Below are 57,444 nucleotides of genomic sequence, written 5' to 3'. Positions count from 1 at the left end.
AGGCGGCCTTCGCCGGCAACGCCAAAAAGAACGGGTTCAGCAACGATTCCCGCGCCGGATAGCTGAAGGGTTTACCACTCAACTCCAACACTTCGCCGCCCGCCCCTTCCAACACACCCTGGGCCGCAGCCGTGTCCCACTGCGAAGTCGGCGCCAAACGCGGATAGCAATCGGCGCTGCCCTCGGCCAACAGGCAGAATTTCAGCGAGCTGCCGATATTCGCCAGTTTCAGCTCACCCAAGCCTTCGCTCAAACCGTCGAGCAGGCGCTCCTGCTCCGGGCTGGTATGGCGACGGCTGGCCACCACGGTAAAAGCCTCGCCCGCTGCAGGGGCCCGACGAACTTGAATGTGCTTGGGCGCTTCATTCACATCGGAGCGCCACGCCCCCAGGCCCGCGCCACCAAAGTAGCACCGGCCACTGGTAGGCATCGACACCACGCCAAACACCACGCGGCCTTGTTCGATCAAGGCAATGTTGACGGTGAACTCTTCGCTGCCCGAGATAAATTCCTTGGTGCCATCCAACGGGTCCACCAGCCACCAGCGCTGCCAGGCCGCGCGTACACTTTGGTCGATATCCGCGTCTTCTTCGGACAACACCGGAATGCTTGGGTCGAGCGTGGTAAGGCCGGCGAGAATCAGGTGGTGAGCGGCCAGGTCCGCTGCCGTTACGGGCGAATCATCAGCCTTGGAGGTGACCGCCACATCGGCGCGCCAGTACGGCAGGATCACTTCACCGGCCTGGCGGGCCAGTTCAATCACAGGGGCGATTAACGGGTGGCCTAAAAACAGTTCGCTCATGCGCTAAACGCTCCACGCTGGGTCAACAAATCTCGTACCAGATACAGCGCAGCCAGGGCGCGGCCTTCGCTGAATTGCTCGTTTTGCGCCAGTTGCGACAACTCGCGCAGGTTGACCCGCTCCACGCGCATCGGCTCAGGCTCATCGCCTTCCAGGCGTTCTTCGTACAGGTCGGTGGCCAGCACCACCTGGATTTTCTGGCTCATGTAGCCAGGCGACAGCGACAGCTCGGTAATGTGTTCCAACTGCCGCGCACCGTAGCCGGCCTCTTCCTTGAGTTCACGGTCGGCGGCCGCCAGCACGTCTTCGCCGGGTTCAATCAGGCCCTTGGGCAACGACAACTCATATTCGTCGGTGCCGCCGCAGTATTCTTCGATCAGCAACGCGTGGTCCTCATCAATCATCGCCACGATCATCACCGCGCCGTAGCCGGCACCGCGGCCTACCAGGCGCTCGTAGGTCCGTTCAACGCCATTGGAAAAGCGCAATTGCACTTCCTCCACGCGGAACAAACGGCTACTGGCGACTATTTCGCGGGCGAGGACGGTGGGTTTCTGGCGCATAAGCGGCTCCTTGGCGTGATCGGGTTACTATACCGTGGCTTTTCCGATTGTCTGTGTCGGATATCTTTACTTACATGAGAACGCCCCATGCCCGCTTTGAACTGGCACGCCATCGACACCGTCTTGCTGGACATGGACGGCACCTTGCTCGACCTGCATTTCGACAACCACTTCTGGATGGAGCACCTGCCCCAGCGCTACGCCGAGCTGCACGGGGTGAGCCCCGCCATGGCGCAGATGGAATTGCAGCCGCTGTTCGAGCGTAACGCCGGACAGTTGCAATGGTATTGCCTGGACTTCTGGAGCACGGAGCTGAATATTCCGGTGCGCGAGCTCAAGTTGGAAACTGCCCACCTGATCGCCCTGCGCCCGGACGCGGACACGTTTCTGGCGGCGATCAAACAGGCCGGCAAGCGCGTGATTCTGATCACCAACGCTCATCGTGATTCGCTGTCATTGAAGTTGGAACGCATTGAACTGGCGCCGTATTTCGAGCGGCTGATCAGCTCCCATGACTACGGTTTCCCCAAGGAAAACCCGCAATTCTGGGCAGCCCTGCAAGCCGACATCCACTTCAACCCGGCCCGCAGCCTGTTTATTGATGACACCCTGCCGATCCTGCGCAGTGCCCGGGATTTTGGCGTGGGGCATTTGCTGGCGGTGAAAGAGCCGGACAGTAAGAAGGGGCCAAAGGACACGGCGGAATTTGCGGCAGTTGATGACTACCGGGACCTCATTGCCGGACTTTAATCAAATGTGGGCGCTGGCTTGCCCGCGATGCCCCGGTTCAACCACGCCCACACAAGCGCGCTCTACAGAGAGTGCTTACTTGGCTGGAATACGCAGCGTCTGCCCAGGGTAGATTTTGTCCGGATGCGACAACAGCGGCTTGTTGGCTTCGAAGATCTTGTTGTACAGATTCGCATCACCGTAAACAGTCTTGGAGATAGCGCTCAGGGTGTCGCCCTTTTTCACCACGACAAAGGTGGCTGCAGCGACTACAGGCCCAGAAACGGTGATCTGGTCATCTACACTGCCAACACCGGCAATATTGCCTGCCGCCAGGATGATTTTTTCTTTCTCTTCCTGGGTGGCAACTTCGCCTTTGACGGTGACTTTGTCGCCATCAACGGTTGCGGTGACATTCGGATTTCCAAGCCCAACATCGCTGATGTGCTTCTTCAACTCCTCACTTGCGTTCGCATTACCCGGCGTCAACAGGTCAATAAGCTTCTCGCCAGCTTCCTTAACAAAGCTAAAAATACTCATGGTGCGCTCTCCTTGGGGTTTAAGTTCCAGATGCCCAAGACTAGACCAGTCCTACAGGCTTGGGTTCCAGGCCGACCAAAGACCCAAACGCGCTAGAATCCCCCGCCATTGGAATAAGCCCGGAGCGAAGATGGACATCAAACAGCTGAAATTCCTCATCGCCCTCGACGAGACCCGGCACTTCGGCCAGGCGGCAGCGCGCTGCCACATCACCCAGCCGACCCTGTCGATGCGCCTGCGCAACCTCGAAGAAGAGTTGGATTTGCCGCTGGTCAATCGCGGCCAGCGCTTCGAAGGCTTTACCGCGCCGGGCGAACGCGTATTGGCATGGGCCCGCACCGTGCTGGCGGCGTATGACGGCTTGCAGGCCGAAGCAGCGGCGTGTCGCGGCAATTTGGTCGGTACGTTGCGCCTGGGCGTGGTGCCACTGTCGAGCTTCGACCCCTTGACGCTGATGCAGCAACTGCATAAAGAGCATCCGAGCCTGCGCTTTGAGCTGTCGGCATTAAGCTCCGAGCAAATCCTCGAACAACTGGCGAGCAATCGCCTGGACTTGGGCGTGTCCTACCTGGAACGCCTGGACAATGAGCGCTTCGACTCGCTGGCCCTGGGCGAAACCCGCATGGGCCTGCTCTACGACCAGCGTTTTTTCAGCTTCGGCGACAAGCCGTTGAGCTGGGAGGCGCTGATCGAATTGCCATTGGGCATGCTCACCAGCGGCATGCACTTTCGCCAATCCATCGACCACAACTTCCACAGCCGTGGGCTCAACCCGCAGCCTTTGTTGCAAACCGATGCGGTGCACCAATTGTTACAGGCCGTGCACGGCGGCCTGTGTTGCGCCGTGATGCCACTGGACGGCGGCCTTGATGCGCTGACCGAGCACCTGCGTCTGCAACCTATTGAGGACGCTCACACCCTAGCCCGCCTTGGGCTGATCATGCGTCGCAGCGCGCCGCGTTCGGCATTGGCAGAAGCTTGTTTTGCGCTGTTTCAGAAATCGCAGCAAGAGCCTTGATCGACGTCATCTATCGGTAGATCAGTACTGGCAATTAGACGCGACGCTTTGTCGCGCCTAGTCTGAACACTGATCAATCCGCCGGTGGTACTGCCCCATGAACGCCAAGCGCCCAGTCTGCGCGGCGCCCGCCCTCGAAACGCCCGCGCCCGCCGCCAGCCAGAGCTACCAGTTTTGCAACCTCGAACACACAGAAGTCGCCAGCACTGCGTTGGCGGAAGAAGTGGCGTTGGCGATTGCTTATAACGATATCAGCCAGGCCGTCATGCTGGTGACGCCGACGGACCTGGAAGACTTCATCGTCGGCTTCAGCATCGGAAGCGGCATTATCGCCGACGTTAGCGACATATATGATCTGAAACTCAGCGGTTCGGGCTCAGCCCAATACGCCCAAGTGCAGATTTCCAGCCGGGCCTTTTGGAACCTCAAGCAGCAGCGCCGCCAATTGGCCGGCACCAGCGGCTGCGGTTTGTGCGGTGTGGAGGCGGTAGAGCAAGCCTTGCCCGACCTTCAAGTGCTGCCCGGTGCGCCCTTGCCACCCGCCGAATGGCTCGACGGCCTGCGCCAACGCATCAGCGCGTTCCAGCCCTTGGGCCAGTACAGCGGCGCGGTGCATGCGGCGGTGTTTATGAATAACCAGGGCGAATTGCTCATGGGCCGCGAAGACATCGGCCGGCATAACGCCCTGGATAAACTGATCGGCGCCCTGATCCGCCAAAAAATTCCGACCGACGGCGGCCTGGCGATTGTTACCAGTCGCTGCAGCCTCGAATTGATCCAGAAAGTCTTGCGCGCGGGCATCCAGACCTTGGTCAGCCTGTCGTCGCCCACCGGCCTGGCCCTGCAATGGGCGCGCCGGCACAACCTCAACCTCATCCACCTGCCGCAGAAAAGTGCGCCGCGGGTCTACAGCCCCGCGATGGAGAACCAGCCATGAGCATGCATCACCAAGCCGACCAAACCCCGACCCCGCGCTACAAGCCCTACAAAGGCGCGGCCGGCGGCTGGGGCGCGCTGATCAGTGTGGCGCAGGCCTGGCTGACCAGCGACAACGCGATGAAAAACCTGCGCATGATGCTCAAGACCAACCAGAACGGCGGCTTCGACTGCCCGGGCTGCGCGTGGGGCGATTCGCCGGAAAGCGGCATGGTCAAGTTCTGCGAAAACGGCGCTAAGGCAGTTAACTGGGAAGCCACCAAACGCCGTGTGGATGCTGCATTTTTTGCCAAGCACAGCGTCACCGCGCTGCTGGAGCAAAGCGACTATTGGCTGGAATACCAAGGCCGCCTGACCGAACCGATGCGCTATGACGCCGAAACTGACCGCTACAAGGCTATCAGTTGGGAAGCGGCGTTCGATCTGGTCGGCAAGCACCTCAACGCCTTGCCAAGCCCGGACATGGCCGAGTTCTACACCTCGGGCCGGGCCAGCAACGAAGCGGCGTACCTGTATCAGCTGTTTGTGCGCGCCTACGGCACCAACAACTTCCCGGACTGCTCGAACATGTGCCACGAAGCCAGCGGTGTGGCCCTGGCGCAAAGCGTGGGCGTGGGCAAAGGCACCGTGACCTTTGATGACTTCGAACACGCCGATGCGATTTTCGTGTGGGGCCAGAACCCCGGCACCAACCACCCGCGCATGCTCGAACCGCTGCGTGAAGCAGTTAAACGCGGCGCCCAGGTGGTGTGCGTCAACCCGCTGAAAGAGCGCGGGCTGGAACGCTTCCAGCACCCGCAACACCCGCTGGAAATGCTCACCAACGGCGACAAACCAACCAACACCGCGTACTTCCGCCCGGCGCTGGGTGGCGACATGGCCATCTTGCGTGGCATGGCTAAGTTCCTGCTGCTGTGGGAGCGCCAGGCCCAGGCCGAAGGCAAAGAAGCGGTGTTCGACCACGACTTCCTCAACGAGCACACCACCAACGTGCTCGAGTACCTCGGCCAGATCGACGACACCTCGTGGGATGAAATCGTCGAGCAGTCCGGCCTGACCTTGGTTGAGATCGAGCAAGCGGCGCGCATGTATGCCAAAGGCAAAAACGTGATCATGTGCTGGGCGATGGGCATCACCCAGCACCGCCATTCGGTGCCGACCATCCAGGAAATCGCCAACCTGATGCTGCTGCGCGGCAACATCGGCCGCCCAGGCGCAGGCCTGTGCCCGGTGCGTGGCCACAGTAACGTGCAGGGCGACCGCACCATGGGCATCAACGAACGTCCACCGGTGGCGTTCCTCGACTCACTGGAACGTCGCTTCCAGTTCCAGGTGCCGCGCCACAATGGCCATAACGTGGTCGAAGCGATCCACGCGATGCTCGAAGGCCGCTCCAAGGTGTTTATCGGCCTGGGCGGCAACTTCGCCCAAGCTACGCCAGACAGCCCGCGCACTTTCGAAGCCCTGCGCAGCTGCGACCTGACCGTGCAGATCAGCACCAAGCTCAACCGCAGCCACCTGATGCACGGCAAAGACGCGCTGATCCTGCCGTGCCTAGGCCGCACCGACATCGATATCCAGGCCGAAGGCCCGCAAGCGGTGACGGTGGAAGACTCGTTCAGCATGGTTCACGATTCCAATGGCCAGTTGCAGCCGCTGTCGAAGCTGATGAAATCCGAGCCTGCCATCCTCGCCGGTATTGCCGCCGCGACCCTGGGCAGCAAACCGGTGGACTGGAACTGGCTGGTGGCTGACTACGGGCGCATCCGCGACCTGATCGCCGACACCATCCCAGGCTTCAAGGATTTCAACGAACGCCTCAAACACCCGGGCGGTTTTTACCTGGGTAACTCCGCCGGTGCACGCCGTTGGAACACGCCTTCGGGCCGCGCCAACTTCCGCCCGAACGTGCTGCCCAAAGACCTGATCCACGAACGCACCCACGCCACAGGCCGGGTGCCGGACCTGATCATGCAATCGATGCGCTCCCACGATCAGTACAACACCACCATTTATGGCCTGGACGACCGCTACCGTGGCGTGAAAGGCCAGCGTGACGTGCTCTTCGTCAACGAAGCCGACATCATCCGCCTGGGCTTCAAACCGGGGCAGAAGGCTGACATCGTTTCGCTGTGGGAAGATGGTCGTGAACGCCGTGTGAAAGGCTTCACCTTGCTGGCGTTTGATATTCCGGCGGGGCAGGCAGCGGCTTATTACCCGGAAGTGAACCCACTGGTGCCGCTGGAAAGCACTGGGGATGGCAGCCATACGCCGACGTCTAAGTTTGTGGCGATTCGTTTGGAAGCGGCGAGCGCGACGGGCCTGATCATGGCGCATTCGGCTGGGCGGGCGGTGCGACGATTCAACAAGCCCGGCCGCCACAATAAAGCGTTAACGACTACTAATTCCGCAGGCACAAAAAAGGCCGCTTTTGCATAAAAGCGGCCTTTCCCAAGTAGCTAAAGACTCGCAAAAACGACTTAAGTTCCTCATACAAAACAGTAACTTAGCAAATTGTATACAACCCATACCACCGGTCGGTTTTCGATTGTCAGCGCCTCGATACAACCTCAGGATCGCGCCGTCATCCTCTTGAGGTCTCCCTATGAAGTTCTCCTCGATTCTCTTGTTGTCCCTTGGCCTGGTCAGTGGCGCAGCCATGGCCGGTGGCACCACCGAAGCCGGTGTGGGCGGCGCATTGGGCGGGGTTCTAGGTTCGGTTGTCGGCCAGCAGATAGGCGGTAACACCGGTTCGGCCATCGGCGCAGCCTTGGGCGGCGCGGGCGGTAGTGCGGTCGGCGCCGACAAGCGCAGCCGTGGCGAAGCCGCTATCGGCGGCGCACTGGGCGCGGCAGGCGGCAACGTGGTAGGCCGCAGCATGGGCGGCAACACCGGCAGCCTGATCGGCGCAGCCGCCGGCGGTGGCGCAGGTGGTGCGCTGGGCAACTACATGGGCAACAAGAGCGATGACGACGACCGCCGTTATCGTGGGCGGGATAACCGTCGTTATGACCGCGATGATCATCGTGGCCGTGGTCATGCCTATGGGCATCGCAAGAACAAGCATCACTACCGTAATCATCGGTAAGCCAACGGTCTAAAGCACAAGGCAAATCCCTGTGGGAGCCGGGCTTGCCCGCGATGGCGTACTGTCAGGAAACACATTTGAACCTGACACATCGCTATCGCTGGCAAGCCAGCTCCCACAGTTGATCTTCGCTGATCAAAATGGCGAGTCACACCACCAACCGCTGCAACGCCTCGCGCAACGCCCCCGGAATCGTCACCGGCTGGTTCGTCGCCCGATCCACAAACACATGCACAAAGCGCCCAGCCGCGCAGGCGTCCTCTTCGCCTGACTTGAACACCGCCAACTCATACTGCACCGAGCTGTTACCCAACTTGCCGACCCGCAGGCCAATTTCCAGGCGGTCGGGAAACGCGATCGAGGCGAAATAATCACACGCCGAACTCACCACAAATCCCACCACTTCACCGTCATGAATATCCAACCCGCCCTCTTCAATCAGGTAGGTATTCACCGCCGTGTCGAAAAAGCTGTAGTAAGTAACGTTATTCACATGGCCGTACACATCGTTGTCGTGCCAACGCGTAATGATCGGCTGGAAGTGACGGTAGTCGGCGCGCAAAGGCATTGAGTCAGGCATGGACAAGTCTCGTGAAAGTGGGCTTACAGATCATTCAAATGGGCTTCGGCCCACTCGCGCACTTCGGCGTAGGGATAGTCCTCCAGCGCCGCAAAACCCGGAATCCCCCGCGCTTTGAGCTTGGTAAACAACGGCACGCTGATACCACCGAGGAAGCGCGCCAGTCGCTCCGCGCCAGGCAAACTCCCGGTGTGCTCATGATGCCTGTGGATAAAATCACCGCACAGCCCCATGAAGTTTTTATCCACAAGCGGCGGCAGGCTTGGCGGCGCCGGCAAATGCGCAACGTGGCCGTGGCACACCGAACAATGCCCGCACCGCAGCGGCGCGTTTTCATCGCCAAAGTACTGAGCCAAACGCTGCCCCAGGCAATGCTCGGTAGCGAACAGGTCAAGCATGGCGTGTATCCGCGCCACTTCCGTCACCTCGTGTTGCTTGAAGCCTGTGTATAACTCCTCGCTCAATACCTGCGGATCGAAATCGGTATTCAGTAAGCTGTAGACCTCGGTCATTTGCTTGCTTTCCAGCTCGATCAGGCCCTGTTCCTGGAAGTAATCCAGCGCCTTCACCACACGGCTGCGTTCAGCATTGTGCTGTTGATAAAGCGCGTCGAAATCCACGGTCGCCCAGGTCCTGGCGCGGCTGCACACCTGAACAATCGCCGCGACAAACTGCTGCCGCTCACCGGAAAAACGCGCCAGCAAGGCCTCGGGCTCAATCAGGTATTTGAAGCGGTATTCGGCATAAAACGCGTAGCGCGGCGCGATCACGCCCTTAAGCTCCAACTGCACCAACAGGGTCTTGAGCGGCAGTTCGCGGATGTTGCTGTGGTCCGACAGCGACCTCAGTAAGAACTCCCACTGCCCCTCGCCCCGCGCCGCCTGCAACTCCTCCAGCACACGACGAATGCCCTGCTGCTCCGGCGTGTCGCCGTACACAAAGTTTTCCAGCACGTTGAGGCTGTCACGGTTGGCCAATACCAGGCACTCGGACGGCTGCCCATCACGCCCTGCACGGCCGATTTCCTGGCTGTAGTTCTCGATGGATTTGGGCAAATCGAAGTGCACCACATTGCGGATATCACTTTTATCGATCCCCATGCCGAACGCGATGGTGGCAACGATGCAATTGGAGCGCCCGCCCATAAAGCGCTGCTGGATGCCCTCGCGCTTATCGTGGGGCAAACCCGCGTGATAGGCCTCGGCCTGAATACCGTTGCGGTTCAGGTGATCGGCTATCTGCTCGGCGGTTTTCTGCAAGGTGACGTAAACAATGCTCGGCTGATTGGCGCGTTCGCTCATCCATTCGACCAAGCGCCGACGCTTGTCGTGACCGCTCACCGGTTCCACCAGCAAGTTGAGGTTGGGCCGGTAGAAGCCCGTGGTGATGACATCGTCCGGCGCAATGGCGAACTTCGCCTGCATGTCGGCAATCACCTTGGGCGTGGCCGTAGCCGTCAGCAGCAAAGCTTGTGGGATATTGAACTGGCGCTGGTAGTCCGGCAGCTTCAAATAGTCCGGGCGGAAGTTGTGGCCCCACTCCGAAATACAGTGCGCCTCGTCCACCACCAGCAGCGAAATCTGCACGCTTTGCAGAAAATTACGGAAGCGCTCGTTCTTCAAGCGCTCCACGGAAATCATCAGGATTTTCAGCTCGCCCGAACGCGCACGCGCCATTACGCCATTGGCGTCTTCGCGGCTCTGCGCCGAGTCGATACTGCCCGCGCAAATGCCGTGTCGCTGCAGGAAACCCAGCTGGTCCTGCATCAACGCCAACAGCGGCGACACCACCAGCGTCAGGTGCGGCAGCAATACCGCCGACAGTTGATAGCAAAGAGACTTGCCCGAACCGGTGGGGAAAATCGCCGCCGCAGAGCGACCGGCCAGCACCGCGCTGACCGCTGCTTCCTGGCCCAAACGAAACTGTGGATAACCAAAGACCTGTTGGAGGGTGTTGTGCATAAGCTGTCACTCCATTGACCGCTGAAGGAGTCAAAAACATAGTCCAGCGATCAGGAAAAGGTCGGGAATAAACGCTACAAACTGATACAGAGAAAACCAGCAAGCCTGCGCAAAAACGCAGACAGTAGCACGCTTGATCGCAAGCCCCGACAAGGAGTCGTGAATGCCCAACACACTCCTGTTTTCCCTGCAACGTGCCGCCTTGCCCGCATTGCCCTTGCGCGTTTCGGCGACGACAAGGAGCCGCTGTGACCTGCTGGAAGCAGCGCAGCACGTAAAGCTGCAACCGGCGGTCGATAAGCAACCACAACCAAGCCAGCCACTGAGCTAAAACCTGTAGGCGCTGGCGTGCCCTGCTCACTCATTTGATGGTTGCTGCCCAAAAAATCACTGGTAAATCGCAAATACCGGAAAAGGCCGTGAGAAACCGTCACACATCACGTAGTCCCCTTCCCAAACTACTTAAAACACCTGCTCCCCCCCTACATAACTCACCTGCGCATGACTGAAACTAGCGCCCTCTCAACTGTCCCGGCAGAAACAGCGTGATCTTTTATTTAGAGTTAGCCTTGATCGTCACTCTGCAACTGCTGACCTTTTGGCTGATAAAAAACTACAAGTATCGGATAGGCCTTGGGCTCACCTTGTCAGTGGGCTTACTGACTGCTGACCTTTTGGCTGATAAAAAACTACAAGTATCGGATAGGCCTTGGGCTCACCTTGCTAGTCAGTGGGCTAGTACTGATATTCGCACCGATGCCCACGCCGACTTTTTCTGCACACGAGCCTATAAACAGTACCATCGCCTATATCATCCTCTTCACTGGCATTGGCTTTATGCTGGAGCGAAACAAACACCGACGCGTAACGTCGCCCGGCCCAACCCACCCACTCCTGCGTGCCACCACCATGAACCTGGCCCCCAACTTCCCCGAAGACCCCGTCATGCAGCAGCTCCTGCAATTGCTGCACGAAGAAATCGGCCTGCCGAAACACAAGACTCTTCGCCTCGAAACCTCGATCAACCTCGACCTCGGCTGCGACGGCGCCGAGGCTCAGCAATTGATGGAAGCGATGGAGCAAGCGTTTGCCCTCGACCTGGGCGACTACGACGCTTATCGTTACTTCAAACCACCGGCGTTCGATGTGTTCCTCAAGCGTCGGGCCAAAGGCCGTGGCGACAAGGTGCCGCTGACCATCGGCATGCTCTACCTGGCCATCAAGACCCATAGCTGGGACACGCAGACCCTGGAAAACCTCAGCTGACCCCAAGCCCGCTCCCACATTGGATATGCGCTAACCTGGCGAATTGCCTACCTATCAAGGACCGTACAAGTACCCCAAGCCCGCTCCCACATTGGATATGCGCTAACCTGGCGAATTGCCTACCTATCAAGGACCGTACATGGACGTAATCATGGGCCTGCTGGCCGCCCTGCTCTGGGGCGGCACGGATTTCCTCGTGGGCCTCAACGCCCGGGCCGTCGGCGTTAAACGCGCCGTGTACTTCGGCCAAGCCCTCGGTTTTTTGATCATGACCCTGCTGCTGGTCATCTTCCCGGCCTACCTGTTCAAATCCCTGAATGCCCCGTTGAGCGTCTGGCTCCTGGGCCTCACGGCTGCGCTGCTCACCGTCTCCGGCGCCCTTGCGCTGTCCAAGGCCTTCGCCCTGGGCAAAGCCGCCATCGTCGCGCCGCTGGTGACGTCCTACGGCGTTGTCACCACACTGCTGTCCTGGGCCAGCGGTGAACACATCAGCCTGATCCAACTCGGCTGCATCGGCCTGTGCGTCGTCGGCGTAATCCTCTCCAGCATCCACAAAGACAACGGCGTCCCTCACAACAACCCGCGCCTGTCCATCGCCTACGCCCTGCTCGCCGCCTTGCTGTACGGCACCAGCTTCTGGCTGCAAGGCCGCTACACATTGCCCGCACTGGGGCCGATCACCATGTTGTGGCTGGGTTACCTGGTGGGCCTGTGCGTACTGGTGGTGATGGTGCTGAAGATCAAGGACGGCCTGAAGATTCCGCCGCTGAAAAACTGCGCGACGTTGACCGGTGCGAGCTTGATGAACCTGGGTGGTTTCTCGGCGTTTTCGTGGGGCGTGATGGCGGGGTCGGTTTCGGTGGTGACGGTGATCAGTACGTTGTCGGGTGGGATTGCGGCGATTCTGGGGTTTGTGTTTTTCAAGGAGCGGTTGTCAGCGGTTCAGGTGCTGGGGGTGGTGTTAGTGCTGGTCGGTGCAGTGGTTTTGCACATCGCCGACTAACCCTTCGCGCACAAAAAAGCCGCCCACAAGAGGCGGCTTTTTCACAACAACCGAACCTTACAACTTAGGCCCAGCCGCCTTGATCGCATCGCTCACTTCAAACTTCTTGAAGTTCTCGACGAACAGAGCCGCCAGCGCTTTCGCCGCTTCGTCGTAAGCAGCCTTGTCGGCCCAGGTGTTACGTGGGTTCAACAGGCCAGTCTCAACGCCTGGCACAGCCAATGGCACGTCGAGGTTGATGGTGTCGAGGTGTTCGGTTTGCGCACCGATCAACGCGCCGCTCTGGATCGCTGCGATGACGCCGCGAGTGGTCGGGATGTTGAAGCGTTTGCCGAATTTTTTACAAGCTTAGGAACAAACACTTGAAAAGTGTTGAAGCACTCGTATGACTAAAGTCTATAGATCCACCAATGAAGAAGTGCTGGCATTATGGGGCCACTTTGTTTTAGTCTAGAAAAGCATGATGGCGGATCGCCACACATGCAAAAGAATTATTGGTATTTGGATAGATGACGCAGAACCACAAGATCTTTGTGTATCGGTTGGGGCTTATGGCGATAGCATTAGTCCATACGATGCAAGGAGCAAAGAAATTTTTTCCGGAAAGTCTGATATATGGCTAAATCCCGACTATCACAAAAAAGCCGCCCACAAGAGGCGGCTTTTTCACAACAACCGAACCTTACAACTTAGGCCCAGCCGCCTTGATCGCATCGCTCACTTCAAACTTCTTGAAGTTCTCGACGAACAGAGCCGCCAGCGCTTTCGCCGCTTCGTCGTAAGCAGCCTTGTCGGCCCAGGTGTTACGTGGGTTCAACAGGCCAGTCTCAACGCCTGGCACAGCCAATGGCACGTCGAGGTTGATGGTGTCGAGGTGTTCGGTTTGCGCACCGATCAACGCGCCGCTCTGGATCGCTGCGATGACGCCGCGAGTGGTCGGGATGTTGAAGCGTTTGCCGACGCCGTAGCCGCCGCCGGTCCAGCCGGTGTTGACCAGGTAGACCTTGGAGCCGAAGCCGCGCACGCGCTTGATCAGCAGTTCTGCGTATTCACCGGCCGGGCGTGGGAAGAATGGCGCGCCGAAGCAGGTGGAGAAGGTCGACTTGATGCCGCTGCCCGAACCCATTTCGGTCGAGCCCACCAGCGCGGTGTAGCCGGACAGGAAGTGGTAGGCCGCTTGTTCTTCGCTGAGGATCGACACGGGCGGCAGTACGCCGGTCAGGTCGCAGGTCAGGAAGATCACAGCGTTTGGCTCGCCGCCGAGGTTTTGCTCGGAGCGCTTGGCAACGTGCTCCAGCGGGTAGGCGGCACGGCTGTTCTGGGTCAGGCTGACATTGGTGTAGTCGGCGTGCTTGGCATCGTCGATTACCACGTTTTCGAGCACGGTGCCGTGCTTGATGGCTTTCCAGATAACCGGCTCGTTCTTCTCGGAGAGGTCGATGCACTTGGCATAGCAACCGCCTTCGATGTTGAACACCACGCCTTCGCCCCAGCCGTGTTCGTCGTCACCGATCAGGTAACGGCTTTCGTCGGCGGACAGGGTAGTTTTACCGGTGCCCGACAGGCCGAAGAACAGGGTCACGTCGCCTGCTTCGCCGATGTTGGCGGCGCAGTGCATTGGCAGCACGTCAGCGGCCGGCAGCAGGAAGTTCTGCACCGAGAACATGGCTTTTTTCATTTCACCGGCGTAACGCATGCCGGCGATCAGGACTTTTTTCTGTGCGAAGTTGAGGATCACGCAACCGTCGGAGTTAGTGCCGTCACGCTCTGGCACGCACTCGAAGTTGGTCACGTTAAGCACTTGCCACTCGTCACGGCCGGCTGGGTTGTACTGGGCCGGGTTGATGAACAGGCAACGACCGAACAGGTTCTGCCAGGCAGTCTGGGTGGTCATTTTCACGGCCAGGTAGTGGTCTTGCGCAGCCCCTACGTGAACGTGGGAAACGAAATGCTCTTGCGCGTTATTGAATGCTTCTACGCGGTTCCACAGGGCATCGAACTTGTCGGCCGGGAACTTGCGGTTGATCGGGCCCCAGGCGATTGCGTCTTGGGTAGAAGGCTCTTCAACGATGAAACGATCGACCGGAGAACGGCCGGTACGGTGACCGGTTTCTACGACCAGCGCGCCAGTATCGGCAAGCACGCCTTCACCGCGCTGCAGGGCTTCTTTGACCAGATCGTCAACACTCAGATCGGTGTATACGGCGTTATTGGCTTGCGTCATGAGGTTCCCCGTCGGCCTATGGCCGAGTGCTCCAAACGTTTTGTAGTAGAAAGTTGCGCACTACTACCGCGAAAAAAGTGGGCCGGATTATGCCAGAAAAGCCCAAAAAGAGTAGGGCCCTCCCGTCAGAACTGCGCTAATCCGGCGTTTGTCAGGTGATTTACCTGTGCTTAAACGTTTTAGTGGCGGGTATCGGAAGGGGTGTCAATGCCTGCACCGGCGAATAATTGGGCGACATCGGCGGCATCGAACAGGTAACGCTGGTTGCAGAACTGGCAGTCGATCTCGATATTGCCGCCGTGCTCCACCACCAGATTTTGTGCATCTTCCAGGCCCAGGCTGACCAAGGCATTCGCCGAACGCTCGCGCGAGCAGCTGCAACGGAAGCGCAGGCCCTGTGCGTCGAACAGGCGCACGGCCTCCTCGTGGTACAGGCGATGCAGGATGGTTTCGTTGTCCAGGCCCAGCAGCTCTTCGGCGGTCAGGGTGCCGGCCAGGGCGGTCAGTTTGCGCCAGCTGTCGGTGCGCTCGTCGTCATCCTTGATGCGGTCGGCCGGCAGTTGTTGCAGCAGCAGGCCACGGGCGCGCTTGCCGTCGGCATTGAGCCAGAACTTGGTGCCGACTTGCTGGGACATCACGAAATAGTTGGTGAAGCAGTCCGACAGGGTTTCGCCGTCGAGGTCGACGATGCCCTGGTAACGCTGGCCTTCCGTCGGGTCGACGGTGATCGCCAGCACGCCGTTGGCCATCAGGTCGCCAAGGGTCGCGTCCGGCGCAATCAAGTCGGCGTCGTAACGGGCCAGGCCACGGATTTCGCGCTCGCTGGAGCACTCGATCATCAGCATCGGTACCGGGCCTTCGGAACGCGCCTGCAAAATCAGCAAACCGTCGAACTTCATGGTGCCCACCAGCAACGACGCCGCCGCCATCAGTTCACCGAGCAGCTGCGCGACCGGCTCCGGATAGGGATGCTTGGCGAGGACTTCGGCATAGCTGCGCTCCAGCGAGACCAGTTCGCCGCGGGCGTCGTTCTCGTCGAAGATGAAGCGTTGGGTGAAGTCGGTATCCGGTAGATCAGTCATAGGTCTGGGTATCTGAATTGATGACAAAATGATTACAAGGTTTATAAAATTAAACGCTTTAGCACCATATTGGTGCGGCTTGAAGGGACAGTTTATGAACAATCCGGGTTTGTTCCAAGCCAAGTGGAACCTCCGGCGATGGGCTCTATGCAATCTACTCGCTATCGGGCTGCTGTGTTTTTGGCTGTGGCCCACTGGCCAGATGCTGTGTGTGATTTTCGACGAATGGCTGTTTCACCTGCTCAATGACCCACTGGCGAGCAATTCGACCTGGCTGCATGTGTGGGCAGTGGCCAGCTTGCGGCCGTTTGATGCCGTGGTCGGAGTGATTTTACTGGCGCTGCTGATTCGCGGTGATTGGGTGTTCAAGGCGGTTCAGGTACGCCAGGCGTTCTTTGGTTTCCTTGGCATTCTGCTGCTGTTGCTGTTTATCCGCATGCTGTTCTCCAAGCTTGCCACGCAAATGGGCTGGCAACACAGCAGCCCGTCGATGATGATCAGTGGCGCGACTCACATGAGCGACTATTTCCCAGGGCTGGAGAAAACCTGGGAGCTGAAGGACCGTTCGGGTCAGAGTTTCCCTGGCGATCATGCGTCGGTACTGTTGATCTGGGGCATGTTCATGACGGTATTTGCCAAGCGCATCGGCCAAGTGCTGGTGATCTGGGGCCTGGCGCTGCTGTTCATGATGCCGCGACTGGTGGCGGGTACGCATTGGGGGCAGGACGATTACATCGGCGGCGTGTTGCTGGCGTTGTTGGCGCTGGGGTGGGGTTACTACACGCCGTTTGCGGCGAAGGTGTCGGGCGCATTGTTGCGGGTGACGGCACCGTTGTTTGGGTTGCTGGGCAAGTTGCCGGTAATCGGGCGATTGAGCGTCATGCGCACTGCCGCGTAACACCGCCTATTCATGTGGGAGCTGGGTTGCGTGGCACTGCCGCGTAACACCGCCTATTCATGTGGGAGCTGGGTTGCCGGCCCCCACAGTTGATCTCCTTGTTTGCTGGAGATTTGCACAATCAATCATCATTGCCACTGCCGCGAAATTTGAACAAATCGCGACGCTGCTTCTTGCTCGGTTTGCCATCGGTGGTCATGCCGGTAGCCCCCGCCTTACGCATGGCCGCCGCGTTTTCGCGCTTGGCGATGCTGGCTTCGGTTTCGGTGTACAGCGCCTGCGCTTGGGGTGCACCGCGACGCACAACGGACAGGGCCTGCACCACGACGGTCTTTTCATCAAACCCCACACGAATCTGCAGCTCATCACCGACGCGCGGTTCCTTGCCCGGCTTGCAGCGCTCCCCACGATGGTGCACTTTACCGCTCTCAATGGCGGCCTTGGCCAGGGCACGGGTTTTAAAGAAACGCGCGGCCCACAGCCACTTGTCCAAACGGACTTTTTCTTCCTCTTCCTGCTTTTGAGCCACTTGAATTCCTCGCTCTGAAAAATGTCGCAACTTTAACGTTGAAGACCTTCGACGCAGAAACCCCAACGCTCACCTAAGATACGCCAGGCACCACCCTGTTTTCGCGAGGATACGCTGTGACCGACTTCCCTGCCTCACTCACCTCGCCCGACCAGCGTTGCGTGGGTTGCCAGCAAAGCGAACCCCTGGGTTTCGATTTTGCGTTCGCCTATCAGCCTATCGTAGACCTTAGGGATCATTCGATCTTCGCCCACGAAGCCTTAGTGCGAGGCATCAATGGCGAAGGGGCGTTATCGGTGCTGGAGCAGGTCAACGAAAGCAACCGCTACCGCTTTGACCAGCGTTGCCGTACCAAGGCGATTGCCGGCGCCGCTGCCTTGGGGATGCAAACCCATCTTTCGATCAACTTTATGCCCAATGCCGTGTACCGGCCGGAGCTGTGCATTCGCAGCACCTTGGAGGCGGCCCGTGCGCATAATTTTCCGCTGAACCAGCTGATTTTTGAAACGCTGGAAAGCGAGCACGTAGATAACTATCGCCATTTGACCAATATTCTGCGTGAATACCGCGAATTCGGCTTCAAGACCGCCATCGACGATTTCGGCGCGGGCTATTCGGGGCTGAATCTGCTGGCCGATTTCCAACCTGACCTGATCAAACTCGACATGGCGCTGATTCGCGATGTCGACCAGGATCGTGTCCGCCAGGTAATCGTCCAGGGGATTGTCACAATCTGTGAGCAGTTGGGCGTTACTGTCATTGCCGAAGGCATCGAAAGTGCCGGCGAGCGTGACTTCCTGTCCGACTGCGGAATATTTCTGATGCAAGGCTACTGGTTCGCCAAGCCTGCATTCAAAGCCTTGGCCGAGGTTCCACCTCACGCCTGGGCGAACTGATCGGTTACCCATATTGAAGACATTTGACCATTTGACCGTTGTGGGTCTGCGTGAGTGGGTGGCACTTCCCGACTTGGGAGTGGCGGGCCTGCGCGCAAAGATCGACACCGGTGCCAGCACCTCGAGCCTGCACGCCACCGATATCGAGCCATTTGAGCGCGACGGTGAGAAGTGGGTGCGCTTTACCGCGCACCTGGGCAGCGTGGTGCAACTGCGTCACCGGCGCTGCGAGGCGCCGGTGGTGACGATGAAGACCATCAAGAGCTCCAACGGCCATGCGCAGGTGCGCTACGTGATCAGCACCACCCTGGCGCTGGGTGATCGGGTATGGCGGGTGGAATTCACCCTCGCCTGCCGCAAGGCCATGCGTTATCGCCTGTTGCTGGGCTCCAAGGCGCTGATTGACGGCCATTTGGTGGTCAGTCCCGGCGTCAAGTACGTTCAAGACAAGCCGGTGTTCCCGGTCTCTACTATTTCTGCCCCAGGTGCTGCATGAAGATTGCTGTGCTGTCGCGAAACCCGCGTCTGTATTCCACCCGCCGCCTGGTCGAGGCCGGCACCGAACGTGGCCACGAAATGGTGGTGATCGACACGTTGCGTGCCTACATGAACATTGCCAGCCACAAGCCGCAGATCCACTACCGGGGCAAGCCGTTGGAAGGCTTCGATGCGGTGATCCCGCGTATCGGTGCCTCGGTGACGTTTTATGGCTGCGCGGTGTTGCGCCAGTTTGAAATGATGGGCGTATTCCCCCTCAATGAATCGGTAGCCATTGCGCGCTCGCGAGACAAGCTACGTTCGCTGCAGCTGCTGTCGCGGCGCGGTATCGGCCTGCCGGTGACCGGCTTTGCGCACTCCCCCGATGACATCCCCGACCTGATCGACATGGTCAACGGCGCGCCGCTGGTGATCAAGGTGCTGGAAGGCACCCAGGGCATTGGCGTGGTGCTGTGCGAAACCGCAACCGCGGCAGAGTCAGTGATCGAGGCGTTCATGGGCCTCAAACAGAACATCATGGTGCAGGAATACATCAAGGAAGCCGGCGGTGCGGATATCCGCTGCTTTGTGGTGGGCGACAAGGTGATTGCGGCAATGAAGCGCCAGGCCAAGCCGGGGGAATTCCGTTCCAACCTGCACCGTGGCGGCAGTGCCAGCCTGATCAAGATCACCCCGGAGGAACGCATGACTGCGCTGCGGGCGGCCAAGGTGATGGGGCTGGCGGTAGCGGGCGTGGATATCCTGCGATCAAACCATGGGCCGTTGGTGATGGAAGTGAACTCATCGCCGGGTCTGGAAGGGATTGAGACCACCACCGGGAAGGATGTGGCGGGGATCATCATTCAGCATCTGGAGAAGAATGGTGGGCCGAATATGACGCGGACCAAGGGTAAGGGCTGAATCAGCTCATTTATCAAACACCACAAAAAGACGCCGGCAAGCCAGCTCCCACATTTGATTTCTGTTGCTTGTTAAACCGCGTCTCGCGGCAGCATCAGGCCAAGCGGCAACCGCACGCGCGCTTCCAGGCCGCCCTCCTCGCGGTTGCGCAGCTCAACATTGCCGCCATGCATCGAGGCAATCCGCCGCACAATCGCCAGGCCCAGGCCCGTGCCCTTGCCACCACGGGCACGGTCGCCACGGGTGAACGGGTTGAAAATACCTTCCAGCTCCGCCGGGTCGATACCCGCGCCACGGTCCATCACACTCAACACCACATAAGGCGCAGCACTGTCGCCGGACACATACGCCGCCACTTCCACATCGGAACCGGCATGGTGCAAGGCATTGCCGATCAGGTTGTTCAGCAGGCGCTTCATCGACACACGACGCAACGCAAACGGCTGGATCGGCTCCAGGCGCATGCGCACCTGTTCGCCATTCTGGTTATAGGGCGCTACCACTTCGCGCACCAGGTCCGTCAGGTCAACTTCTTCAACCACTTCATCGCGACCATCGCGGATAAACGCCAGGAACTGGTCGAGAATCGCATCCATGTCCTCGATGTCACGCACCATGTCATCCGTGAGGTCGGTATGCTCGCCCATCAACTCCAGGGATAACCGCAACCGCGTCAACGGCGTGCGCAAGTCATGGGACACGCCCGCCAGCATCAGCTCGCGTTCGCGACCGGCCTGTTCGACGTCTTCCGCCATCTGATTGAAGGCGCCGTACACCTCAGTCATCTCACTGGGCGTGTCGCTGACAGGCAGGCGAACGCTGCGCCCCTGCCCTAATTGGCGGGCGGCAAATACCAGGCGTTTGAGCGGTTGGTTGAGCTGGCGCACGAAAATCCACGCGGACGCCGTTGAGAGCAAGCCTATCGCCAGGAACCAACCCAGCACGTTCCAGATCTTCTGCCCCCGCAACGGGTGCGGGTAAAGCGGCACCTTGATCCAGGCGTCCCCCAGGCTCGGCGCCCTCACCCATAGCGCTGGCGAAACATGCATGCGCAATCGCACCTCGGTATCGTCCCCCAGCTCAGCCTGCATCTGGCGCTGATAAATCTCGCTGTAAGGCCAATGCTGCTCGCCTTCAGGCACACCGGCGCCGTCGACCCGAATCAGCGTCGAGGCCTTGGCTACCTTTTCGCGGTTTTCGGGGTCGACGGCCCAATAGGCACGAAGCGTCAGGGCAACGCCGTGGCTGTACTGCCGATCCACCAGCACATCTTCGTTCATCAATAGATAAACCAGCGTCAGCGCCTTGGAAAACAGAACGACGATCAGCACCAACCAAAGGGTGCGGGAGAAGAAACTTTGCGGGAACCACAACGGGGTTTTCATAGGAGACTGCCAGACAGCTTGCAGAAACGAGCGGCGCTCGCAGAAATGCAGACGCCGGGCTGCCCGTTGACCCTCATGGAGTCAAACGCCGGGCTGCCCGCGCCTGCAAATCATCGATTACTTGGTTGCAGTGCCATCCGGCACAAACACATAACCCACGCCCCATACCGTCTGGATATAACGCGGCTTGGACGGGTCCGGCTCGATCATCCGGCGCAGACGGGAAATCTGCACGTCGATGGAGCGCTCCAGGGCGTCCCATTCCCGACCACGGGCCAGGTTCATCAGCTTGTCGCGCGTCAGCGGCTGACGAGCGTTCATCACCAGGGCCTTGAGCACGGCGAATTCGCCGGTGGTCAGCATGTGTACTTCTTCGCCACGCTTGAGCTCACGGGTCGCCAGCGACAGTTCGTAGTCGCCAAAGGTGACGCTTTCGTCTTCGCTGCCTGGCGCGCCCGGAACCGGTGCTGCCTGGCGGCGCAATACGGCTTTGACCCGGGCCATCAGCTCGTCCGGGTTGAACGGCTTGGCCAGGTAGTCATCCGCGCCCAGCTCGAGACCCTTGATGCGGCTCAGCTCATCACCCTTGGCAGTGAGCATGATGATTGGAATCTGGTTGTTCGCACCGCGCAGACGTTTGCAGGCGGTGAGGCCATCTTCGCCGGGCAGCATCAGGTCGAGCACGACCAGATTGAACACTTCACGCCCCAATAGGCGGTCCATTTGCTCGGTGTTCGGCACCGCGCGGGCACGGTAGCCCTTGGAGTTGAAGAAGCGCTCCAGCAGGCTGCTCAGCCCCGGATCGTCGTCAACGATGAGAATTTTTTCGCCTTCAGCAGTTTGTGCAGTGCTGCTCATTAGATGCTCCTCTTATCTCGGCGCGCATTATGGCGTAGCTGCCGTTATACGCACCGTGTGCATTGTTAGCAGATTTTTCCTTCACTGCCAGTGAAGCCGTGCCCTGTAACCTCAGGCACAGTACCCCTCAAGGGCAGAACGCTGGTTATAATGCGCCGCCTTTGTAGGGGCTAATGTCAGACTTTACTGCTTACTGCCTCGCCAGTTTTTTCAGTGCCGGGCAGCAATTTTCCGATTTCGAGGGTCATAAGCGCGCCTCTTGACCCAGGCAGCGGCGCCAGTCGGGCCGCTCAACCAGCCTCGCAACGCCTTGTTTTCCGGGCCTGCGAGCTGCTTTCAGAATTTCAGGTGGTTTTATGGACAGCATCAACAGCCGCATCGCCGAGGAACTCGGTGTACGCCCACAACAGGTCGAAGCGGCCGTCGCTCTACTGGATGAAGGCTCCACGGTGCCTTTCATCGCCCGTTACCGTAAAGAAGTCACCGACAGCCTCGATGATATCCAGTTGCGGCATCTGGAAGAGCGCCTGCGCTACCTGCGAGAACTCGACGAACGGCGCATCAGCATCCTCGCCAGCATCGAGGAACAGGGCAAGCTGACTCCGCAACTGGAACGCGACATCAAGCTCGCCGACACCAAGACCCGCCTCGAAGACCTCTACCTGCCGTACAAACAGAAGCGCCGCACCAAGGGCCAGATCGCCCTGGAAGCCGGGCTCGGCGACTTGGCTGACGGCTTGTTCAACGACCCGTCGCTGACCCCGGAAGCCGAAGCTGCACGCTTCATCGACGCCGAAAAAGGCGTCGCCGACGTCAAGGCGGCCCTCGAAGGCGCCAAGTACATCCTGATGGAGCGCTTCGCCGAAAACGCCGGTCTGCTGGAAAAACTGCGCACTTACTTGAAGCAGGAAGCCACCCTCAGCGCCCGCGTCATCGCCGGCAAAGAGGAAGAAGGCGCCAAGTTCCGCGACTATTTCGAACACGACGAACCGCTCAAAAGCATGCCGTCCCACCGTGCGCTGGCGATTTTCCGCGGCCGCAACGAAGGTATTCTCAGCTCCGCGCTGAAAGTCGGCGACGAGCTGCCAGGCACCATGCACCCCTGCGAAGGCATGATCGGGCAACAATTCGGCATCCAGAATCAGAACCGTCCTGCGGACAAGTGGCTCGGTGAAGTCGTGCGCTGGACCTGGAAGGTCAAGCTCTACACCCACCTGGAAACCGACCTGCTCGGCGAGCTGCGCGACGGCGCCGAAACCGAGGCGATCAACGTATTCGCCCACAACCTGCACGACCTGCTGCTGGCCGCACCGGCCGGCCCACGCGCAACCTTGGGCCTCGACCCGGGCCTGCGTACCGGCTGCAAGGTGGCGGTGGTCGACTCCACCGGCAAGCTGCTGGACCACGCCACTGTGTATCCGCATGTGCCGCACAACAAGTGGGACCAGACCCTGGCCATCCTCGCCGCCCTGTGCGCCAAGCACTCGGTGGACCTGATCGCCATCGGCAACGGCACCGCCAGCCGTGAAACCGACAAGCTGGCCGCCGAGCTGATCAAAAAATACCCAGCCATGAAGATGACCAAAGTCATGGTCTCCGAGGCGGGCGCTTCGGTGTACTCGGCGTCGGAACTGGCCTCCAAGGAATTTCCGGACCTCGACGTGTCGATCCGTGGTGCCGTCTCCATCGCCCGTCGCCTGCAGGACCCGCTGGCCGAACTGGTGAAGATCGACCCTAAATCCATCGGCGTAGGCCAGTACCAGCACGACGTGTCGCAGCTGAAACTGGCGCGCGGCCTGGACGCGGTGGTGGAAGACTGCGTGAACAAGGTCGGCGTGGATGTGAACACGGCCTCGGTTGCGCTACTGGCCCGTATCTCCGGCCTCAATACCACCCTGGCGCAGAACATCGTCACTCATCGCGACGAAAACGGCGCGTTCAAAACCCGCGCGGCTCTGAAAAAAGTCGCACGCCTGGGTGAAAAAACCTTCGAACAGGCTGCCGGTTTCCTACGCGTGATGAACGGCGATAACCCGCTGGATGCCTCGGCAGTTCACCCGGAAGCCTACCCGCTGGTGCAACGCATTGCCGCCGAGACCGACCGCGACATCCGCTCGCTGATCGGCGACGCCGCGTTCCTCAAGCGCCTGGACCCGAAGAAGTACACCGACGAAACCTTCGGTGTGCCGACCATCACCGACATTCTGCAAGAGCTGGAAAAACCTGGCCGTGACCCGCGTCCCGAGTTCAAGACCGCCGAGTTCCAGGACGGCGTCGAAGACCTCAAGGACCTGCAACTGGGCATGATCCTCGAAGGCGTGGTCACCAACGTGACCAACTTCGGTGCTTTTGTGGATATCGGCGTGCATCAGGACGGTTTGGTGCATATCTCTGCGCTTTCGGAGAAGTTCATCAAAGACCCTCGCGAAGCGGTGAAAGCCGGTGATGTGGTCAAGGTCAAGGTCATGGAAGTCGATATCCCACGCAAACGCGTCGGCCTGTCGATGCGCATGAGCGACACGCCCGGCGAGAAAATCGACGGTGCCCGTGGCGCACGCCCAGGTTCCGCGCCGCGTCAGTCGCAAAACAACGCACCGCGCAAGGAAGCCGCCACCGCAGCGCCGAGCAACAACGCCATGGCGTCGCTGTTCGCCAATGCCAAGCAGTTGAAGAAGCGCTGATGGAAATTCCAGCCGGCTTGACCCAGAGCGCGTTCAGCGAGCTGATCGGCTGCCGCCTGCAACGCCTGGATGAAGGCGTTGCCGAGGTGGCCCTGACCCTGGAGCCGCAGTTGCGCAACCGCGCGGGCAAGCTCCATGGCGGGGCAATTTTCAGCCTGGTGGACATCACCATGGGGCTGGCGTGTTCCAGCGCCCATGGTTTCGACCAGCAGAGCGCGACCATCGAGTGCAAAATCAACTATATCCGTGCCGTAGAAGACGGTGACGTGCTGTGCACCAGCCGCGTGATTCACGCCGGTCGACGCACGCTGGTGGTCGAAGCCGATGTGCATCAAGGCGAAAGACTTATCGCAAAAGCACAAGGTACCTTCGCTGTCCTCTAGCTCCCCGCCCTCGATTTGAGTTAATTTCGGCGCTGTAACAACAGCGTCGGAATTTTCTTGCTGCGCTATAGCCCAATTCATGGAGTGAAGTAGGCTTTTTTCAAAGCGGGTCAAATCGACTCAAAACCAGGCGATAACGCCAGTTTCAACTTCACCCTTGTAGACCGTCCTGCCCACCCCCATATTGGGGCGACTGACGCGTGAAGGAATCCAACTTGAGCGAACTTCTCAACCGCCGCCTGGCCTTGCTCGGCAAGCGCGAACACCTCTCCCTGCTAGAGCAGTGCTTGCACGGCATCGAGCGCGAATGCCTACGCGTCACAGGTGAAGGTCGCCTGGCGCAAACGCCGCACCCCGAAGCCCTGGGCGCCGCGTTGACCCACGAGCAGATCACCACTGACTACTCGGAATCGCTGCTGGAGTTCATCACCCCAGCCCTGCCCAACCCGGCCGATACCCTGAGCAGCCTGGACAAAATCCATCGCTTTGCCTACAGCAAGCTCGGCAACGAGTACCTGTGGAGCCCTTCGATGCCGTGCCCGTTGCCGGCCGAGGAAGATATTCCGATTGCCTACTACGGCACCTCCAATATCGGACAGCTCAAGTACGTGTACCGCAAGGGCCTGGCCCTGCGTTACGGCAAGACCATGCAGTGCATCGCCGGCATCCACTACAACTTTTCCCTGCCGGAAGCGCTGTGGCCGTTGCTCAAGGAGACGGAAGGCTTCGTGGGCACCGACCGCGACTACCAGTCCACGGCCTATATCGCACTGATCCGTAATTTCCGTCGTTACAGCTGGCTGCTGATGTACCTGTTTGGTGCTTCGCCGGCCCTGGACGCCGGTTTCCTGCGCGGGCGTTCGCACCAGTTGGAAGTGCTGGACGCCGACACGCTCTACCTGCCCTACGCCACCAGCCTGCGCATGAGCGACCTGGGTTACCAGAGCAACGCCCAGGCCGGCCTCACACCGTGCTACAACGATCTGGCCAGCTACACCGACAGCCTGCGCGAAGCGGTGGCAACACCCTACGCGCCCTACGTCGAAGTCGGCACGCATAAGGACGGTGAGTGGGTTCAGCTCAACACCAACATCCTGCAGATCGAAAACGAGTACTACTCCAATATCCGCCCCAAGCGCGTGACCTACACCGGCGAGCGGCCGATCCAGGCGCTGATGGCGCGTGGCATCCAGTACATCGAAGTGCGCTGCCTGGACATCAACCCGTTCCTGCCGATGGGCATCGACCTACCGGAGTCGCGTTTCCTCGACGCGTTCCTGCTGTATTGCGCATTGAACGACAGCCCGCTGTTCGCCAATAACGAATGCGGCAATGCCACCTCCAACTTCCTCAGCGTGGTCAAGGAAGGCCGTCGTCCGGGCCTGCAGTTGCAGCGTCAGGACCAGCCTGTGGACATGAAGGAATGGGCCACCGAGCTGCTGGAGCAGATCGCGCCGTTGGCGGCCCTGCTCGATGAGAGCCAGGGCATCACCGAGCACAGCCAGGCGTTGGATGTTCAGTTGGCGAAGGTCAAGGATCCGTCCCTGACGCCATCTGCCCAGGTGTTGGCGGCGATGGCAGAACGTAAAGAGAGTTTTGCGCAGTTCTCCCTGCACCAGAGCGAGGTGCACGCCGAATATTTCCGTAAAGAGCCGTTGCCGGCGCAAGAGCAGGCACGCTTTGAAGAACTGGCGCGCAATTCGCTGGCGCAGCAGGCGGAGCTGGAGCAGAACGAAGTGGGCGACTTTGATGTGTTTGTCGGGTCGTACCAGGCGAGCATCTTGGCGATCAGCAACTAAAAGCATCACGCCGCCCCTGTGGGAGCGGGCTTGCCTGCGATAGCACACATATCAACTCGGTGCATCTGGAATACCGAGTCGTGCGCATCGCAGGCAAGCCCGCTCGCACATTTGGCCGATGCGCCCTCAACATCAGCATTCACTCTTATCCTAATAAGCTAATTCGAAAAGGTTATTTATTTTCGGATTCTTAGATCATTTATTCTCCTCACACGCCGACCCTCGGCCGCCTGATTGAGGAGCTTCCCCTTGAAACGTTTAACCCCTCTGCGCCTCTTGGCCGCATTGTCCCTGGCCGGTGCCAGCCTGTTTGCCCAGGCGGCGGATGTGACGATCGCTTACCAAACCACCGTGGACCCGGCGAAAGTCGCCCAGGCCGACGGCGCGTATGAAAAAGCCACCAACGCCAAGATCGACTGGCGCAAATTCGACAATGGCGCCGACATCATCGCCGCCATCGCCTCCGGCGACGTGCAAATCGGCTACCTCGGTTCCAGCCCGCTGACCGCTGCCGTTACCCGCAAAGTTCCAGTGGAAACGTTCCTCGTGGCCACCCAAATCGGCGGCGCCGAAGCTTTGGTGGCGCGCAACGGTTCAGGGATCAACAGCCCGCAGGACCTGATCGGCAAAAAGATCGCCGTGCCGTTCGTGTCCACCGGCCACTACAGCCTGTTGGCCGCGTTGAAGCACTGGAACATCGACCCCGCGAAAGTGACCATCCTCAACCTCGCGCCGCCGGCAATCATCGCCGCGTGGAAACGCGGTGACATCGACGCCACCTACGTGTGGGACCCAGCCTTGGGCGTGGCCAAGGAAAACGGCAAGGTGCTGATCACCTCCGGCGAACTGGCCAAGTTCGGCGCGCCGACCTTCGATGCGTGGATCGTGCGTAAGGATTTCGCCGAGAAGCACCCGGAAATCGTCACGGCCTTCGCCAAAGTCACTCTGGATGCCTACGCCGCGTACCGCAAAGACCCACAAGCCTGGCTCGCCGATAAAGGCAACGTCGACAAGCTGGTGAAGCTCTCCGGCGCCAAGGCCAGTGACATCCCACTGCTGCTGCAAGGCAACGTCTACCCGCTGGCTGCTGACCAAGTGACCTTGCTGGGCGCACCGACTACCAAGGCTGTGACCGACACCGCCGTGTTCCTCAAGGAACAAGGCAAGGTCGACGCCGTGCTGCCGGACTACGCCCCGTACGTCAGCGCCAAGTTCATCAACAACTGATTCAGGAGTTCATTGCGATGGCCTTGCTACAACTGGAGCGCATCAGCGCACAGTACCCAGGCGCCACAGAACCGGTACTGTCTGACATTTCACTGGACCTTGGGCCCCAGCAATTGCTGGTGGCCCTGGGCCCGTCCGGCAGTGGCAAGACTTCGCTGTTGAACCTGATTGCCGGCTTTGTTGAACCCTCTGCCGGGCGCATCACCCTCGATGGCGTGCCGGTCAAAGGCCCAAGCGCCGAGCGCGGCGTGGTGTTCCAGGACGACGCCCTGCTGCCCTGGCAGGACGTACTGGCTAACGTCGGCTTCGGCCTCGAACTGGCTGGCGTGCCCAAGGCGCAACGCGAAGTGCGCGCCCGGGAAATGCTCGCGCTGGTCGACCTGGCGGGTTTCGGCAGCCGGCGCATCTGGCAGCTTTCCGGCGGCCAAAAGCAACGTGTGGGCCTGGCCCGCGCCCTGGCGGCCGACCCGCGCGTGTTGCTGATGGACGAACCCTTCGGCGCCCTCGATGCTTTCACCCGCGAACAAATGCAGGAATTGCTCCTGCAAGTCTGGCGGCGCACGGCCAAGCCGGTGTTCCTGATTACCCACGACATTGAAGAAGCGGTGTTCCTCGCCACCGATTTGATCCTGCTGGCGCCCAACCCCGGCCAGATCGTCGAGCGACTGCACCTGGACTTCGGCCAGCGCTACGCCGCCGGTGAATCGGCGCGGGCGATCAAGTCCGACCCGCGCTTTATCGAAACCCGCGAACACGTGCTGAGCAAAGTGTTCTCGCAACGGCAGGTGTCCGCATGAGCAGCTACGAACTCCCCGCCACCGCCGCCAAGCCGGCAGCGCACGCGGTTATTCCGGTGCGTCGCAGCCTGAGCACACGTTGGGTCAGCGTACTCACCTTGGTCGTCTTGCTGGCGATCTGGTGGGCGGTGACCGCCACCGGCTTGATCGAACCGTTGTTCCTGCCACCGCCGTCCGCTGTGCTGCAAAAAGGCTGGCTGCTGGCGACCACCGGCTACATGGACTCCACCTTGTGGCAGCACTTGGGCGCAAGCCTGCAGCGTATCGGCCTGGGCCTCGGTTTTGCGGTGCTGACCGCCGTGCCGGTGGGCATTGCCATCGGTTCCAACCGCATCGCGCGCGGCATTCTCGACCCGCTGATCGAGTTTTACCGGCCGATTCCGCCCTTGGCCTACTTGCCGCTGATCGTGATCTGGTGCGGCATCGGCGAGCTGTCCAAGGTGCTGCTGATTTACCTGGCGATCTTTGCGCCCATCGCCATCGCCACTGCGACTGGCGTGCGCACCGTCGACCCCGCCAAGCTGCGTGCCGCGCAGTCGTTGGGCGCCACCCGTGCCCAGCTGATTCGCCATGTAATCCTGCCGAGTGCCCTGCCCGATATTCTCACCGGTGTGCGCATCGGCCTGGGTGTGGGCTGGTCGACATTGGTCGCCGCCGAGCTGATCGCAGCCACCAGCGGCCTGGGCTTCATGGTGCAGTCGGCGGCGCAGTTCCTGGTCACCGATGTGGTGGTGCTGGGGATTCTGGTGATCGCCCTGATCGCCTTCGCCATGGAAATGGGCCTGCGTGCCCTGCAGCGTAAACTAGTGCCTTGGCATGGCCAGGCACACTGAGTGAGAACCGCATGAGCAGCCTGACCGTTACGCCAATAAGCACCGCCTTGGGCGCCCTGATCAGTGGCGTCGATATCACCCAGCCGCTGAACCTTGAAGAACGCGACGCCATCGAGCAGGCGTTGCTCAAGCACTCGGTGCTGTTCTTCAGAGACCAAGCCATCAACCCGCAGCAACAGGCGCGGTTCGCGGCGAATTTTGGCGACCTGCATATTCATCCGATTTACCCTAACGTGCCGGAACAGCCCGAAGTGCTGATCCTCGACACCGCCGTCACCGACGTGCGCGACAACGCCGTGTGGCACACCGACGTAACCTTCCTGCCCACTCCGGCCCTCGGCGCGGTACTGAGTGCCAAGCTGTTGCCGGCGTTTGGCGGCGATACGCTGTGGGCCAGCGGGATTGCAGAGTATGAGGCGCTGTCGGCGCCGCTCAAGCGGCTGCTCGACGGATTGACTGCCACCCACGACTTCACCAAATCCTTCCCGCTGGAGCGCTTTGGCAACACCGTCGAGGACTTGGCCCGCTGGGAAGAAACCCGCAAGAAAAACCCACCGCTGTCGCACCCGGTGGTGCGCACGCATCCGGTGAGTGGGCGCAAGTCGCTGTTTGTCAGCGATGGGTTTACCACCAAGATCAACGAGCTGGAACCGGCCGAAAGCGAAGCGATTTTGAAGCTGCTGTTCGCCCACGCGACCCGCCCCGAATTCACCATTCGCTGGCGCTGGCAGGAGAATGACGTCGCGTTCTGGGATAACCGCGTGACCCAGCATTACGCGGTGGATGACTACCGGCCGCAGCGGCGGGTGATGCATCGGGCGACGATTTTGGGCGACGTACCCTTCTAAGCCACACCGCAAATCAACTGTGGGGGCTGGCTTGTCGAGTCGCCGAATCGCTGCGATAGCGGTGGGTCAGCCAATATCTTCATCGGCTGAAACACCGTCATCGCGGGCAAGCCCGCTCCCACATTGACCGAGTTATGCCTGCTAGATCGTTCCCACGCTCTGCGTGGGAACAATGTGGTGGGTTATTCGCGGTGGAATCAAAAATGTGGGAGCTCGCTGCGATAGCGGTGGGTCAGCCAATATCTTCATCGGCTGAAACACCGTCATCGCGGGCAAGCCCGCTCCCACATTGACCGAGTTATGCCTGCTAGATCGTTCCCACGCTCTGCGTGGGAACAATGTGGTGGGTTATTCAGCGGTGGATGGCTTCTCCCAAAGGTTAATCCCGCCTTCCTGCGCAAACCGATCAATCTCCGCCAGCTCTTCCACGCTGAAGCTCAAGTTCTTCAACGCCCCTACGTTCTCGATGATCTGCTCCGGCCGGCTTGCGCCGATCAGCGCACTGGTCACCCGTGGGTCACGCAGGGTCCAGGCCAACGCCAGTTGCGCCAAACTCTGGCCGCGACGCTTGGCGATTTCATTCAGCGCACGCACGTGGGCGATGTTGGCTTCGGACAGGTGCTTGGCCTGTAACGAGCCGCCACCCGGGCGGTTAACCCGCGCATCCGCCGGCACGCCATTGAGGTACTTGTCGGTGAGCAAACCCTGGGCCAGCGGCGTGAACGCAATCACCCCGGCACCGAGTTCTTCGGTGGTCTCCAGCAGGTCTTTTTCCACCCAGCGGTTAAGCAGGTTGTAGGCCGGCTGGTGGATCAGCAGCGGCACTTTCCACTCGTTGAGCAAGGCTGCGATTTCACGGGTTTTCACGCCTGAATAAGACGAGATACCGATGTACAACGCCTTGCCTTGTTGCACGGCGGTAGCGAGGGCGCTGGCGGTTTCTTCCAGCGGGGTGTCGGGGTCAAAACGGTGGGAGTAGAAAATATCCACGTAGTCGACGCCCAGGCGTTGCAGGCTCTGGTCCAGGCTCGCCAGTATGTATTTGCGCGAACCGCCGCCCTGGCCGTAAGGGCCGGGCCACATGTCCCAACCGGCTTTGCTGGAGATGATCAATTCATCGCGGTAGTGCTTGAAGTCTTCGCGCAGCAAACGGCCGAAGTTGATCTCGGCGCTGCCGTAGGGCGGGCCATAGTTGTTGGCCAGGTCGAAGTGGTTGATCCCCAGGTCGAACGCGGTGCGCAGCAAAGCGCGCTGGGTGTCGATTGGGGTGCTGTCGCCAAAGTTGTGCCACAGCCCCAAGGACAGTGCAGGTAGCACCAATCCACTGCGGCCTACGCGGCGATAGGGAATAGATTCATAGCGGTTTTCGGCAGCAATATACGTCATCGAATCCTCTCTGGGCTTAGGGCAAATAAGGCCTGGGAATAACGATATTCCCAGGCCTTTTAACCCGCTGAATCGCTTAACTATGCCCTTCCGTTTTACAGCAATTACCTACCAGAGTGGAACGACATAGCTGACATAGAAGCGATTTTCATCTTGCACGGTGGCACCGGTAATGTCCGGGCTGGCGTGCGCGTTTTTCCAGGTCACGCCAAGCCCTTTGAGGGTGCCGGTCGGTACTTGGTAGGCCACCGCAATGTTGCGTTCCCATTCGCTGGTGGTGCCTTGTGCAGTGCGGATGTCATCGCCGTGGGCATAGGCGGCGGAGAACGTCAGGCCAGCGAGACCGAGTTTGCCGAAGTCATATTTGTACTGCGCAAGCCAGGTGCGTTCGCCCGCGTGCTGGAATTTGTTCAACTGCATGTTGGTCAGTGCCGGGGTGTCGGCACCTGAGCCTGGGCCCTGGCGCGCGTCACCGCTGTTCAGGCCGGAATCGAGGTACGGGAAGTCGCTGTCGCCGCTGTTTTTCTGGATGCCAAGGCCCACGGTATGGCCGTCCAGGCTGTAGCTCTCAAGCAAGCTGGCGGTGGTCTGGTTGATGCGGCCTTTGCTGGTGCCGTCACCGTAGAGGCCGGCCCCGGCAAAGTCCTTGTCGCCATCGGCGTTGGCGCCCACACCGAGGCTGCGGAACACCCGCACGTCGGTGTCGATCGCGCCCACAGACAATGCGTCATGACGCTTGGCGCCGAGGAAGAACTGCTGGTAGTAATCCTCAAGGTTGGAATACCACAGGCTGACGGTGGTGTTCTGGATGCCGGTGTAGTCCGCACCGCCGAACAGGAAGCGATCACTTTCTTGGGTACCGCCGGCGGTGATCATGCCCTGGTCGCCGGTTTCGTTGCGAATCTTGGTCTTGAAGATATCGCCACCGGTAAAGGTGAAGTCGCTGAGGTCCTTGGACACCAGTTGCACACCGGTATTGGTCTGCTGGTACAGGCGCCCGTCAGTGTTGGCCAGCACTGGGTTGTTGCCGTACAGCGTGCCCACGCGCAGCTCATCCTTGGCGAAGCGCATCTTGAACGTGGGGCTCAGCACGCCAAACTGGTCGGCGGATTTGCCGTCGTCCAGCGGGAACATGCTGCCGGGGTAACGGCCCTGGTGATCCTTGTCGTTGAGGTCACCACCGGAGTCCAGTTTCAAGCCGTAGAACGCCTGCAAGTCCAGACCAAACCCGACCGGCCCATCGGTGTAGCCGGACTTGAAGTTGAACTCGAAACCCTGGCCCCAATCACGCACGCTGTGGGCCTTGGCGTTGCTGTTCACCACATCACGCCCTTGCTGGTTGAGGTAGCGGTTGAGCAAGGTCACATCGGCGTGGCTGTCGTCAATAAAATCGGCGTGGGCGGACAGCATAAAGCTCGCCATGGCGACCCCCACCATGGGGCTTATTAACGTCTTCATTGTTACCGGTCTCCGTCACTGTTCTGAAATGAAAGCGTCAAACGCTTCACACAATTACGCAGTGGCCAGATGACAGTTGCGCGTCAAACCGGGGCTTGAGCGAATGAAATTAAATTTAAGAAAGCCCCGTAGGACGGGGCTTTGCGGGCTTTTTTGTGGGCGCGGGCTTGCCCGCGATGCAGGCAACTCGGTGTATCTCAAACACCGAGCTGATGCGATCACGGGCGAGCACAGGGGACTAGCGCACCAGGTGCAGGAACTGCAGGTGACGCTCGTACTGGTCGAGGATGTCGTTGATGATCTGCTCCTTGGTGTAGCCCACCAAGTCGTAGTCCTGGCTGCCCTCACTCAAGTGCACTTCCGCCCGATAATAGCGACGGTTGTTGAGCTGCTTGGAGCCCATGCCACCGCGTGCAAAGGACGGCGTGAAATAGCCACGCATCTGCACCTGATACACGAACGGATGCTCTTCGCCGTGGCCGATTTCCAGGCTGACGCTGTCGTTGGACGGGTCGGGCTGGGTGACGACGTTGAGGCCTTTTTCGACAAACACCGCCGTCACTTCTTCGATCGCCGGGCGCACCGTGGTTTCAAGGAACCGGTACACCTCATCGCGCGACGGGAAATGCACGGCTTGGGTCAGACGCTGGCGCCAACCGCCCGTGCCCTTGCGTGAACCGGACACCGGCGCGAGGGAATGCATCTGGGCGATCTGCTTTTGCGATTCGAGGTAGAACGCCTTGTGCAGCCCCCACATCATCAGCAGCAGGATCAGCGAGAACGGCAACGAGGTCAGCACCACCGCGGATTTCAGCGAGTCGATACTGCCGGCGAACAGCAAGGCACTGGTGACCAATGCAGTCATCGCGCCCCAGAACACGCGTAGCCATTTCGGCCCGTCTTCATCGGCGTTGCCGCCTTTGGACGACAGGGTCGACAGCACCACGGTGCCGGAGTCGGCTGAGGTGACGAAGAACACGAAGCTGATAAACACCGTGACCGCGATGACCGTCTTGCTCCACGGGTAGGTTTCCAGCAGCAGGTAGAGGCTCATCGACGGGTCATCAATGGCCGACTGGCCGAGCGCGGTCATCCCGTGGTTGAGCACTTGGTCGATGGCACTGTTGCCAAAGATCGACATCCACGCCAGCGTGAAGCCGAGCGGGATCAGCAGCACGCCAAAGACGAACTCACGGATAGTGCGGCCACGGGAAATACGCGCGATAAACAGGCCCACGAACGGCGACCATGCGATCCACCAGGCCCAGTAGAACACCGTCCAACCGCCCAGCCAGTCGCTGGGTTTGTCGTAGGCGTACACATCGAAACTCTTGGTCGGCAAGGCGCCGAGGTAGTCACCGATGTTCTGGATCAGGGTGTTGAGCAAGTGCTGGGTGGGCCCGGCGAACAACACAAACAGCAGCAGCGCGCAGGCCAGCAGCATGTTGATGTCGGACATCACCCGCACGCCCTTGTCGACGCCAGCAACGGCGACGAGGATCGCGGCGCCCATCATCAGCGTGATCAGGCCGACCTGGATCCACTGGGTGTGGGCAATGCCGAACAGGTAATCCAGCCCGGAGTTGAGGTGCAACACACCAAAGCCCATGTCGGCGCCGAGGCCAAACACCGTGGCGATGATGCCGAAGCCATCCACCGCGTAGCCGATAGGGCCATTGATGCGCTTACCAATCAGCGGGTAAAGCGCCGAGCGCAACGCCAGCGGCAGGTTATGCCGGTAGGCGAAATACGCCAGGGCCATGCCGACAAAGGCGAACACGCCCCAGCCGTGCAGGCCCCAGTGCAGAAACAGGATCTGCATGGCCTGGCGGGCAGCATCGGCGTTCATCGGCGCGCCCTGAGGCGGTTGCACCAGGTGCGTCAGCGGCTCGGACACACAGAAAAAAAACAGCGTGATGCTGATCCCAGCGGCGAACAGCATGCCGGCCCAGGACAGGTAACTGAATTCGGGTTCGTCGTGGTCGGCACCGAGTTTTATCTTGCCGTAGCCCGATAGCGCGGTGACCACCACGAAGACCAGATACAGGGTCATCGCCAGCATGTAATACCAGCCGACCGTGTTGGCCGCCCAGTTTTGCGCGGCCAGCAGCCAGGCACCGGCCTGTTGCGGGATCGCGATGACCGTGATGCCAAATAGCAGGATGAAGCTGGCGGCAAAGTAGAAAACGGGCGCATTCATGCGCACCATGCCGCTGGATGGGGTGGACGATGCACTCATGAACGATGCACCCCTACGGTGTGGGATGTGGCTGTAAATAACGGACTCAGCAAAGGTAAGCCTCCTGTTGTGAGCGGGCAGCGAACCACCGGTTTAACTTGAACGAACATTCAAGTTAAACATGGATAGGCGGTCTGGGACTAATCGCAGGGCTGAGCGGTAGACAATTCCTACACTAGCTCAAGGATTGGTATGACGGGTGGAGATGGCAAATCGTTCAGCGATGGCTGAGTGAAAACCGGTTCAAATTTGAAATGCAGCCCAATGTGGGGGCTGGCTTGCCTGCGATGGCGGCGGATCAGACATACCGCTACCGCAGGCAATTCAGCTCCCACATTGGATCGGGTGTGTGGCTCAAGCACTACTTCTGCGCCCCATCCTCATGCTGCAAATTCGCCTGGGTAATATTCGCCCCCGCCGGCACGCTGCGGGTTAGCCACACATTGCCGCCAATCGTCGAGCCCTTGCCGATGGTAATTCGCCCCAGGATCGTCGCCCCGGCATAAATCACCACATCGTCCTCAACAATCGGATGGCGTGGATGGCCCTTCTGCAACTGCCCGTCCTCATCCGCCGGGAAGCGCTTGGCGCCCAAGGTCACCGCCTGATAAATGCGCACTCGCTCGCCGATGATCGCGGTTTCGCCAATCACCACGCCCGTGCCGTGGTCGATAAAGAAACTCGGGCCGATCTGCGCGCCGGGGTGAATGTCGATGCCGGTGGCCGAGTGGGCAATCTCCGCGCTGATCCGCGCCAGCAGTGGCAACCCGGCGCGATATAAGTGGTGCGCCAGGCGATGGTGAATCACCGCCAGGATCCCCGGGTAGCACAGCAGCACTTCATCCACACTGCGGGCGGCCGGGTCGCCGTGGTAGGCGGCCAACACGTCGGTGTCCAGCAGGCTGCGCAGGGAAGGCAAGGCCAGGGCAAAATCCTGGATCAGGCGGATAGCCAGGGCGTCGACCGCGCTGTCATCCTCGCCGCCCTGGCGTGCGGCGTAGCGCAGCTCCAGGCGCGCCTGGCCGAACAAGGCATTCAAGGCGACGTCGAGGGTATGGCCGACGTAGAAATCTTCACTTTCCTCGCGCAAGTCCACCGGCCCCAGGCGCATCGGAAACAGCGCGCCGCACAGCGACTCAAGAATCTGCGCCACCGCCTCGCGCGACGGCAACTCTCGGCCGCCGTGCTCGCCACTCAAGCGGCCATTGCGCGTACGCCACTGGTCCCGGGCGCCGCGCAGTTGGCTGACGATGGTCTGCAATTGCCAATGGCTGGAACGCTCACTCACGGTATTCACTCCTGACGTAATGGCCATCACTTTACGGTATGCACCCTGGCCGCCCTTAAGAACCAATGGTGTGATAGTTCACTCCTGACGTAATGGCCATCACTTTACGGTATGCACCCTGGCCGCCCTTAAGAACCAATGGTGTGATGCAAAGAACCAGACGGAATAAGCGATTGGCGGTTGCCCGATGAAAAGTGCCTGCCTATAGTCGCCCAATCACTTAGCCACCGTGCGTAGCCATGATCAAACAACAGCTCGACCGTTTTAACCGCCTGGAACTGCTGGGCGGCGCCACTGCCCTGGAAAAACTCGAGCGGCTGTCGGCCTGGCTGGGCAGGGACATCTACGTCAAACGCGACGACACCACGCCGCTGGCCATGGGCGGCAACAAACTGCGCAAACTTGAATACCTGGCCGCCGATGCCATCGCCCAGGGTGCCGACACCTTGGTAACTGCCGGCGCCATCCAGTCCAACCACGTGCGCCAAACCGCTGCGCTGGCCGCCAAGCTCGGCCTGGGCTGCGTTGCGCTGCTGGAAAACCCCACTGGTACCGAAGACCCTAACTACCTGGCCAACGGCAACCGCCTGCTGCTGGAGCTGTTCGACGCCAAGGTTGAATTGGTCGAGAACCTCGACAACGTCGACGAGCAACTCAACGCCCTCGCCGATCGCCTGCGCAGCAACGGTAAAAAGCCGTACCTGGTGCCTATCGGCGGTTCCAATGCTCTCGGCGCCCTCGGCTATGTACGCGCCGGGCTGGAACTGGCCGGGCAGATCGAAGACAGCGGGATTGAATTCGCCGCTGTGGTACTCGCCTCGGGCAGTGCCGGCACCCACAGCGGCCTCGCCCTGGCCTTGAGTGAAGTGCTGCCGAATTTGCCGGTGGTGGGCATTACGGTGTCACGCACCGAGCAAGCTCAGTTCCCGAAAGTGCAGGGCCTGGCCGAACGCACCGCCGAATTGCTCGGCGTGGATATCCCCGAGGCGTTCAACGTGATTTTGTGGGACGAATATTTCGGCCCGCGCTACGGCGAACCGAACGCCGGCACCCTCGCTGCGGTCAAGCTATTGGCGAGCCAGGAAGGCCTGCTGTTGGACCCGGTCTACACGGGCAAAGCCATGGCCGGTTTGCTGGATGGCATCGGGCGGCAGCGGTTTGAGGACGGTCCGATTATTTTCCTGCATACCGGCGGGGCGCCGGCGTTGTTTGCTTATGACTCTGTTCTAACGGACTGAACACGGACCACATGTGGGAGCTGGCTTGCCTGCTCCCACATTAGATTGAAGTCATAAAAGAATGTGGGAGCTGGCTTGCCTGCTCCCACATTAGATTGAAGTCATATTCCAAAAACGCATAACAAATTATATTTATATTATTTTCAAGTCTTAAAAACTCGCTTTATAGTCGCGCCGAAGGCGAAGACGCGCTTCGCGCTTTAAGGCAGGATACGACTACTGCGTCACCTGCTTCGCTCACCATAAAAACACAGGGGCTGTTCATGACTATTTCTGTATTGCGTCGCACGTTGCTGGTTGGCACATTGGGCTTGGCACTCGGGGCTGGCCTGATGGGCCAAGCCATCGCTGGTGAGCAGCTGGGCAACATCAAGAAAGCCGGCGAGATCAAGATCGGCCTGGAAGGCACCTACCCGCCGTTCAGCTTTGTCGATGAGAGCGGCAAGCTCAGCGGTTTCGAAGTGGAGCTGTCCGAAGCGCTGGCCAAGGAGCTGGGCGTGAAGGTCAAGCTGCAAGCCACGCCGTGGGACGGCATCCTCGCGGCCCTGGAGTCCAAGCGCCTGGACGCCGTGATCAACCAAGTGACCATCTCCGAAGAGCGCCAGAAGAAGTACGACTTCTCCAAGCCCTACACCGTTTCCGGTATTCAGGCGCTGGTGCTGAAGAAAAACGTCGACACCATCAAGACTGCCGACGACTTGGCCGGCAAAAAAGTCGGCGTAGGCCTGGGCACCAACTACGAACAATGGCTCAAGGACAACCAACCTAAAGCCATCATCAAGACCTACAACGATGACCCAACCAAGTTCCAGGACCTGCGCATCGGTCGTATTGACGCCATCCTGATCGACCGCCTGGCGGCACTTGAGTACGCCAAGAAAGCCCCGGACACCGCAGCAGCCGGTGATGCCTTCTCCCGTCAGGAAGCCGGTATTGCTCTGCGCAAAGGCGAGCCTGAACTGCTCGACGCGGTGAACAAGGCCCTCGACAAGCTGCGCGCCGACGGCACCTTGAAAAAGCTGTCCGAGAAGTACTTCAACGCTGACGTCACTCAATAATGGAAGCAGGTTTCCAACTCGCGCTGGGCTCCGCGCCCTTTCTGCTCAAGGGCGCGTACTACACGGTGATTCTTAGCCTGGGCGGAATGTTCTTCGGCCTGCTGCTGGGCTTCGGCCTGGCCCTGATGCGGTTGTCACGCTTCAAGCTGGTCAGTTGGATTGCCCGCGTCTACGTGTCGTTCTTTCGCGGCACGCCCTTGCTGGTGCAGCTGTTTTTGATCTACTACGGCTTGCCGCAAGTGGGCATCGAGCTGGACCCGATTCCGGCCGCCATGATCGGCTTCTCGCTGAACATGGCCGCTTATGCCTGTGAAATCCTGCGCGCCGCGATCAGCTCCATCGAGCGCGGCCAGTGGGAAGCGGCAGCCAGTATCGGCATGACCCGCGCGCAGACCCTGCGCCGGGCCATCCTGCCGCAGGCGATGCGCACCGCGCTGCCGCCGCTGGGCAACAGCTTTATTTCGCTGGTCAAGGACACGGCGCTGGCCGCCACCATTCAGGTGCCGGAGCTGTTTCGCCAGGCGCAACTGGTGTCGGCGCGTACCTTCGAAATTTTCACCATGTATCTGTCCGCCGCTCTGATCTACTGGGTACTGGCGAGCATCCTGGCGCATTTTCAAAATCGTCTGGAAGACCGGGTCAACCGGCATGACCTGGAGTCTTGAAGCATGATCGTGGTTGAAAAACTGACCAAACAATTCAAAGGTCAGGTGGTGCTCAACGGGATCGACCTTGAGGTCAAGGAGGGCGAAGTGGTCGCCATCATTGGCCCCAGCGGTTCCGGCAAGACCACCTTCCTGCGCTGCCTGAATTTCCTCGAAGAACCCACCAGCGGCCGCATCAAGGTGGGTGACATCGAGATCGACAGCAACAAGCCGCTCAACCAGCAACAAGGCCTGGTGCGGCGCTTGCGCCAGCACGTGGGTTTTGTGTTCCAGAACTTCAACTTGTTCCCGCACCGCACCGCGCTGGAAAACGTCATCGAAGGCCCGATCGTGGTCAAGAAGATGCCGCGCGAGGCCGCGATTGCGCTGGGTCGCAAACTGCTGGCCAGAGTCGGCCTGGCGGGTAAAGAAGAGTCTTACCCGAGGCGCTTGTCCGGCGGCCAGCAACAGCGGGTGGCGATTGCCCGTGCACTGGCCATGGAGCCGGAGGTGATCCTGTTCGACGAACCCACCTCGGCCCTCGACCCGGAGTTGGTCGGCGAAGTGCTGGCGACCATCCGCAGCCTGGCCGAAGAAAACCGCACCATGGTTATCGTCACCCACGAAATGAGCTTTGCCCGCGATGTAGCCAACCGGGTGATCTTCTTCGACAAGGGCGTGATCGTGGAACAGGGCGAAGCCAAGGCGTTGTTTGCCAACCCCAAGGAAGAACGAACCAAGCAGTTCTTGAGCAAGTTTCTGGCTCATTAATTTCCTCAGAGCAGGCCCGCACTGTGGCGAGCGAGCTTGCTCCCGCTGGGCTGGCCCACAGCGGGTGCAAGCTCCCTCGTCACAATAAGCCGCTCCTACACGAAATCCTCATTGCAACGCATAAAAATCACCGCTGTACCCGCCTCAAAATCCCCCGCCTCGTCAGACTCGTCTGAATCTACCCCAACCCGCCGTTTAGCCCTTTGCCGCCATTGACGCCCCCCGGCCAACCCTCTTATCTAGCGCCCAGAGGATTGGATCCTATCCCGGCTATTCACTGAATCGTTCCTTTCGGCACCCTGCGCACAACCGCGCCACGGGCGCCGGAACGATTGCTGCTGGCTGCATCAAGGAGATTACTTATGACGCGCACTGCAACCCCGGCCCTGCTCACCGCCCCGACCCTGCCACAGGCTCATCCACATGGCATCAATGCCCTCGCCGCCACCCAACTGCAGGTGGACATCGCCCCCTACCCCGGCATGGAGGAAGGCGACCTGATCGAGTTGTTCTGGAACAACTGCTTTGCCGACGCTCGGCGTGTGACCGCGTGCAAAATCGGCACACCCACACGCCTGCGGGTTCCGGAAAGTTTTGTGCTGGACGGACTGGCGCAGGTTCACTACCAAGTCATGCAGATCGGCCACGGCCCGGCATGCTCAGCCATCACGCACGTGCAGGTAAAAACCAACTACCCAGGGGGCCAGCCTTCGGCGCTCTTGCGCGACGAAAACCAGAACCTCGCGCCTGTGAGCCTGCCCGACACGATCCGACGCTACGGCATCAATGGCAGCCAGGTACGGCGCGGTATTCCGCTGACCATCGAGCCGTACCTGAATATGGCAAGCGGCGACGCCATTACCCTGCGGTGGGGTGACGTGCGTCTGGACCTGCCGACAATCCAAGCCAAAGGCGTCGGCCTGGCGGTACACGTATGGGTGCCCTCAACGGTGATCATCGAAGCGGGCGACGACAGCCGCCTGGACGTGACGTACTGCATCCTTGACCGTGTCGGTAATAATTCACGCTGGGCACCGGTGCGCAGCCTGACCATTGCCACCTGCTCTCCACAGACGCCGCCCCGTCCGGCCAGGGCCGCGTCGACCTACCAACCGCGCCAACCCGGTTCACCGTGCGAACCTGGGTGACAGCCCTTCTATGCATATTCCTATAAGTTAGTTTATTTAAAAATTTAACGCGCTTAGGGTATATGCACCGGACCACCGGACATCTCTGATTTTTCTGTTTCTATTTCATTGAATGCGAGGTCGGTATGGTCAGAATTACCCCGATGCATAACGCCAGGGCATTACGTGCAGCCAAGGAGCGGCGCTGATGTCTAACTTGGCTCTAACACCCCCCCAGAGTGATCTGGATGTAGCCCCATTGCTGTTGCCGGCCGCTGTGCTGCGCAACGACGCGCAAGCGTTGAGCGCAGCCCATGAATTGGCCCAGGCCGCGCGCCTGCAAGCGGCCAAGCGCGACCAGCAGCGCAAGCTGCCATGGGCACAAATCGAACAATTTACCCGCAGCGGGTTGGGCAGTATTTCCATTCCCCGTGAATACGGCGGCCCACAGGTGTCTTTCACCACCTTGGCCGACGTGTTCGCGATCATCAGCGCGGCGGACCCAGCCCTGGGGCAGATCCCGCAGAACCATTTCGGCATCCTGCACCTGGTGCAGGGCGCCGCCACCGAACGCCAGAAAAAGCAGCTGTTCCAGAGCGTCCTCGACGGCTGGCGCATCGGCAACGGCGGCCCGGAACGCGGCACTAAAAACACCCTGGAGCTCAAGGCGCGCATCACCGCTGAAGGCGACGGCTACGTGATCAGCGGCCAGAAGTTCTATTCCACCGGCGCGCTGTTTGCCCATTGGGTGGCGGTCAAGGCGCTGAACGATGACGGCAAGCAGGTCATGGCCTTTGTGCGCCGTGGCAGCGAAGGGCTGCGCATCGTTGACGATTGGTCGGGCTTTGGCCAACGCACCACCGCCAGCGGCACCGTACTGCTCGACCGAGTGCCGGTGGACGCGGAGCTGGTAGTGGAGAACTGGCGCATCGGCGAAAGCCCGAATATCCAGGGCGCCGTCTCGCAATTGATCCAGGCCGCCATCGACGCCGGCATCGCCCGTGGCGCGCTCGATGACACCATCGCATTCGTGCGTGAACGCTCACGCCCGTGGATCGACGCCAAGGTCGAACGCGCCAGTGATGATTTGTATGTAATCGCCGACATCGGCAAGCTGAAAATCGAACTGCACGCCGCCGAAGCCCTGTTGCGCAAGGCCGGCAAGGTGCTGGACGAGGTCAGTGCCGCGCCGATCACCGCGCAATCCGCTGCGCGGGCTTCGATTGCCGTGGCCGAGGCGAAAGTGCTGACCACTGAAGTGTCGTTGCTGGTCAGCGAAAAGCTCTTCGAACTGGCCGGCAGCCGCGCCACCCTCGCTGAATTCAACCTTGACCGCCACTGGCGCAACGCCCGGGTGCACACCCTGCACGACCCGGTGCGCTGGAAGTACCACGCCGTGGGCGCTTATCGACTGAACGGCACTTTGCCTGCTCGACATTCCTGGATCTGACCGACCTCTGACCAGACCTCTGGAGAAACTTATGACTTTTTCCCCTAACGTCGCGGTCATCACCAGCGACGAACAAGCCCTCATTGTCGCCAGCGACCTGGCCGAAGATTTCCGTCGCGACAGCGCCCAGCGCGACCGCGAACGTCGCCTGCCGCTGCCCGAGCTGGACGTGTTTTCGCGCTCCGGCCTGTGGGGCATCAGCGTACCGAAGGAGCACGGCGGTGCCGGTGTGTCCAACGTCATCCTGGCCAAGGTTATTGCGTTGATTGCCCAAGCGGATGCGTCGCTGGGCCAGATCCCGCAAAACCACTTCTACGCCCTGGAAGTGCTGCGCGTGAATGGCAGCCCGGCGCAGCAAAAACGCCTGTATGCCGAAGTGCTTGCCGGCCAACGTTTCGGCAATGCCTTGGCGGAGCTGGGCACCAAAACCGCTCACGACCGCGTGACCAAAATCACCCGCGACGGTGACGGTTTTCGCATCACCGGCCGCAAGTTCTACTCCACCGGCGCCATCTACGCCCAACGCATCCCCACCTCGGTGGTGGATGAACACGGCGTGCAGCAACTGGCGTTTGTGCCCCGTGACAGCGAAGGCCTGAGCGTAATCGACGACTGGAGCGGCTTCGGCCAGCGCACCACCGGCAGCGGCTCGGTGGTGTTCGACAACGTGTGGGTCGCAGCGCAAGACGTGATCCCGTTCCAGAGCGCCTTCGAGCGCCCGACCACCGTCGGCCCGCTGGCGCAGATCCTTCACGCCGCCATCGACACCGGCATCGCCCGCGCCGCCTTCGAGGACGCGCTGCACTTTGTGCGCACCAAGACCCGCCCGTGGATCGATTCCGGCAACGACAAGGCCACCGAAGACCCGTTGACGCTCAAAAGCTTCGGCCACCTGAGCATCCGCCTTCACGCGGCGCAAGCGTTGCTGGAACGCTCGGGCGAATTCCTCGACCGCGCCCAGGCCGACAGCACGGCCGAGACCGTTGCCGCCGCGTCCATTGCCGTCGCCGAAGCGCGCGCACTGAGCACCGAGATCTCGCTGGCCGCCGGCAGCACCTTGTTCGAACTCGCCGGCAGCCAGGCGACCTTGGCCGAACACGGCCTCGATCGCCACTGGCGCAACGCCCGCGTGCATACCCTGCACGACCCGGTGCGCTGGAAGTACCACGCGGTGGGCAATTACTACCTCAATGATGAAAACCCGCCACTGCGGGGGACCCTCTAAATGGCGAAGAAAAAAATCCTGCTCAATGCCTTCAACATGAACTGCATCGGGCACATCAACCACGGCCTGTGGACGCATCCACGGGACACCTCGACGCAGTACAAAACCGTCGAGTACTGGACTGACCTGGCGCAAACCCTCGAACGCGGGCTATTCGATGGTTTGTTTATCGCCGACATCGTCGGCGTGTACGACGTTTACCAGAACTCCATCGACGTGCCGCTCAAAGAATCGATCCAACTGCCGGTCAATGACCCACTGCTGCTGGTCTCGGCCATGGCCGCCGTCACCAAAAATCTTGGCTTCGGCCTCACCGCCAACCTCACCTACGAGCCGCCGTATCTGTTCGCCCGGCGGATGTCCACCCTCGACCACCTGAGCCGTGGCCGGGTCGGCTGGAACATCGTCACCGGCTACCTCGACAGTGCCGCCAAGGCCATGGGCCTGACCGAACAGGTTGAGCATGACCGGCGCTACGACCAGGCCGATGAATACCTCCAGGTGCTGTACAAACTCTGGGAAGGCAGCTGGGAAGACGACGCGGTCATCAACGATCCGCAACAACGGGTCTATGCGCAGCCGGGCAAGGTGCACAAGGTCGAACACCACGGCGAGTTCTATCAGGTCGAGGGTTATCACCTCTGCGAGCCGTCGCCGCAACGCACGCCGGTGCTGTTCCAGGCCGGCAGTTCAGAGCGGGGCTTGCTGTTCGCCGGCCAGCATGCCGAGTGCGTGTTCATCAGCGGCCAGAACAAGGCCGCGACCAAGGCCCAAGTGGACAAGGTGCGCGCCAGCGCGGTCGAGGCCGGGCGTAACCCGGAGGACATCAAGGTGTTCATGGGCCTCAACGTGATCGTGGGTGCCACCGAAGCGCTGGCCTGGGCCAAGCACGCCGAGTACCTGAGCTATGCCAGCCCGGAGGCCGGTGTGGCGCATTTCTCGGCATCGACGGCGATTGATTTTGCCCAATACGAGATCGATGAACCGATCCAGTACGTGAAGAGCAACGCGATCCAGTCGGCCACCAAGAACCTGCAGAACAACGACTGGACCCGGCGCAAATTGCTCGAACAGCACGCCCTCGGCGGGCGCTATATCACCTTGGTCGGCTCGCCCGAACAGGTCGCCGATGAGCTGGAATCGTGGGTCAGTGAAACCGGGCTGGATGGCTTCAACCTCACGCGCATTGTGACGCCAGAAAGCTATGTGGACTTTATCGACCTGGTGGTGCCGGAGTTGCAGCGTCGGGGGTCGTACAAGACCGCTTACGAGCAGGGAACGCTGCGCGAAAAAGTGTTCCAGGGCTCCGCTCGCTTACCCGAACAACACACCGGTTCTACCTACCGTCACTAATCAAAAAATGTGGGAGCGGGCTTGCTTGCGATAGCAGTAGATCAGCTAAAAATTTGTGCCTGACAGACCGCTATCGCAGGCAAGCCAGCTCCCACAGTAGACCGCATTGTTCTTAACTAACCCCCTTATGACTGGAAAACCATTATGAAAAAGACACTGCTCACCCACCCAGTCAAAGCACTGGCCCTGGCCCTCGGTTTATTCAGCTCGGCAGTGTTTGCCGCCGATGCACCGTTAAAAGTCGGCACCACCCCCGCCTTCGCGATTCCTCTGGAAGCCGCCGTCGCCGAGGCCGGCAAGCAGGGCCTGAAGGTCGAGCTGGTGGAATTCACCGACTGGATCGCGCCCAACGTCAGCCTGGCCGCCGGCGATATCGACGTGAACTACTTCCAGCACATCCCGTTCCTGGAAAACGCCAAGGCCGCCGCCGGTTTTGACTTGGTGCCGTACGCGCCGGGCATCATCAACAACGTCGGGCTGTATTCGAAGAAGTACAAAAGCTTCAATGACCTGCCCCAAGGCGCCAGCGTGGCAATCGCCAACGACCCGATCAACAGCGGCCGCGGCCTGCAACTGCTGGCCAAGGCCGGGCTGATCACCCTCACGCCGGGCGTGGGCTACAAGGCCACCGAAGAAGACATCGTCGCCAACCCGAAAAAGATCAAGATTCTGCAGGTGGAAGCCGTACAACTGGTACGCGCCTATGACGACGCTGACCTGGTGCAGGGCTACCCGGCGTATATCCGCCTGTCCAAGACCTTCGATGCCGAGTCGGCGCTGCTGTTCGACGGCCTCGACCACCCGGAATACGTGATTCAATTTGTAATCCAGCCTAAAAGCAAAACCGACCCGCGCGTGATCAAGTTCGTCGACATCTACCAGCACTCGCCAGTAGTGCGTGCCGCGTTGGATAAATCCCTCGGCAAGCTCTACCAAGTGGGCTGGGAAGATAAAAAATGACCGCCGCCAACACTCAACTGCGCGACCTGGGTTTACCGCCCAGGGACGCCGAGCAGACCGAGCTGCACCCGGATTTGAACCGCGCCCATGTGCGCTTTATCAACCTGGGCAAAACCTATGACGGCACTGTGCATGCACTGCAAGGCATCGACCTTGCTATCCAGCGCGGCGAAGTGTTCGGCATCATCGGCCGCAGCGGCGCCGGTAAGTCCTCGCTGATCCGCACCATCAACCGCCTGGAACAGCCCAGCAGCGGGCGGGTGTTGATCGATCAGGTGGACATCGGCGAATTCGACGAAGACCGCCTGGTGGCGCTGCGTCGGCGCATCGGCATGATCTTCCAGCACTTCAACTTGATGTCGGCCAAAACGGTTTGGCAGAACGTCGAGCTGCCGCTGAAAGTCGCCGGCGTGCCCAAGCCGCAGCGCGAGCAAAAAGTGCGCGAGCTGCTGGAACTGGTGGGCTTGCAGGACAAGCACAAGGCCTATCCGGCGCAGCTCTCCGGCGGCCAGAAACAGCGCGTGGGCATCGCCCGTTCGCTGGTGCATGACCCGCAGATCCTGCTATGCGACGAAGCCACCTCGGCCCTCGACCCGGAGACCACTCAGTCGATCCTCGGCCTGCTGCGCGAGATCAACCAGCGCCTGGGCCTGACCATCGTGTTGATCACCCATGAAATGGCGGTGATTCGCGAAATCTGCGACCGCGTGGTGGTGCTCGAACACGGCAGAATCGTTGAGCAGGGCCCGGTGTGGCAAGTGTTCGGCAACCCGCAACACGAGGTCAGCAAAACGTTGCTGGCGCCGCTGCAACACGGGCTGCCGGAAGAACTGCAAAGCCGTCTGCAACGCACCCAAACCTCGGCCGACGCGGCGTTGGTGCTGCGCCTGCAGTTCACCGGCAGCGCCGCCGATGAGCCCGACCTGGCTGCGTTGTTCAACGCCCTCGGCGGGCGCGTGCGCTTGCTGCAAGGCGGCGTAGAACGGATCCAGGGGCATGCCCTGGGGCAATTGCTGTTGGCGGTGAGTGGCTCACCGCACAACGCCGAAGAACTGCGCACCCTTGCCGGGCGTTGGGCGCAACAGGTGGAGGTGCTGGGCTATGTGGTTTGATCGTTTATTGCAGGGCGCCATCGACACCTTGTTGATGGTCGGTGTGTCGTCGTTGATCGCGTTGTTGGTGGGGATTCCGTTGGCGGTGTTTTTGGTCACCAGCGACAAAGGCGGCATCTATCAGGCACCCGCGCTGAACCGCGTGCTGGGCGCATTCGTCAACCTGTTCCGCTCCATTCCGTTTTTGATCCTGATGGTGGCGCTGATCCCGTTTACCCGACTGATCGTCGGCACGACCTATGGTGTGTGGGCGGCTGTAGTGCCGCTGACCATCGCCGCCACGCCGTTCTTCGCGCGCATTGGCGAAGTGAGCCTGCGTGAGGTCGACCACGGCTTGATCGAAGCCGCGCAAGCCATGGGCTGCCGCCGCTGGCACATCATCTGGCATGTGCTGTTGCCGGAGGCGCTGCCGGGCATCGTTGGCGGGTTCACGATTACGTTGGTGACAATGATCAACTCATCGGCCATGGCCGGTGCGATTGGCGCGGGCGGCTTGGGTGATATTGCCTACCGTTATGGCTACCAGCGTTTTGATACGCAGATCATGCTGACGGTGATCGTGCTGCTGGTGATTCTGGTGGCGGTGATTCAGTTGGGCGGGGATCGGTTGGCGCGAGTGCTTAACAAACGCTGAGTGCCGTTCAAATCGCCGCAACTCGCCCCCCATGAAACTCGCCCCCGACGACCTGAACCAGATTACCTCCGCGACCCTGGGCCACTACAACAATGTGGCCGAGGACTTCCGTGACGGCACCCGCGATCACGATGTGAGCCAGAACATCGACGCCCTGCTGCGACACATCCAAGGCACGGCGCCGTTTACCGTGCTGGATTTCGGCTGCGGGCCGGGGCGGGATTTGCAGACGTTTACACGCATGGGCCATATCGCCGTAGGGCTCGATGGCTCTGAACGGTTTGCGCAAATGGCGCGCGAGGACAGCGGCTGTGAGGTGTTGCAGCAGGACTTTCTCAAGTTGGAGCTGCCGGCTGAACGCTTCGACGGGGTGTTTGCCAATGCGGTGTTGTTTCATATTCCCAAGCAGGAATTGCCGCGCATTCTCAAGCAACTGCACAGTGCGTTGAAGCCTGGCGGTGTGTTGTTCAGTTCCAACCCACGCGGTGAAAACCAGGAAGGCTGGAATGGACCGCGGTATGGGTCTTATCACGACCTGCAAGCGTGGCGGGCACTGCTGACAGCGGCCGGGTTTGTGGAGTTGGAGCATTACTATCGGCCGGCCGGGCTGCCTCGGGAGCAGCAGCCTTGGTTGGCGAGTGTGTGGCGCAAACCATAGACTTTCGTCGCCCGGCCTGACGTCTTCGCGAGCAAGCCCGCTCCCACAGGGGAATGCGTTCCAAATGTGGGGGCGGGCTTGCTCGCGAAGGCCTCACCGGCACCGCTAATGCACCTGATACACCACAGGTTTTTCGCCCACCACCATTGCCGTCACACTGCGCCCGGCATAGCCCTGTTTTTCTTCAGCCGAGAAATTCGCCACCAACCGCGTGCCATCGGCAAACGTGGTCTCCTGCACCTGCTTGTCTGCCGTCAGCCAGCGAAACCCCGTCATCGCCTGAGTCGCCAAGCGTTCATGCAGCGGCCTGAAAAACTGATCCTGGCGCTGCATCAACGGTATCCGCTGCTTAAGCGTCGCGGCACTGAGGTGATACAGCGGCGGCACGTTGTACAGCAGTTGGGTCAACTCATTCTCAGCCTGCACATTGCCGAGCTTGAGGCTATCGAACAGCCAATGGTGAGTGGTAATCACCGAGCCGTGGAACACCGCCTGATACAGCGGTAGACGCATCGTCGGCTCGAAATACACTGTGCGGAACGGCTCATTCAACGGCACCGTTTTGAAGAACACCGTGGGTTGCTCAGGCGGGTACCAGTTGCCGACGTAATAGGGCGACTGCTTGTCCTTGGTCATCTCCCGATCCCCCCAACCAATCACCGGCGTCTGCATGCCGTGGGCGAACAGAATGCCCTGGGCGGTGATGGCGTTGCCGTCTTCGGAACCGGCGGGCAGCTTGAGCGCCGTACTCAGCCAGCGGGACGCGTCGATATTGCCTTCGGCGTTTTGCGCCTGGGTCATTTCGGCACCGTCACGGTAGCTGTCAAAGAGCATGCTGGTGGCGTAGACATCGAGGAACCAGGCGTTGAAACCGGCCTTGGCTTGCACTGCCTTCACCCGCGCTTCCAGCAGTGGCCGTACGCAACGCGGGTCGGTGTAATGACCGGATTGCTGGAAGCCGGTCTTGAGCTTGCCGTCTTTCAACACGATAGCGCAGTCGCGATAGGCCTTGCTGCCCAGGTGGGCGGTGGTCCAATCCGGGTTTTCGGTGGTGGATAACGCGGTTTCATAGGAGTCGTACGGCGCCATCAGGTAACCCGCCTTAACGCCCGACTGAATCGCTTCGGGGTGCCAGAGGCCGCCTTCCCAGCCTTCGCCCAAAGTCAGCAAAAGGCGCTTCAGCCCAGCATCTTGCAGCGCTTTGACGGTCTTGGCCGACAGCGTGCTACCCCAGGTCTCGGGGCTGTCGCTCAAGGCGCCGGCAAACGCTGTGGCCAGTTCACGGCGAAGTACACCATAACCGTCGGCAAGCGTGAGCATGTCCGGCTCGTCGGTGGCCTGCCAGGTTTGCCGGGCCTTTTTATTGATCGCCGCGTTGAGGCCACGCAGCAGCACGGTCTTTTGATAGCCATCCAACGTGCCGGTTTGAGTCAGCACCTGCGTGGCCTCTTTGTCCAGCAAGCCCTTGAGTTCGTGGCCGCGCAGCAATTTCACCAGCAGCGGCCAGTCGCGCACATCCTCCGGCCCTAACAGGTCATTGCCCCACAGGTAGACATGGCTGGCACCCAGCAGCTTTTCAGCCTCGGGAGTCTGGCGCAGCTTGTCCGCCAGCGGTTCATAACGCCCCTGCGCCACCAGCCACTCGCGATAGCGCTTGGCCCCGGCCAACGGGTCGGCATCGCCCAGGTGCAGGCGCAGGGTCATCGGTGCGGTGGGCTCAAGACGGGTGAACTCATGCGCCACTGAAAGCGCCAGCCCGCCACCGTCTGCTTGCCATTGCAGATGGTTGTTATAGGGATTGGTGAGCAACCAGTTAAGCGTGAAGCGCCCATGATCCACGCCCCATAACGGCAGGCTGAGGTCCTGCGTGGAATTGACCTCGCCCTGTTCCAGCAAAAACGCCTTCCATACAGGGTTATCAGCGGGAACGTAATGCCCTTCGGCCAAGGGCCAGATCAAGCCTTTGCCCATGGCCTCGGCGGGTTGGCGCAAAAGGGCTAACTCACCCGGCTCGCGTGCACTGATGGTCAGGGCAAGGTCGCGCTGCTCAAGGCGAGCGGTCAGGTGATAGCTGCCGTTGTCCCATTGCCAAGTGGCCTGTTCGGCATTGGCCTGCATCTCGGCGACGGCGTGCGCGGCTACACCGCTGGAGGCTTGCACCGAGGTTTCGCCTGAGGGCGTAACGCGCAGCGCTAACGTGGCGGGGTCGAGTTCGACGCGCCACTGCGCATTTTCCAGCACGGTGGCGGCAAAGAGTTGAGGAGACAGCAACAGGCTAAAAACCAGGACTAAACGGCGCATGACGCAGGCCTTCCAAACAAGATCAGGCCCGGAGGGTAAAACAGTTAACGCCAGGCGCGCTGTAGGGAAAGTGTTTCCAAGAGTCTTCCTACATCCTTGCAGGAAGGCACGGATGGTCAGGCCTGTTGTTTTTTCGGCTCGCGAATCTTGTACCACGCCACGTAAAGCGCGGGCAAAAACAGCAGCGTCAGCAAGGTGGCGATGATGATCCCGCCAATCATCGCGTAGGCCATCGGCCCCCAGAACACTTCACGCGCAATCGGGATCATGCCGAGGCTGGCCGCCGCTGCGGTCAGTAGGATCGGCCGACGCCGGTGCTCGGTGGCTTCCACCACCGCATCCCACGGCGTATAGCCGTCGCGCTCATATGCATCGATCTGCGTCACCAGAATCACCGAGTTACGGATGATGATGCCGATCAGCGCCAAGATGCCGAGGATCGCCACAAAACCCATGGGCGTGCCCGTGGGGATCAGCGCCAGCACCACGCCGATCAGCCCAAGCGGCGCGACACTCGCCACCAGGAACATCTTCTGCACGCTGTGCAGCTGGATCATCAGGAAGGTGGCCATCAAGAACAGCATCAGCGGCACCACTTTGGCGATAGGGCCTTGGGCCTTGCCACTTTCTTCGACGGTGCCGCCAGTGGCGACGGTGTAGCCCACCGGCAGGCCGGCGCTGAACTTATCGATCTCGGGCTTGAGTTGTTTGACCAGGTCGGTCGGCTGCATCTCATCGCGCACCGAAGCCTTGATGGTGATGGTCGGCTTGCGATCACGGCGCCATACCAGCGGCTGCTCCAGCTCATACCGCACGGTGGCGAAAGCCAGCAACGGAATCGAGGTGCCGTTGGGCGTGACGATCTGCAGGTTCTGCAAGGTTTCCGGGGTGCCGCGTTCGGCGTCTTCGGCGCGCCCCACCACGTTGATCAGGTAGATATCGTCGTGCACCTGGGTCACCGAGGCACCGCTGACCACACTGTTCATCAGTTGCGCCACGTCTTCCGACGACAGCCCCAATTGCCGCGCCTTGTCTTGGGCGATGTCGACCCGCAGCACTTTGCCCGGCTCGTTCCAGTCGTAGATGATCTCGCCCAGGTGAGTATTTTTATCCAGCAAGGTCGCCAGTTCAATGGCGTGTTTGCGCACCTGATCGGTGTCTTTACCGGACACGCGGTACTGGATCGGCCGCCCTACCGGCGGGCCCATTTCCAGTGGCTGCACATAACTGCCGATGCCGACAAAGTCATCACGCAGGCGTTTTTGCAGGCGCGCAATCAACGCGCCGCGCTCTTCCAGGCCTTTGCTGACGATCACCAGCTGCGCGTAGTAGGGGTTTTCCAATTGCTGGTCGAGGGGCAGATAGAAACGAATCGCGCCCTGGCCGATGTAGGTGCTCCAACGCGCAATGTCCGGGTCGTCCTTGATGATCGCTTCGAGGCGGTCGACAGCCTTGCGGGTCTCGTTGATCGAGGCGTTTTGCGGCAGGTTCAGGTCAACGAGAATTTCCGGGCGGTCCGACGAGGGGAAAAACTGGTTCTGCACAAACTGCATGGAAAACACCGAGGCCACAAACAGCCCCACGGTGATGCCGATGGCCCACCAGCGGTGGCGCATGGCCCAAAGCATGCCGCCATTGAAGGCACGGCCGATACGCCCCGGTTCGGCATTATGCGGCTTCACGTTGGCACTGAGGATATGCACGCCAATCACCGGCGCAAACAGCACCGCCACCACCCACGACACCAGCATGGCCACGGCAATCACCGCAAACAGGGTGAAGGTGTACTCGCCCGCCGAACTGGCATTGAGGCCGATGGGCACGAAACCGGCCACGGTCACCAGCGTACCGGTGAGCATCGGGAACGCCGTGGAGGTGTAGGCGTAGGTCGCCGCCTGCTCCTTGGTTTCGCCTTTTTCCAGGCGCGTGATCATCATTTCCACGGTGATCATCGCGTCGTCCACCAACAGGCCAAGCGCAATGATCAAGGCACCCAGCGATACCCGCTGCATGGTGATGCCGCTGTATTCCATGAACACGAACACCAGCGCCAACACCAACGGAATCGAGCACGCCACCACCAGCCCGGCACGCATGCCGAGGCTGATAAAACTCACCACCAGCACGATGATCACCGCTTCAAAGAGCGCGCTGGTGAAGCCGCCGACGGCCTCTTCCACCACTTCCGCCTGATCGGAGACTTTGTGCACGCCGACGCCCACCGGCAGGTCGGCGGTCAGTTCGTCCATGCGTGTGTGCAGGGCCTTGCCGAAGGACTGGATATTGCCGCCCTTCTGCATCGCAATGGCCAAGCCGATCGCCGGCTGGCCGTTAAAGCGGAACATCGGCCGCGCCGGGTCAACATAGCCACGGCTGATCTCGGCGATATCCGCCAAACGGTAGAAACGATCATTGAGCCGCAGGTTAACGTCCGCCAAGTCCTTCTCCGAGGCGAACTGGCCCGAGGTGCGCACGGAAATTCGCTCCGGCCCCGCCTCGATCACCCCGGCGGGGGTGACCGCGTTTTGCGATTGCAGGCTTTGCACAACCTGGCGCTGATCAATCCCCAATGCCGCCAGTTTGCGCGTGGAGAAGTTCAGGTAAATCACTTCGTCCTGCTGGCCGATCATCTCGACCTTGCCCAGCCCCGGCACCGCACGGATCTCGGCGCGCACCTGCTCCACATAGTCACGCAGCTGGCGCATAGAAAGGCCGTCGCCGGTAAAGGCGTACACCGAGCCGAACACGTCACCGAACTCATCGTTGAACGACGGCCCCTGCAAACCCTGGGGGAAAGTGCCGCGAATATCGTCGATCTTCTTGCGAACCTGGTACCAGATCTCCGGAATGGCCTTAGCGCTGGTGGTGTCCTTGAGGAACACAAACACCGTGGACTCACCCGGCCGCGTGTAGCTTTTCACGTAGTCGAGGGAGTCGAGTTCTTCGAGTTTTTTCTCGATGCGGTCGGTGACTTGCTTGAGGGTTTCTTCCTGGGTCGCGCCCGGCCAGCGGGTCTGGATCACCATGGTTTTGATGGTGAACGAAGGGTCTTCTTCGCGCCCGAGGTTCATGTAGGAAAACACGCCCATCAGCAGCGCGACGAACATCAGGTACCAGACGAAGGACTGATGCTTGAGGGCCCAGTCAGATAAGTTGAAGCTCCCTTTCATCGCGGGCTGTCCTCGTCGATTTTGACTTTTTGCCCGGGTTTCAGGCTGTTCACGCCGGCAGTGACGATGCGTTCGCCGGGGTTGACGCCACCGTTGAGCAAGGCACTGTCAGCGTCGCGGCTGACCACCGTGACGTCGCGCGGCTGCACGGTCTGGCTTTGGGTGTCGAGCAGCCAGATGCGGGTCTTACCGTCGACTTCCTGCAAGGCGCTCAGCGGCAGTTCGATACGCGGCGCGATGGCAGAGCTCAAGGTCACGCTGATGGCGGTGCCAAGGCGAAAGGCCGGCGGTGTCTCGGCCAGGGTCAGGCGTGCGCGGCGGGTGCGCGTGGCGCTTTGCGCCTGGGGTTCGATCTCACGCACGATGGCGGTGGTGTGCACGTTCGGGTCGAGTTGCCCGGCGACCAGAAACACCACATCGGTGGGCAGGCGCTCGGCGAGGCCCGCTGGCAGATCGATCACCGCTTCCTTGATATCCGGACGCGCCAGGGTCACCACTTGCTGGCCGGCACTGACCACCTGGCCCGCCTCGGCATTCCAGGCGGTGACGATGCCGGCGTGGTCGGTACGCAGTTGGGCGTAGTTGAGCTGGTCCTTGGCCTGGTTGACCGAAGCCTTGGCCTGATCGAGGGTGGCCTGGGTGGTTTTCAGGTCGGTCTGGGCCACATCCAACTGCGCCTGGGCGCCGACGCCACGGTTGAATAATTCCTGCTGACGGCGGGCGTTAGCTTGGGCATTGATGAACTGCGCCTGCACACGGGCGAGGTCGCCTTGGGCGGCGCGCAATTGGTTCTGCTGGTCGGTGGGGTCGAGCACGGCGAGCACGGCGCCCTTCTCCACTTCGGCGCCCACATCGACCGTGCGGCGGGCGATACGGCCGGGCACGCGAAAGCCCAGGTTGCTTTCGTAGCGGGCCTGGATAGTCCCAGCGAAGCGGCCAAGGTTTTCCTGGTCTTCGGCCTTCACTTGCATCGACAACACCGGGCGCACAGGTTCAGGCACAGGTTCTTCCTTGGAGCAGGCCACCAGCAACAGGCTGGCGGCGAGTACAGCCGTCAGGTGTTTCATGGCTGCACGGCTGGGCGTTCGACGAGCATGCCGGGGTGCAGCAATTGCCCACCGGCCACCACGACCTTTTCGCCGCCTTTGAGGCCATCGCCAATGATCACGTTGCCGGTGAGGTAACGCGCCACGCTGACCTTGTGCAGTTGCGCCTTGCCGTCACCGTCGATCAGCCACACAGCGGGTTCGTTAAGGTCTTTGGTCAAGGCCGACCACGGCAGCTCGATGCTGGCCTTGGCCGGGCCATTCGCGGTGGCACTGACCACAGAACCTAAGTGCATGCCTTTGGGCAGGGATTGCAGGGCGATTTTGACTTGCACGGTGCCGGTATTGGCCGCCACCGCCGGCGTGACTTCACGGACCTTACCCACGGCCTTGATGCTCGGGTTATCCAACAGGCTGACGGTGATCGGCGCATCTGCCGGCGGCTCTACCAGCAGCGACTCATAGACATCGAACACCGCATCACGCTCGCCATCGGTCGCCAGGCTGAAAATCGGCACGGTGGCCTGCACCACTTGGCCGACTTCAGCCTGTCGCGCCGTAATCACCCCGGGGGCATCGGCGATCAGCGAGGTGTAGCCCAGTTGTTCGCGGGCATTGGCCAGTTGCGCTTGCGCGGCGGCCAGGGCGCTTTGGCTGCTGCGCAGCGCGGCTTGAGCGGCGTCGTATTCGCTGCGGCTGGTGTAGCCCTTGGGCAGCAGTGTTTCCTGACGCACAAAGGCGGCGGCGGTTTGCTTGACGCGCGCCTGTTCGGCCACGACCTGGGCCTGGGCGGAATCGACATTGGTCTGCAAATCCTTGGGGTCGAGCTTGGCCAGCACTTGCTTGGCGGTCACGCGGTCGCCCACGTCGACCATGCGTTGGATGATCTTGCCGCCCACGCGAAAGGACAAATCGGTTTGCACACGGGCCTGGATATCGCCGGTCAGCGTAACCGCCGCAGCAAAATCCGCCGGCTGCACCGTCTGCACAAACACCCGCGAATGGGCCTTGGGTTCGGCCTTTTCCTGGCCGCAGCCGCTCAACAGCGCCAACAAGCCAAGGCTGAGTACAACTATCGAAATGCGACCGCCCATGCAGGCTCCTTTGCGTGACGCGATGTGCCAGTGTGTATGCGACTGTGAGCTTAGATCAGGGTTCCTTATCTGCATGGAGGCTCCCATACTCCAATGGTTCCCACGCCGACTGAATACCTATGCTCAAAACCCTCGCAATCGCCAATTATCGCTCGATCAATAAATTGGTGGTGCCGCTGGACCGGCTGAACCTGGTCACTGGCCCCAATGGCAGCGGCAAGTCCAACTTGTACCGCGCCTTGCGCCTGCTGGCCGAAACCGCCCAAGGCAGCGTGATCAACGCGCTGGCCCGTGAAGGCGGGCTGGACTCGACCTTCTGGGCCGGGCCGGAAACCATCAGCCGGCGCATGCACAACGGCGAAGTGCCGGTGGAGGCGGTTGTGCGCCAAGGGGTAAAACGCCTGCGCCTGGGGTTTGCGGGGGATGATTTCAGCTATGCCATTTCCTTGGGGTTGCCGGAACCTGGCGCGTCGTGTTTCTCCCTGGACCCGGAAGTGAAGAAGGAATGTATCTGGGCCGGCCATATCTATCGCCCTGCCAGCCTGTTGGTGCAGCGCTCCGGCCCTATGGTGCGGGCCCGTGAGGGGCGCGCCTGGGATGTATTGGCCCAGCACACGCCCAACTATCACAGCCTGTTCGATCAGGTCGGCAGCCTGCGCGGCTCGCCGGAGGTGTTGCTGCTGCGCGAAAGCATTCGTGGCTGGCGCTTTTATGATCACTTTCGCAGCGATGTAGAGGCGCCCGTCCGCCAGCCACAATTGGGCACGCGCACGCCGGTGTTGCACCACGACGGGCGCGACCTGGCAGCGGCATTGCAGACCATTCGCGAGATTGGCGACCCCGAGGCGTTGCAGCGCGCGGTGAGCGATGCGTTCCCCGGCGCACGCTTGAATATCCAGCCGTTGCAG

At 60.5% G+C, this 57,444-nt stretch carries 49 protein-coding genes and 2 pseudogenes (2 of these 51 running past the window's edge); 32 read left to right on the top strand and 19 right to left on the bottom strand.

The window, feature by feature from the left end:
- Window positions 1–802 carry the 5' portion of a 3'(2'),5'-bisphosphate nucleotidase CysQ gene (gene cysQ / locus GJU48_RS01320; protein WP_094950894.1) on the bottom strand. It extends 35 nt beyond the left edge of the window, so 802 of the gene's 837 nt are visible here — the first part of the coding sequence; it begins with the start codon at window positions 800–802; the stop codon falls past the left edge of the window.
- Entirely contained in the window at window positions 799–1,365 is a 567-nt protein-coding gene (gene nudE / locus GJU48_RS01315) for an ADP compounds hydrolase NudE (protein WP_094950893.1), read from the bottom strand. The genes cysQ and nudE overlap by 4 nt, the downstream gene beginning before the upstream one ends.
- An 87-nt stretch (window positions 1,366–1,452) precedes the next feature.
- On the opposite strand from nudE, the gene yrfG reads away from it, so the two are divergent.
- Window positions 1,453–2,115, top strand: a complete 663-nt coding sequence (gene yrfG / locus GJU48_RS01310) for a GMP/IMP nucleotidase (RefSeq protein WP_094950892.1) — start codon at window positions 1,453–1,455, stop codon at window positions 2,113–2,115.
- 75 nt (window positions 2,116–2,190) lie between these two features.
- Here the strand turns inward: yrfG and lysM are convergent, their stop codons facing one another.
- The gene (gene lysM / locus GJU48_RS01305) at window positions 2,191–2,634 is read right to left on the bottom strand and encodes a peptidoglycan-binding protein LysM (protein WP_094950891.1); all 444 of its coding nucleotides are present in this window, start codon (window positions 2,632–2,634) and stop codon (window positions 2,191–2,193) included.
- 130 nt (window positions 2,635–2,764) lie between these two features.
- Between lysM and GJU48_RS01300 the strand changes: the two genes are divergently transcribed.
- From GJU48_RS01300 to GJU48_RS01285, 4 genes and pseudogenes are all read left to right on the top strand, one after another.
- The gene (locus tag GJU48_RS01300) at window positions 2,765–3,652 is read left to right on the top strand and encodes a LysR family transcriptional regulator (RefSeq protein ID WP_094950890.1); all 888 of its coding nucleotides are present in this window, start codon (window positions 2,765–2,767) and stop codon (window positions 3,650–3,652) included.
- Window positions 3,653–3,749: 97 nt separating this feature from the next.
- Window positions 3,750–4,589, top strand: coding sequence for a formate dehydrogenase accessory sulfurtransferase FdhD (fdhD, locus tag GJU48_RS01295; RefSeq protein ID WP_094950889.1), 840 nt, complete (start codon window positions 3,750–3,752; stop codon window positions 4,587–4,589).
- Window positions 4,586–6,919: pseudogene (locus tag GJU48_RS01290) on the top strand (FdhF/YdeP family oxidoreductase); the annotation flags it as partial. The gene fdhD and the pseudogene GJU48_RS01290, both read left to right, overlap by 4 nt.
- Before the next feature lie 274 nt (window positions 6,920–7,193).
- Complete coding sequence (locus tag GJU48_RS01285) at window positions 7,194–7,676, top strand: glycine zipper domain-containing protein (RefSeq protein ID WP_094950887.1); 483 nt, start codon at window positions 7,194–7,196, stop codon at window positions 7,674–7,676.
- A 148-nt stretch (window positions 7,677–7,824) separates the two neighbouring features.
- Here GJU48_RS01285 and GJU48_RS01280 read toward each other — a convergent pair whose 3' ends face one another.
- Together GJU48_RS01280 and GJU48_RS01275 are read right to left on the bottom strand one after the other, a co-directional pair.
- Window positions 7,825–8,256 carry an acyl-CoA thioesterase gene (locus GJU48_RS01280; protein ID WP_094950886.1) on the bottom strand — a complete coding sequence of 144 codons (432 nt, stop codon included), beginning with the start codon at window positions 8,254–8,256 and terminating at the stop codon, window positions 7,825–7,827.
- Window positions 8,257–8,279: 23 nt separating this feature from the next.
- Complete coding sequence (locus GJU48_RS01275; RefSeq protein WP_094950885.1) at window positions 8,280–10,217, bottom strand: RecQ family ATP-dependent DNA helicase; 1,938 nt, start codon at window positions 10,215–10,217, stop codon at window positions 8,280–8,282.
- A 163-nt stretch (window positions 10,218–10,380) separates the two neighbouring features.
- On the opposite strand from GJU48_RS01275, the gene GJU48_RS01270 reads away from it, so the two are divergent.
- The 3 genes from GJU48_RS01270 to GJU48_RS01260 all read left to right on the top strand — a co-directional run bounded on the left by GJU48_RS01270 (window position 10,381) and on the right by GJU48_RS01260 (window position 12,486).
- Window positions 10,381–10,548, top strand: a complete 168-nt coding sequence (locus tag GJU48_RS01270) for a hypothetical protein (RefSeq protein WP_155295910.1) — start codon at window positions 10,381–10,383, stop codon at window positions 10,546–10,548.
- Between the two features lie 578 nt (window positions 10,549–11,126).
- The gene (locus tag GJU48_RS01265) at window positions 11,127–11,483 is read left to right on the top strand and encodes a DUF1493 family protein (RefSeq protein WP_094950907.1); all 357 of its coding nucleotides are present in this window, start codon (window positions 11,127–11,129) and stop codon (window positions 11,481–11,483) included.
- 139 nt (window positions 11,484–11,622) lie between these two features.
- The gene (locus tag GJU48_RS01260) at window positions 11,623–12,486 is read left to right on the top strand and encodes an EamA family transporter (protein WP_242153914.1); all 864 of its coding nucleotides are present in this window, start codon (window positions 11,623–11,625) and stop codon (window positions 12,484–12,486) included.
- 57 nt (window positions 12,487–12,543) lie between these two features.
- Here the strand turns inward: GJU48_RS01260 and GJU48_RS01255 are convergent.
- From GJU48_RS01255 to hslO, 3 genes and pseudogenes are all read right to left on the bottom strand, one after another.
- Window positions 12,544–12,819 (bottom strand): annotated as a pseudogene (locus tag GJU48_RS01255) (phosphoenolpyruvate carboxykinase (ATP)); the annotation flags it as partial.
- Window positions 12,820–13,168: 349 nt separating this feature from the next.
- Complete coding sequence (locus GJU48_RS01250) at window positions 13,169–14,710, bottom strand: phosphoenolpyruvate carboxykinase (protein WP_094950883.1); 1,542 nt, start codon at window positions 14,708–14,710, stop codon at window positions 13,169–13,171.
- Between the two features lie 179 nt (window positions 14,711–14,889).
- The gene (gene hslO / locus GJU48_RS01245) at window positions 14,890–15,792 is read right to left on the bottom strand and encodes an Hsp33 family molecular chaperone HslO (protein WP_094950882.1); all 903 of its coding nucleotides are present in this window, start codon (window positions 15,790–15,792) and stop codon (window positions 14,890–14,892) included.
- A 94-nt stretch (window positions 15,793–15,886) separates the two neighbouring features.
- Between hslO and GJU48_RS01240 the strand changes: the two genes are divergently transcribed.
- On the top strand, window positions 15,887–16,690 hold the full coding sequence (locus GJU48_RS01240) for a phosphatase PAP2 family protein (RefSeq protein WP_094950881.1): 804 nt from the start codon (window positions 15,887–15,889) through the stop codon (window positions 16,688–16,690).
- 121 nt (window positions 16,691–16,811) lie between these two features.
- Here GJU48_RS01240 and GJU48_RS01235 read toward each other — a convergent pair whose 3' ends face one another.
- On the bottom strand, window positions 16,812–17,219 hold the full coding sequence (locus GJU48_RS01235; protein WP_094950880.1) for an RNA-binding S4 domain-containing protein: 408 nt from the start codon (window positions 17,217–17,219) through the stop codon (window positions 16,812–16,814).
- A 116-nt stretch (window positions 17,220–17,335) separates the two neighbouring features.
- Here GJU48_RS01235 and rimA point away from each other — a divergent pair, with 116 nt between their 5' ends.
- The 3 genes from rimA to rimK are packed head-to-tail and all read left to right on the top strand — an operon-like array spanning window position 17,336 to window position 19,513.
- The gene (gene rimA, locus GJU48_RS01230; RefSeq protein ID WP_094950879.1) at window positions 17,336–18,115 is read left to right on the top strand and encodes a S6 modification regulatory phosphodiesterase RimA; all 780 of its coding nucleotides are present in this window, start codon (window positions 17,336–17,338) and stop codon (window positions 18,113–18,115) included.
- A 13-nt stretch (window positions 18,116–18,128) separates the two neighbouring features.
- Window positions 18,129–18,611: a retropepsin-like aspartic endopeptidase RimB gene (gene rimB / locus GJU48_RS01225; RefSeq protein WP_094950878.1), complete on the top strand. Its 483-nt coding sequence runs from the start codon at window positions 18,129–18,131 to the stop codon at window positions 18,609–18,611.
- Window positions 18,608–19,513: a 30S ribosomal protein S6--L-glutamate ligase gene (rimK, locus tag GJU48_RS01220; protein WP_025855543.1), complete on the top strand. Its 906-nt coding sequence runs from the start codon at window positions 18,608–18,610 to the stop codon at window positions 19,511–19,513. Before rimB ends, rimK begins: the two co-directional genes overlap by 4 nt.
- A gap of 71 nt (window positions 19,514–19,584) precedes the next feature.
- Here the strand turns inward: rimK and GJU48_RS01215 are convergent, their stop codons facing one another.
- Together GJU48_RS01215 and ompR are read right to left on the bottom strand one after the other, a co-directional pair.
- Entirely contained in the window at window positions 19,585–20,898 is a 1,314-nt protein-coding gene (locus GJU48_RS01215; RefSeq protein ID WP_094950877.1) for an ATP-binding protein, read from the bottom strand.
- Between the two features lie 117 nt (window positions 20,899–21,015).
- On the bottom strand, window positions 21,016–21,756 hold the full coding sequence (ompR, locus tag GJU48_RS01210) for an osmolarity response regulator transcription factor OmpR (RefSeq protein WP_053255745.1): 741 nt from the start codon (window positions 21,754–21,756) through the stop codon (window positions 21,016–21,018).
- A 356-nt stretch (window positions 21,757–22,112) separates the two neighbouring features.
- On the opposite strand from ompR, the gene GJU48_RS01205 reads away from it, so the two are divergent.
- The 7 genes from GJU48_RS01205 to tauD all read left to right on the top strand — a co-directional run bounded on the left by GJU48_RS01205 (window position 22,113) and on the right by tauD (window position 30,324).
- Entirely contained in the window at window positions 22,113–24,437 is a 2,325-nt protein-coding gene (locus GJU48_RS01205; RefSeq protein ID WP_094950876.1) for a Tex family protein, read from the top strand.
- On the top strand, window positions 24,437–24,820 hold the full coding sequence (locus tag GJU48_RS01200) for a PaaI family thioesterase (RefSeq protein WP_094950875.1): 384 nt from the start codon (window positions 24,437–24,439) through the stop codon (window positions 24,818–24,820). Before GJU48_RS01205 ends, GJU48_RS01200 begins: the two co-directional genes overlap by 1 nt.
- A gap of 215 nt (window positions 24,821–25,035) precedes the next feature.
- The gene (gene gshA / locus GJU48_RS01195) at window positions 25,036–26,619 is read left to right on the top strand and encodes a glutamate--cysteine ligase (protein ID WP_094950874.1); all 1,584 of its coding nucleotides are present in this window, start codon (window positions 25,036–25,038) and stop codon (window positions 26,617–26,619) included.
- 249 nt (window positions 26,620–26,868) lie between these two features.
- The gene (gene tauA, locus GJU48_RS01190) at window positions 26,869–27,846 is read left to right on the top strand and encodes a taurine ABC transporter substrate-binding protein (RefSeq protein WP_094950873.1); all 978 of its coding nucleotides are present in this window, start codon (window positions 26,869–26,871) and stop codon (window positions 27,844–27,846) included.
- Between the two features lie 17 nt (window positions 27,847–27,863).
- On the top strand, window positions 27,864–28,643 hold the full coding sequence (gene tauB / locus GJU48_RS01185) for a taurine ABC transporter ATP-binding subunit (protein WP_094950872.1): 780 nt from the start codon (window positions 27,864–27,866) through the stop codon (window positions 28,641–28,643).
- Window positions 28,640–29,476, top strand: a complete 837-nt coding sequence (tauC, locus tag GJU48_RS01180) for a taurine ABC transporter permease TauC (RefSeq protein ID WP_094950871.1) — start codon at window positions 28,640–28,642, stop codon at window positions 29,474–29,476. The genes tauB and tauC overlap by 4 nt, the downstream gene beginning before the upstream one ends.
- Before the next feature lie 11 nt (window positions 29,477–29,487).
- Window positions 29,488–30,324 (top strand): taurine dioxygenase, encoded by an 837-nt coding sequence (gene tauD, locus GJU48_RS01175; protein ID WP_094950870.1) that lies wholly within the window; start codon window positions 29,488–29,490, stop codon window positions 30,322–30,324.
- A 348-nt stretch (window positions 30,325–30,672) separates the two neighbouring features.
- Here the strand turns inward: tauD and mgrA are convergent, their stop codons facing one another.
- From mgrA to epsC, 4 genes are all read right to left on the bottom strand, one after another.
- Window positions 30,673–31,710, bottom strand: a complete 1,038-nt coding sequence (mgrA, locus tag GJU48_RS01170; RefSeq protein ID WP_094950869.1) for an L-glyceraldehyde 3-phosphate reductase — start codon at window positions 31,708–31,710, stop codon at window positions 30,673–30,675.
- A 108-nt stretch (window positions 31,711–31,818) separates the two neighbouring features.
- A complete protein-coding gene (locus GJU48_RS01165; protein ID WP_094950868.1) occupies window positions 31,819–33,147 on the bottom strand; it encodes an OprD family outer membrane porin in 1,329 nt (442 codons plus the stop codon).
- 259 nt (window positions 33,148–33,406) lie between these two features.
- Window positions 33,407–35,368 (bottom strand): choline transporter BetT, encoded by a 1,962-nt coding sequence (gene betT / locus GJU48_RS01160; protein ID WP_176462930.1) that lies wholly within the window; start codon window positions 35,366–35,368, stop codon window positions 33,407–33,409.
- 400 nt (window positions 35,369–35,768) lie between these two features.
- Complete coding sequence (gene epsC, locus GJU48_RS01155) at window positions 35,769–36,695, bottom strand: serine O-acetyltransferase EpsC (protein WP_094950866.1); 927 nt, start codon at window positions 36,693–36,695, stop codon at window positions 35,769–35,771.
- A gap of 239 nt (window positions 36,696–36,934) precedes the next feature.
- On the opposite strand from epsC, the gene GJU48_RS01150 reads away from it, so the two are divergent.
- The 12 genes from GJU48_RS01150 to GJU48_RS01095 all read left to right on the top strand — a co-directional run bounded on the left by GJU48_RS01150 (window position 36,935) and on the right by GJU48_RS01095 (window position 48,925).
- On the top strand, window positions 36,935–37,933 hold the full coding sequence (locus GJU48_RS01150) for a D-cysteine desulfhydrase (RefSeq protein WP_094950865.1): 999 nt from the start codon (window positions 36,935–36,937) through the stop codon (window positions 37,931–37,933).
- 263 nt (window positions 37,934–38,196) lie between these two features.
- The gene (tcyJ, locus tag GJU48_RS01145) at window positions 38,197–38,991 is read left to right on the top strand and encodes a cystine ABC transporter substrate-binding protein (protein ID WP_094950864.1); all 795 of its coding nucleotides are present in this window, start codon (window positions 38,197–38,199) and stop codon (window positions 38,989–38,991) included.
- Window positions 38,991–39,656, top strand: a complete 666-nt coding sequence (gene tcyL / locus GJU48_RS01140; RefSeq protein WP_094950863.1) for a cystine ABC transporter permease — start codon at window positions 38,991–38,993, stop codon at window positions 39,654–39,656. The genes tcyJ and tcyL overlap by 1 nt, the downstream gene beginning before the upstream one ends.
- 3 nt (window positions 39,657–39,659) lie before the next feature.
- Window positions 39,660–40,406, top strand: coding sequence for an L-cystine ABC transporter ATP-binding protein TcyN (tcyN, locus tag GJU48_RS01135; RefSeq protein ID WP_083355796.1), 747 nt, complete (start codon window positions 39,660–39,662; stop codon window positions 40,404–40,406).
- Between the two features lie 362 nt (window positions 40,407–40,768).
- The gene (locus GJU48_RS01130) at window positions 40,769–41,554 is read left to right on the top strand and encodes a hypothetical protein (protein ID WP_094950862.1); all 786 of its coding nucleotides are present in this window, start codon (window positions 40,769–40,771) and stop codon (window positions 41,552–41,554) included.
- A 187-nt stretch (window positions 41,555–41,741) separates the two neighbouring features.
- Entirely contained in the window at window positions 41,742–42,983 is a 1,242-nt protein-coding gene (locus tag GJU48_RS01125; RefSeq protein WP_094950861.1) for an SfnB family sulfur acquisition oxidoreductase, read from the top strand.
- Between the two features lie 31 nt (window positions 42,984–43,014).
- Entirely contained in the window at window positions 43,015–44,208 is a 1,194-nt protein-coding gene (locus GJU48_RS01120; RefSeq protein ID WP_094950860.1) for an SfnB family sulfur acquisition oxidoreductase, read from the top strand.
- Window positions 44,209–45,561: an LLM class flavin-dependent oxidoreductase gene (locus tag GJU48_RS01115; protein WP_094950859.1), complete on the top strand. Its 1,353-nt coding sequence runs from the start codon at window positions 44,209–44,211 to the stop codon at window positions 45,559–45,561.
- 144 nt (window positions 45,562–45,705) lie between these two features.
- Window positions 45,706–46,521 (top strand): MetQ/NlpA family ABC transporter substrate-binding protein, encoded by an 816-nt coding sequence (locus tag GJU48_RS01110; RefSeq protein ID WP_094950858.1) that lies wholly within the window; start codon window positions 45,706–45,708, stop codon window positions 46,519–46,521.
- Window positions 46,518–47,633 carry a methionine ABC transporter ATP-binding protein gene (locus GJU48_RS01105; RefSeq protein WP_094950857.1) on the top strand — a complete coding sequence of 372 codons (1,116 nt, stop codon included), beginning with the start codon at window positions 46,518–46,520 and terminating at the stop codon, window positions 47,631–47,633. Before GJU48_RS01110 ends, GJU48_RS01105 begins: the two co-directional genes overlap by 4 nt.
- Window positions 47,623–48,267 carry a methionine ABC transporter permease gene (locus GJU48_RS01100; protein ID WP_094950856.1) on the top strand — a complete coding sequence of 215 codons (645 nt, stop codon included), beginning with the start codon at window positions 47,623–47,625 and terminating at the stop codon, window positions 48,265–48,267. The genes GJU48_RS01105 and GJU48_RS01100 overlap by 11 nt, the downstream gene beginning before the upstream one ends.
- Before the next feature lie 31 nt (window positions 48,268–48,298).
- Window positions 48,299–48,925 carry a class I SAM-dependent methyltransferase gene (locus tag GJU48_RS01095; RefSeq protein WP_094953580.1) on the top strand — a complete coding sequence of 209 codons (627 nt, stop codon included), beginning with the start codon at window positions 48,299–48,301 and terminating at the stop codon, window positions 48,923–48,925.
- Between the two features lie 105 nt (window positions 48,926–49,030).
- On the opposite strand, the gene GJU48_RS01090 is transcribed toward GJU48_RS01095, so the two are convergent.
- The 4 genes from GJU48_RS01090 to GJU48_RS01075 all read right to left on the bottom strand — a co-directional run bounded on the left by GJU48_RS01090 (window position 49,031) and on the right by GJU48_RS01075 (window position 56,536).
- Complete coding sequence (locus tag GJU48_RS01090; protein WP_094953579.1) at window positions 49,031–51,226, bottom strand: glycoside hydrolase; 2,196 nt, start codon at window positions 51,224–51,226, stop codon at window positions 49,031–49,033.
- A gap of 116 nt (window positions 51,227–51,342) precedes the next feature.
- Window positions 51,343–54,396: an efflux RND transporter permease subunit gene (locus tag GJU48_RS01085; RefSeq protein ID WP_094953578.1), complete on the bottom strand. Its 3,054-nt coding sequence runs from the start codon at window positions 54,394–54,396 to the stop codon at window positions 51,343–51,345.
- The gene (locus GJU48_RS01080) at window positions 54,393–55,463 is read right to left on the bottom strand and encodes an efflux RND transporter periplasmic adaptor subunit (RefSeq protein WP_094953577.1); all 1,071 of its coding nucleotides are present in this window, start codon (window positions 55,461–55,463) and stop codon (window positions 54,393–54,395) included. The genes GJU48_RS01085 and GJU48_RS01080 overlap by 4 nt, the downstream gene beginning before the upstream one ends.
- Complete coding sequence (locus GJU48_RS01075; RefSeq protein ID WP_155295909.1) at window positions 55,460–56,536, bottom strand: efflux RND transporter periplasmic adaptor subunit; 1,077 nt, start codon at window positions 56,534–56,536, stop codon at window positions 55,460–55,462. Before GJU48_RS01075 ends, GJU48_RS01080 begins: the two co-directional genes overlap by 4 nt.
- A gap of 119 nt (window positions 56,537–56,655) precedes the next feature.
- Here GJU48_RS01075 and GJU48_RS01070 point away from each other — a divergent pair, with 119 nt between their 5' ends.
- On the top strand, window positions 56,656–57,444 hold the 5' portion of the coding sequence (locus tag GJU48_RS01070) for an AAA family ATPase (protein ID WP_155295908.1). The gene runs 369 nt beyond the window's last position; only the first 789 of its 1,158 coding nucleotides appear in the window; the start codon lies at window positions 56,656–56,658; the stop codon falls past the right edge of the window.

The organism is Pseudomonas sp. IB20 (assembly GCF_009707325.1).
In the GTDB taxonomy this organism is placed as follows: Bacteria; Pseudomonadota; Gammaproteobacteria; order Pseudomonadales; family Pseudomonadaceae; genus Aquipseudomonas.
Note: the sequence above shows the minus strand (reverse complement) of the source record. Positions and strands in the feature narration are given on the sequence as shown.

What these genes read in the sequence shown, in the direction of transcription:
- GJU48_RS01300 (WP_094950890.1), top strand. Translation starts at nt 2,765, where the DNA reads ATGGACATCAAACAGCTGAAATTCCTCATCGCCCTCGACGAGACCCGG.
- lysM (WP_094950891.1), bottom strand. Translation starts at nt 2,634, where the DNA reads ATGAGTATTTTTAGCTTTGTTAAGGAAGCTGGCGAGAAGCTTATTGAC.
- GJU48_RS01095 (WP_094953580.1), top strand. Translation starts at nt 48,299, where the DNA reads ATGAAACTCGCCCCCGACGACCTGAACCAGATTACCTCCGCGACCCTG.
- GJU48_RS01250 (WP_094950883.1), bottom strand. Translation starts at nt 14,710, where the DNA reads ATGACGCAAGCCAATAACGCCGTATACACCGATCTGAGTGTTGACGAT.
- fdhD (WP_094950889.1), top strand. Translation starts at nt 3,750, where the DNA reads ATGAACGCCAAGCGCCCAGTCTGCGCGGCGCCCGCCCTCGAAACGCCC.
- GJU48_RS01100 (WP_094950856.1), top strand. Translation starts at nt 47,623, where the DNA reads ATGTGGTTTGATCGTTTATTGCAGGGCGCCATCGACACCTTGTTGATG.
- GJU48_RS01130 (WP_094950862.1), top strand. Translation starts at nt 40,769, where the DNA reads ATGACGCGCACTGCAACCCCGGCCCTGCTCACCGCCCCGACCCTGCCA.
- GJU48_RS01115 (WP_094950859.1), top strand. Translation starts at nt 44,209, where the DNA reads ATGGCGAAGAAAAAAATCCTGCTCAATGCCTTCAACATGAACTGCATC.
- tauD (WP_094950870.1), top strand. Translation starts at nt 29,488, where the DNA reads ATGAGCAGCCTGACCGTTACGCCAATAAGCACCGCCTTGGGCGCCCTG.
- GJU48_RS01205 (WP_094950876.1), top strand. Translation starts at nt 22,113, where the DNA reads ATGGACAGCATCAACAGCCGCATCGCCGAGGAACTCGGTGTACGCCCA.
- tauB (WP_094950872.1), top strand. Translation starts at nt 27,864, where the DNA reads ATGGCCTTGCTACAACTGGAGCGCATCAGCGCACAGTACCCAGGCGCC.
- GJU48_RS01125 (WP_094950861.1), top strand. Translation starts at nt 41,742, where the DNA reads ATGTCTAACTTGGCTCTAACACCCCCCCAGAGTGATCTGGATGTAGCC.
- hslO (WP_094950882.1), bottom strand. Translation starts at nt 15,792, where the DNA reads ATGACTGATCTACCGGATACCGACTTCACCCAACGCTTCATCTTCGAC.
- betT (WP_176462930.1), bottom strand. Translation starts at nt 35,368, where the DNA reads ATGAATGCGCCCGTTTTCTACTTTGCCGCCAGCTTCATCCTGCTATTT.
- GJU48_RS01200 (WP_094950875.1), top strand. Translation starts at nt 24,437, where the DNA reads ATGGAAATTCCAGCCGGCTTGACCCAGAGCGCGTTCAGCGAGCTGATC.
- GJU48_RS01265 (WP_094950907.1), top strand. Translation starts at nt 11,127, where the DNA reads ATGAACCTGGCCCCCAACTTCCCCGAAGACCCCGTCATGCAGCAGCTC.
- nudE (WP_094950893.1), bottom strand. Translation starts at nt 1,365, where the DNA reads ATGCGCCAGAAACCCACCGTCCTCGCCCGCGAAATAGTCGCCAGTAGC.
- tcyJ (WP_094950864.1), top strand. Translation starts at nt 38,197, where the DNA reads ATGACTATTTCTGTATTGCGTCGCACGTTGCTGGTTGGCACATTGGGC.
- GJU48_RS01090 (WP_094953579.1), bottom strand. Translation starts at nt 51,226, where the DNA reads ATGCGCCGTTTAGTCCTGGTTTTTAGCCTGTTGCTGTCTCCTCAACTC.
- tcyN (WP_083355796.1), top strand. Translation starts at nt 39,660, where the DNA reads ATGATCGTGGTTGAAAAACTGACCAAACAATTCAAAGGTCAGGTGGTG.
- tauC (WP_094950871.1), top strand. Translation starts at nt 28,640, where the DNA reads ATGAGCAGCTACGAACTCCCCGCCACCGCCGCCAAGCCGGCAGCGCAC.
- GJU48_RS01285 (WP_094950887.1), top strand. Translation starts at nt 7,194, where the DNA reads ATGAAGTTCTCCTCGATTCTCTTGTTGTCCCTTGGCCTGGTCAGTGGC.
- GJU48_RS01260 (WP_242153914.1), top strand. Translation starts at nt 11,623, where the DNA reads ATGGACGTAATCATGGGCCTGCTGGCCGCCCTGCTCTGGGGCGGCACG.
- GJU48_RS01215 (WP_094950877.1), bottom strand. Translation starts at nt 20,898, where the DNA reads ATGAAAACCCCGTTGTGGTTCCCGCAAAGTTTCTTCTCCCGCACCCTT.
- GJU48_RS01080 (WP_094953577.1), bottom strand. Translation starts at nt 55,463, where the DNA reads ATGAAACACCTGACGGCTGTACTCGCCGCCAGCCTGTTGCTGGTGGCC.
- GJU48_RS01270 (WP_155295910.1), top strand. Translation starts at nt 10,381, where the DNA reads ATGCCCAACACACTCCTGTTTTCCCTGCAACGTGCCGCCTTGCCCGCA.
- rimK (WP_025855543.1), top strand. Translation starts at nt 18,608, where the DNA reads ATGAAGATTGCTGTGCTGTCGCGAAACCCGCGTCTGTATTCCACCCGC.
- tcyL (WP_094950863.1), top strand. Translation starts at nt 38,991, where the DNA reads ATGGAAGCAGGTTTCCAACTCGCGCTGGGCTCCGCGCCCTTTCTGCTC.
- GJU48_RS01085 (WP_094953578.1), bottom strand. Translation starts at nt 54,396, where the DNA reads ATGAAAGGGAGCTTCAACTTATCTGACTGGGCCCTCAAGCATCAGTCC.
- ompR (WP_053255745.1), bottom strand. Translation starts at nt 21,756, where the DNA reads ATGAGCAGCACTGCACAAACTGCTGAAGGCGAAAAAATTCTCATCGTT.
- GJU48_RS01280 (WP_094950886.1), bottom strand. Translation starts at nt 8,256, where the DNA reads ATGCCTGACTCAATGCCTTTGCGCGCCGACTACCGTCACTTCCAGCCG.
- GJU48_RS01150 (WP_094950865.1), top strand. Translation starts at nt 36,935, where the DNA reads ATGATCAAACAACAGCTCGACCGTTTTAACCGCCTGGAACTGCTGGGC.
- GJU48_RS01105 (WP_094950857.1), top strand. Translation starts at nt 46,518, where the DNA reads ATGACCGCCGCCAACACTCAACTGCGCGACCTGGGTTTACCGCCCAGG.
- GJU48_RS01275 (WP_094950885.1), bottom strand. Translation starts at nt 10,217, where the DNA reads ATGCACAACACCCTCCAACAGGTCTTTGGTTATCCACAGTTTCGTTTG.
- GJU48_RS01240 (WP_094950881.1), top strand. Translation starts at nt 15,887, where the DNA reads ATGAACAATCCGGGTTTGTTCCAAGCCAAGTGGAACCTCCGGCGATGG.
- GJU48_RS01165 (WP_094950868.1), bottom strand. Translation starts at nt 33,147, where the DNA reads ATGGTGGGGGTCGCCATGGCGAGCTTTATGCTGTCCGCCCACGCCGAT.
- GJU48_RS01110 (WP_094950858.1), top strand. Translation starts at nt 45,706, where the DNA reads ATGAAAAAGACACTGCTCACCCACCCAGTCAAAGCACTGGCCCTGGCC.
- GJU48_RS01075 (WP_155295909.1), bottom strand. Translation starts at nt 56,536, where the DNA reads ATGGGCGGTCGCATTTCGATAGTTGTACTCAGCCTTGGCTTGTTGGCG.
- mgrA (WP_094950869.1), bottom strand. Translation starts at nt 31,710, where the DNA reads ATGACGTATATTGCTGCCGAAAACCGCTATGAATCTATTCCCTATCGC.
- yrfG (WP_094950892.1), top strand. Translation starts at nt 1,453, where the DNA reads ATGCCCGCTTTGAACTGGCACGCCATCGACACCGTCTTGCTGGACATG.
- GJU48_RS01120 (WP_094950860.1), top strand. Translation starts at nt 43,015, where the DNA reads ATGACTTTTTCCCCTAACGTCGCGGTCATCACCAGCGACGAACAAGCC.